Genomic DNA, 57671 nt, shown 5'->3' on the forward strand with positions numbered 1-57671 from the left:
ACAACCTGATACACGGCGGACTCGACGCCCATCACGACACCCCTTCGCTCGGCTTGCAAACCAGTGGGCGACCCTGAGACTGATCGCCTTCGTAGTAGAAACACACATCGACGCCGGCCTTGTGAAAGTTTCGCAAAGCTGGACCCTCTGCCCTAACCGTCCGCACCTCAGGCTCAGCAGTCGCCGGGGCACTTCAGTAGCGGAGTCAACGCAAGGGCTGCCACTCCGACCATTCGAACTCGACGCCAAGAGTCTGACCACGACAATGCGACCACTCGATTCACGAGGACTCCTTACGCCGCCTCACATGCGGACTTCGCGCCCAATCTACGTCCGGTACGCCTGAGGATGCGCAGACCAACGTTGCCGGCGTCGCGCGCTCGGAGCGCAGTCATGCTGGCTGTGTGCTCTCAGCGGCGTAGGCTTGGCAGGTGCCTGAGGTACCCCTGGATTTCCCGCGCGCGTGGGTGGAGTTCGTGAACCCCGACGACCCGGACGAGCGGATGCGCTGCGACCTGACCTGGTTGACCTCGGCGTACTCCTGCATCTTCGGCAACGGCTGCCCGGGGATGTTCAAGAGCTCGCCGGACGTCGGGTGCTGCACGCTGGGTGCGCACTTCGCCGACGAGGAGGACGAGGCCCGGACGGCTGAGTTCGTACGGCAGCTGACCCCGGAGCTGTGGGAGCAGCACCCGGGGCGCGAGGTGGAGACCGACGACTGGGTCGAGCTCGACGACGAAGGCGAGCGCAAGACCCGCGTGACCGACTTCCGCGGGCAGGAGTCGTGCGTCCTGGCCAACCGGCCGGACTTCGCCGGCGGGTCGGGGTGCGCGCTCCACATCCTGGCCGCAGCCGAGGGTCGGGAGCACTTCGAGACGAAGCCGGACGTGTGCTGGCAGCTGCCGATCCGGCGTACGTTCCGCGATGTCGAGCTGACCGACGGGACGACCTACACCGAGGTGACGATCACCGAGTACGACCGGCGCGGCTGGGGTCCGGGCGGCCACGACCTGGACTGGTACTGCTCCGGCAACACCGAGGCACACGTCGCCGTCGAGCCCGTCTACCTCACCAACCAGGCCGAGCTGACCGAGCTCATGGGCAAGGCGGCGTACGCCGAGCTCGTCCGTCACTGCGAGGCGCACGTCCGGTCGCGGTCCGCGCTGGCGCTCCATCCCGCCAGCCCGCGCTGAACCCCGGGGTGTATCTCGACATCAAGAGATAGTGACCCTGGATTGGTCTCTCTCTCAGCGAGAGTTCAGAATCGTTACATGCGCCTGGACCATGTTTCGTACGCTGCAGGACCCGATGGCTTGGTACAGACCGCCAAGCAGCTCGGTGAGCTGCTCGGCCAGGAGTTCGTCGATGGCGGCGTTCACCCCCGCTTCGGCACCCGCAACTACATCCTTCCGATGCGCGGCGGCCTCTACCTCGAGGTCGTCGAGGCACTCGAGCACCCGGCCAGCGACAAGGCTCCGTTCGGGCAGGCCGTCAAGGCCCGCTCCGCTCTCGGTGGCGGCTGGATCGGCTTCGTGATCGGCGTCGACGACATGGCCCCGATCGAGGAGCGGCTCGGCCGCAAGGCGGTCCCCGGCAACCGTCACCTCCCCGACGGCCGCGAGCTCCACTGGCAGCAGATCGGCATCAACGGCCTGATCGCCGACCCGCAGCTGCCCTACTTCATCAAGTGGGAGACCCCCGATCTCCACCCCGGCAACGCCGGCTCCGACATCACCCTCACCTGCCTGGAGATCTCCGGCGACCCCGAGCGGGTCAAGGACTACCTCGGCGACGAACTGAAGGAGCGCGTCGACCCGTGGACCGGCAAGCCCGCCGAGAACGTCCACATCGACTGGGTCGCCGAGCACGGCACCCCCGGCCTCCTGGCCGCGCAGTTCGTCACCCCGCGCGGCGAGGTCCGGATCTGACCAGGCTCGACCTGCCGGGGGCGACGGGCGCGATCCCGTCCCCCAACATCTGGAACCACACCGCGACGTACGAGATCGAGAACCGTGCGCTCGACCCGCACGGACGACTCTGGGCAGCCATGTCCGAGACCGGTCCCTGGGCCGGACGCGACGTCCTCGACCTGGGCTGCGGGACCGGGTTCTACCTGCCGCGCTTCGCCGAGGAGGCCCGCACCGTCACCGGCGTCGAGCCACATGCGGACCTCGTGACGTTGGCCCGGCGGCGTACGAAGCGCCTCTCGAACGTCAGCGTCCACAACGGCATCGCCCAGCAACTCCCGCTCCCGCCGAGCTCGGTCGACGTCATGCACGCCCGCTGGTCCTACTTCTTCGGTCCGGGCTCGGAGCCGGGGCTCGGCGAGCTCGACCGGGTGATGCGCCGCGGCGGCGTGGCGATGGTGATCGACAACGACGGCTCCCGGTCGAGCTTCGGCGCGTGGTTCCGCCGCGGCTACCCGAAGGTCCCACCGCCCGAGGAGCAGGAGCGGTTCTGGTCGAGGCACGGCTGGACGCGCGTTCCCGTCGACATGGACTGGTCCTTCGGATCACGCGCAGACCTGGAGGCGGTCGTACGCATCGAGTTCGACCCCACCACCGCGGCGGCGATCCTCGAAGAACACCAGGGGACGTATGTCGACTACGCGGTGAACCTCTGGTGGAAGCGTTTCTGAATCACCGCACGCGGCCATGGAAAAAGCGTGACCATTGAGGCTCCCCCCAAGGAAAGGAGTTTCACCATGCACCATTTCCCACGTCTCGGGCGTCGGCTCGGCACGGTCATCGGCACCCTCCTTCTCACGGTCGCGGCCTCCCTCGCCGCGGTCAGCGTCACGGCCGCGCCGGCTCACGCCGACGCCTGCTACACCTGGAGCGGCACGCTCCAGCAGGGCTCCTCGGGCAACGCGGTCACCCAGCTCCAGATCCGCGTCGCCGGATGGGCGGCCTCCGGCACGGTCTTCTCGATCGACGGGTCCTACGGCCCGGCGACGACGACCGCGGTCCGCAACTTCCAGGCCGCCTACGGGCTCGCCGCCGACGGCGTCGCCGGCGCGAACACGTTCAACAAGATCTACGCGCTCCAGGACGACGACTGCACCCCGGTCCACTTCGCGTGGAGCGAGGTCGATGACGTCTGCTACGGCGGCTGGCCGACGCCGATCTCCGGAGTGACGGTCGCGCAGGTCAAGGCGAACCTGATGCAGGCGATGTGGCGAGCCGAGGCGATCCGGCACCGGCTCGGCGACAACCCGCTGCGGGTGACCTCGGCCTACCGTTCCAAGGCGTGCAACGACGCCGTCGGCGGCGCCTCCAACAGCAACCACCTCTACGGCCGGGCCATGGATCTGGTGCCCGGCAGCAGCGCGACGACCATGTGCGGCATCGCGCGTGCCTCACGCCAGTCGTTCCCGCAGGTGCTCGGGCCGGGCTACCCCGACCACAGCGACCACATCCACCTCGGCATCCAGTCGAGCGTCTTCCACAGCGCCTCGCAGTGCTTCTGAGGCTTTGATCAGGACATGTCGGTGAGCTGGTCGGGATCGGCATCGGTCCCGACCAGTTCGCGGAGCTTGTCGTTGACGTCCCAGATCCCTACGTTCATCCCGGCGGTCACGGTGGCACCACGGCGCCAGTAGGCGATGAACTCGTCACCGTCGGTGTCGCCGCGGAGCAGCACCTCGTCCTGGGGCGCGGAGTGGCCGACGTACTCCATCGAGAACTCGAACTGATCGGTGAAGAAGTAGGGCTGCCAGTCGTAGGCGCCGCCCTTGCCCAGCATCGACCGCGCCGCCAGCCGGCCCTGTTTGATCGCGTTGTCCCAGTGCTCGACCCGCAGCGGGCCGAGCACGGTGTGCGTCGCGAGCGCGGCGTCGCCGGCGGCGAAGACCCGAGGATCAGACGTACGCAGACCCTCGTCGACCACGATGCCGTCACCGACCTCGAGGCCGGCGTCAGCGGCCAGAGCCGTGGCCGGCGCCGCACCGACGGCGACCAGGACGATGTCGGCGGGGATCTCGCCGACGCTGGTGCGTACGGCTCCCGGCTCGATCGCCTCGACGGTCGTCCCGGTGTGGACCTCGACGCCGTGACGGACGTGGAGATCGGCGACGTGCTCGGCGAGCACCGGGCCGAGGACGTTGAGGAGCGGCTGTGCGGCCGCCTCGAGCACGACCGCCTTCCCGCCGAGCGCGGTCACCGACGCGGCGACCTCGAGCCCGATCCAACCGCCACCGACCGTGACGACCCGGGTGCCGGGCTCGATCGCATCCTTGAGGCGGCGGGCGTCCTCGACGGTGCGGAGGGTCGTCGCGTGCTCGATGCCGGGGATCGGCGGCGTCTTCGGCTCGGCGCCGGTGGCCAGCAGCAATGTGCCGAAGGGCAGCCGCTCACCGTTGTCGAGCGTGACGGTCCCGGCGTCCAGGTCCAGGGCGGTCGCGGTGGTGCCGGTGAGGACGGTGACGCCCTTCTCGGCGTACCACGCCTCGTCGTGGGAGAGCTTGAACTCCTTGGCGCCGGCCAGGAAGTCCTTGGAGAGCTGCGGTCGCTCGTAGGGCAGCTCCGGTTCCTTCCCGACCAGGGTCAGGCGGCCGGCGTACCCCTCGTCACGAAGGGTTTCGATGGCGCTGACCGCTGCGAGACCAGCACCGATGACGACGATGTCCTCAGTTCCCATGACGCCATCGTCGCGCGGATCTCGGCTTCTATGAAGACCCTCGCACCGTCAGGGCGGGTTTCAGCATCACGCCGGGCGCGGCGTAGGACGGGGTGGCGAGGAGCTCCTCGAGTGCCTTGACCAGCTCGCGCGCGGCCTCCTCCAGCGGAGGACGTACGGAGGTTATTCCGGGCGGCACCGTCTGCGCGACCTGGGAGTCGTCGAAGCCCACGACCGCGATGTCCTCACCGAGGCGGAGACGCCTCTCGAAGAGGGAGTGGAGCACGCCCATCGCGAGCGTGTCGGAGGCACAGACGAGCGCGGTCGGCTCGGTCTCGTCGAGGATCGCGTCGGCGGCGGCCTTGCCCGAGCTGATCGAGTCCTCGGTGCGCGAGGCCAGGCCGGTGGTCGAGAGACCGTGGGTGTGCATCGCGTGGATCCAGCCGCTCCGTCTCTCCTCACCGAGGAGCGAGTCCTTGTGCCAGCCGATCCAGGCGATCTTGGAGTGGCCGCGCTCGATCAGGTGCTCGGTGGCGATCTCGGCACCGTAGGCGAGGTCGACGTCGACCCAAGGGTGCTTCGCGTCGGGCTGGGTCCACGGCCGCCCGAAGGAGACGAACCGCGCCCGCCGCGACTGCAGCCAGGTCGTCTGCTGCCCGCCGAGGTGGGTGTCGGTCACGACGAACGCGTCGACCGCGGTCGACCTGAGCAGCTCGTCGTAGCCGTCGAGCGGGTCGGCGGGGTCACCGTAGAAGAGGAGCACGTGGTAGCCGGTCTCGGCCGCGGCCTCGACGAAGCTGTGCACGAACCGGTCCATCATCGCGTTGGCCGTGCCCTCCTGGAGGGCGGGCATCCGCAGGCCGATCAGGTGGCTCGCTCGCGTACGCAGGCTGCGCGCGGCGCGGTTGGGCTGGTAGCCCAGCTTGTCGATCGCGTCCTGCACCCTGGCCAGCGTGTCGGCACGCAGCAGATCGGGGTTGTTGACCGCGTTCGAGACCGTCTGCCGGGACACGCCGGCCAGCTCCGCGACGTCCGCCAGGGTCGGCGGAGCGGCCGAGATATGACCGCCGGAACGCGGCACCGCCACGCTCTGCCTCCCTTGATGCCGATGTGGAACTCTGGATCGTTCCAAGCCATGGTAACGAAGCCTGACCCCGCATGATGCGTTCACCCCTATGTCGGTCTCGACCCGCTTCGCGGGTTCGCAGGCTCACCCGCTGCGCTCGCTCGACCTTCTCGCGTTGCGCCGCCGCTCGTGCCTCGCGGCGACGCAGGCTCGAATGTCGGTGCCGTGCTCTAAGTTGCTGGGCATGGCTACCGCTCGCTCGTCCAAACGCGCCACCTACCGCTGCTCCGAGTGCGGTTGGGAGACCGCGAAGTGGGTCGGCCGCTGCGGCGAGTGCCAGGCGTGGGGGTCGGTCGCCGAGGCGGCGGCCCCGATCGGACGTACGCAGGCAGCCCCGGTCTCCACCGCGGCGGTGCCGATCGGGACCGTGTCGGTGACCGAGTCGGAGCGGCGTACGTCGGGCGTGCCGGAGCTCGACCGGGTCCTCGGTGGCGGACTGGTGCCGGGCGCCGCGATCCTGCTGGCCGGCGAGCCGGGCGTCGGGAAGTCGACGTTGCTGCTCGAGGTGGCGGCGCAGACGGCGCGCTACGGACGCCGGGCGCTGTACGTGACGGGTGAGGAGTCCGCGTCGCAGGTGCGGCTGCGGGCCGACCGGACCAACGCGATCCAGGACGAGCTCTACCTCGCCGCGGAGACCGATCTCGGCGCCGTGCTGACCCACATCGAGGAGAGCCGGCCCGAGCTGATCGTGGTCGACTCGGTGCAGACCATCGGCGCCTCCGGGGTCGAGGGCGTACCGGGCGGAGTGACCCAGGTGCGCGAGGTGGCGGCGGCGCTGATCCGGGTGGCCAAGACCCGCAACATCACGACCGTCGTGGTCGGCCACGTGACCAAGGACGGGGCGATCGCCGGGCCGCGGGTGCTGGAGCACCTGGTCGACGTCGTCCTCCACTTCGAGGGCGCGCGCGACTCACGGTTCCGGATGGTGCGGGCGATGAAGAACCGCTTCGGCCCGGTCGACGAGGTGGGCTGCTTCGACCTGTCCTCGGAGGGCATCGTGGCGGTCACCGACCCGTCGGGCCTTTTCGTGGAGACCCATCACGTCTCGGTCCCCGGCACGTGCGTCACCGTGACGATGGAGGGTCGCCGGCCGCTGCTCGCCGAGATCCAGGCCCTGACCGTGCTGGGCGCGGAGGAGCGGGCGAAGCGTACGACCTCGGGGCTGGACGGCTCCCGGCTCGCGATGATCCTCGCCGTGCTGCAGCGCCACGCGAGGGTCGGTCTCTCCGGTCGCGACGTGTTCGCCTCGACGGTCGGCGGGGCCCGGATCAGCGACCCGGCCGCCGACCTGGCGATGGCGCTCGCGGTCGCCTCGAGCCATACCGGCACGCCGACGCCGCGCGGGGTGGTCGCGCTCGGCGAGATCGGCCTCGCCGGCGAGCTGCGCCGGGTGCGCGATCTCGACCAGCGGCTCTCCGAAGCGGCACGACTCGGGTTCACCGTGGCCGTCGTCCCGGCCGATCCTGGAGCCCCTGTGCCCAATCGTCCCAATGAGCGCGAAGTCGACGGGATGCGTGTCTTTGAGGTGCACAGCATCAGTGCTGCGCTGGAATTCCTCCGCTTGGTGTGATCGGCTTGGTGACTCGTGGCCGAACGTTCTCGGCATTACGGTTGGATCCACGGTTAGAATCACCCCATCCCACTCCGAAAGGATTCTCGTGCCCGCCGACCGCACCGCGGACTCCATCCGACTGCGCGAGACGCTTGCTCTGATCGCGCCCGGGACACCGCTGCGTGACGGGCTCGAGCGCATCCTCCGCGGCCGCACCGGCGCACTGATCGTGCTCGGCTACGACAAGATGGTCGATGGGATATCGACCGGTGGCTTCACGCTCGACGTTCCGTTCACCTCCACCGGCCTGCGTGAGCTCGCCAAGATGGACGGGGCGATCATCGTCGACGACTCGCTGAGTCGCATCGTGCAGGCCGCAGTCCACCTGATGCCCGACCACACCATCCCCTCGACCGAGACCGGCACCCGGCACCGCACCGCCGACCGGGTCGCGAAGCAGACCGGTCACCCGGTGATCTCGGTCTCCCAGTCGATGCAGATCATCGCTGCGTACGTCGGGGAGACCCGCCACGTCCTGGAGGACTCCGGCCAGATCCTCTCCCGCGCCAACCAGGCGCTGGCGACCCTGGAGCGCTACAAGCTGCGCCTCGACGAGGTGGCCTCCACCCTGTCCGCGCTCGAGATCGAGGACCTGGTGACCGTGCGCGACGTGGCCGTCGTGGCTCAGCGCCTGGAGATGGTCACCCGCATCGCCCGCGAGATCGAGGACTACGTGCTCGAGCTCGGCACCGACGGCCGGCTGCTGTCCCTCCAGCTGGAGGAGCTCATCACCGGCGTCGACGCTGAGCGCGAGATGGTCATCCGCGACTACCTTCCCCGCGGCCGCCGCGCCCGCAGCCCCGAGGAGCTGCTGGCCGAGCTCGAGGCGCTCAACTCCGCCGAGCTCGTCGACCCCGCTGCCACCGCCCGGGTCCTGGGCCTCACCACCTCCGACGCTCTCGACGGCGCCGTCGCCCCGCGCGGCTACCGCCTCCTGGCGAAGGTCCCCCGCCTCCCACCCGCCGTCGTCGACCGTCTGGTCGACCACTTCGGCACCCTGCAGAAGCTCCTCTCCGCCAGCGTCGACGACCTCCAGGCCGTCGAAGGCGTCGGCGAGCTCCGCGCCCGCTCCGTACGCGAGGGCCTCTCCCGCCTCGCCGAGTCCACCATCCTCGAGCGCTACGTCTGACCCCTGCCGAGGCGTCACCCGCGTCGGCCGAGGCGTCAACTACGTCGGCCGAGTCGGCATGCCGGTGCCATCTCGGCCGACGGGAGTGACGCCTCGGGTCAGTTGGCCGGGGTGTCCGGTTCCGTACGCGACAGGGCGGTGCCCGGCTTGTAGAGACCGAAGGTGGCCGATGACGGTTCGCCACCGAGGGCGGAGGCGACGATCACGAAGAAGTTCGGCTTCACCCACGGGCCGTGGCCGGTGCACTCGCCGGCGACGACGCGGCGGCCGCTCCAGGTCAGGGGCAGCGTGGTGACGACGTCGCGACGTACCACGATCTCCTTGGTCGGCACCGCCTTGGCGCAGTCGACCGTGGACCAGACCAGGTCGCCGCCCTTCTGCGAGATCCGCACCTGGAGCGCGTCCGCGGACAGCTTCCAGGTGCACGCGGACGCCTTCACGGTGCGCAGCTGCAGCGGGATGGTCACGTTGTCGTAGGAGTAGGCGTCGGTGACGGCCGGCTCGACGACGATGTCGGAGGGCGAGCACTCGCCGGTCGGCTCCGGCGGTGCGCTGCTCTTCGGCTTCTTGGGCTTGTTGGGCTTGTTGTTGCCGCCCGCGCTGCCCGCCTCCTTCGACGGCTTCGCGCTGGGCGTCGGCGTGACCGTCACGGTCGCCGTGGGCTCGTCCGCCACTGGGGTCGCCGTGTCGTCCGCACCGTCGGAACCGCTGAGGAAGAACCGCGAGATCCCGACGATCAGGAGCAGGACGATGCCGAGCACCGCCAGCCGCCGGCGCCAGTAGACCGCGGCCGGCAACCGTCCTCCAGTCCTTCTCGAGCGGGCCATAGGCGACACCGTAATGATCCCGTGCCCGGGTTTCGGGGTGCCACTCCGTGGCAATACCTGTCGCACGGCACAATCTGCGTGTGACAGTTCTCCACGACGCCGTCCTGGACTGGTACGACGCCAACGCCCGCGACCTCCCCTGGCGCTCCGCGACCGCGACACCGTGGTCGGTGATGGTCAGCGAGTTCATGCTCCAGCAGACGCCGGTCTCCCGCGTGCTCCCCATCCATGAGGCCTGGATGGAGCGCTGGCCGACCCCGGCCGATCTGGCCGAGGAGCCGACCGGAGAGGCGGTACGCGCCTGGGGCCGCCTCGGCTACCCGCGGCGGGCGCTGCGGTTGCACGCGGCCGCCACCGCGATCGTCGAGCAGCACGGCGGCGAGGTGCCCGCCACGTACGACGAGCTGATCGCTCTCCCGGGCGTCGGCGACTACACCGCGGCGGCGATCGCCACCTTCGCCTACGGCAAGCGCCACGTGGTCCTCGACACGAACGTACGCCGCGTCTTCGCCCGGACCCTGAGCGGCGTCGAGTTCCCCGCGCAGTCGGTGAACAAGGCCGAGCGCGAGCTCGCCGCCGGCGTACTCCCCCAGGACGAGCCGACCGCCGCCACCTGGTCGGTCGCGGTCATGGAGCTCGGCGCCCTCGTCTGCACCGCGGCCAACCCGTCCTGCACCCGATGCCCGGTGGCGGACCAGTGCGCCTGGCGCGCTGCCGGCCACCCGGCGTACGACGGACCGCCTCGCAAGGTCCAGACCTGGGCCGGCACCGACCGCCAGTGCCGCGGCCGCCTGATGGCCGTTCTCCGCGACGCCGACTCCCCCGTGCACCGCAGCCGTCTCGATGTCGTCTGGTCCGACGAAGCCCAACGGCGACGGGCTCTGGAAGGCCTCCTGAAAGACAATCTGGCCACCGAGGTGGAACCAGACTTCTTCGCCCTCCCCTAACCAACCGCCGAAACCGCAGAAATGGCGGACGAAACTCTACTTTCGTCCGCCACAACTAACGACTCGGCCGCCATTTCCCACTACTCGAGGAAAAGAAAGGCAACGCCCCGGCCGTAGCGGCCGGGGCGTTGCTTTTGTCGGACTACTCGGAATCCGGCTTGGGCTTCTCGATGTTCGTCGGCTCGTCCTGGTCGGGGAGCTCGATATCGGAGACGGTCGCGCCCTCCAGCGGCGGTACGTCCGGGACGACGGAGCGCTTCTGGCCGGTGAAGGTGAACTGCGCGGCAGGACCCTCACCGTCGACGTCGACCAGCACGATCTCGCCGGGGCCGATGTCGCCGTAGAGCATCTTCTCGGCGAGCACGTCCTCGAGCTCGCGCTGAACCGTGCGGCGCAGCGGTCGAGCACCCAGGACCGGGTCGAAGCCGCGCTCGGCGAGCACCTTCTTCGCGGCCGTGGTGAGCTCGATGCCCATGTCGCGGTCCTTGAGACGGATCTCGACGGCCGCGATCATGTTGTCGACCATCGCGATGATCTGCTCCTGCGACAGCGGCGGGAACACGATGACCTCGTCGACACGGTTGAGGAACTCAGGACGGAAGTGCTGCTTGAGCTCGTCGGAGACCTTGGCCTTCATCCGGTCGTAGGAGCCCGCGGCGTCGCTGGCCTGGGAGAAGCCCAGGTTGACCGACTTCGCGATGTCCCTCGTGCCGAGGTTGGTGGTCATGATGATGACGGTGTTCTTGAAGTCGACCACGCGGCCCTGGGAGTCGGTCAGGCGACCTTCCTCCAGGATCTGCAGCAGCGAGTTGAAGATGTCCGGGTGAGCCTTCTCGACCTCATCGAAGAGGACCACGGAGAACGGCTTGCGGCGCACCTTCTCGGTGAGCTGGCCGCCCTCCTCGTAGCCCACGTAGCCCGGAGGCGAACCGAAGAGCCGCGAGACGGTGTGCTTCTCGCCGAACTCCGACATGTCGAGCTGGATCAGCGCGTCCTCGTCGCCGAAGAGGAACTCGGCGAGCGTCTTGGACAGCCAGGTCTTACCGACACCGGACGGACCGGCGAAGATGAACGAACCGCCGGGGCGCTTCGGGTCCTTCAGGCCGGCACGGGTGCGTCGGATGGCGCGGGACAGGGCCTTGACCGCCTCGTCCTGGCCAATGACACGCTTGTGGAGCTCGTCCTCCATGCGCAGCAGGCGCGCGGACTCCTCCTCGTTGACCTGCACGATCGGAATGCCGGTCGCGACGGCGAGAACCTCGGCGATGAGCTCCTCATCCACCTCGGCGACCTCGTCCATGTCGCCGGCACGCCAGGCCTTCTCACGCTCGGCCTTCTTCGCGATGAGCTGCTTCTCCTCATCGCGCAGACGGGCCGCGGCCTCGAAGTCCTGACCGTCGATCGCGGCCTCCTTGCGCTGGCGCACGTCGGCGATCTTGTCGTCGTACTCCCGCAGGTCGGCGGGGGCCGTCATCCGGCGGATGCGCAGGCGCGAGCCAGCCTCGTCGATCAGGTCGATCGCCTTGTCCGGCAGGAACCGGTCGGAGATGTAGCGGTCGGCCATCGTGACCGCGGCGACCAGGGCCTCGTCGGTGATCGTGACCCGGTGGTGGGCCTCGTAGCGGTCGCGGATGCCCTTGAGCATCTCGATCGCGACCGCGATCGTCGGCTCCGGCACCTGGATCGGCTGGAAACGGCGCTCGAGAGCCGCGTCCTTCTCCAGGTACTTCCGGTATTCGTCCAGCGTCGTCGCACCGATGGTCTGCAGCTCACCACGGGCCAGCATCGGCTTCAGGATGCTCGCCGCGTCGATCGCGCCCTCGGCCGCACCGGCACCGACGAGGGTGTGGATCTCGTCGATGAACAGCACGATGTCGCCGCGGGTCTTGATCTCCTTGAGCACCTTCTTGAGGCGCTCCTCGAAGTCACCGCGGTAACGCGAACCGGCCACGAGCGCGCCCAGGTCGAGCGTGTAGATCTGCTTGTCCTTGAGCGTCTCGGGAACGTTGCCCTTGACGATGTCCTGGGCCAGGCCCTCGACGATCGACGTCTTGCCGACGCCGGGCTCGCCGATGAGGACCGGATTGTTCTTCGTACGCCGCGACAGCACCTGCATCACGCGCTCGATCTGGCCTTCGCGACCGATGATCGGGTCGAGCTTGCCCTCGCGGGCGTCCTGGGTCAGGTTGCGGCCGAACTGGTCGAGCACGAGGCTGGAGGAAGGCGCCTCGGTCGAGGTCGTGCCGGTCGACGCGGTCGCGCCGGAGGTGCCGGCCTGGCCCTCCTTGCCCTGGAAGCCCGAGAGCAGCTGGATGACCTGCTGGCGGACCCGGTTGAGGTCGGCGCCGAGCTTCTGCAGCACCTGGGCGGCGACGCCCTCGCCCTCACGGATGAGGCCGAGCAGGATGTGCTCGGTGCCGATGTAGGAGTGGCCGAGCTGCAGCGCCTCGCGCAGGGACAGCTCGAGCACCTTCTTGGCACGCGGCGTGAACGGGATGTGCCCGGACGGTGCCTGCTGGCCCTGGCCGATGATCTCCTCGACCTGGTTGCGCACCGCCTCGAGCGAGATGTCGAGGGACTCGAGGGCCTTGGCAGCGACGCCTTCTCCCTCGTGGATCAGGCCGAGCAGGATGTGCTCGGTCCCGATGTAGTTGTGGGAGAGCATGCGGGCCTCTTCCTGGGCCAGCACGACCACCCGGCGGGCTCGGTCAGTGAACCGCTCGAACATGTACGCATCTCTCCTAAGAATTCTGGGGCGTCACCAAGATTCAACCCCGCAGACAGCCTACGCGTTCCCGACAACACAACGCGATCCGTGCGCTGAGAGCGAACACGCGTTCCGTACGCCGGACAGACGCCTGGTCACAGCCGACCTCACACAAAGGCGGCTGCCGCGCCCCGGAGGGCGCGACAGCCGGACGTTCGGTGCGGTGAGACCAGTTGTCAGTGAGCCGCTTCGAAAGCCGCTCGGACGTCGGCCGGAATGCGGCCACGGTCGGGAACGGTGTAACCGTTGGCCTTCCCCCACTCGCGCATGACCTTCGGGGTCGAGCCACCGGCGGCGGGCGCCTTCTTGGCGCCACCGCGACGGCCGCTCACCTTCTGGGCGTGACCGATGAAGAGCGCGAGAGAATCACGAAGCTTTGCCGCATTGGCATCGCTGAGATCAATCTCGTAGGACGTGCCGTCCAGGGCAAAAGACACCGTCTCAGCAGCTTCCGAGCCATCGATGTCATCCTCGAGGATGATCTGAACCTTCTTAGCCATGTTCCTACCTTCACTGCTCTTCTTCACCCGGAAACGGGCCGAATATAGCCATCGCCGTTAAGCGAGATGCCCATAGCATTACATACGATCCGGATGAATCAACAGGCCGCCATACTGAAAAGACTAACGAACGGCATTTCGCTGGAATATGAGTTCCAGTCCCTGCATCGTCAGCCACGGAGAATGCAACGAGAAGCATTTACTCTCGTCGAGAACGAACTCCGCCAGATAGCCGGTCGCAATCACGGTGACTTCCTCGGCGGAGGCGCCCAGCTCGGCGATGATCCGAGCGACCAGACCTTCGACCTGCGCGGCGACTCCGAAGACCATTCCGGACTGCAGCGCCTCGACCGTGTTCTTGGCGATCACCGACCGCGGGCGGGCGAGCTCGACCTTGCGCAACTGCGCACCGCGCCGCCCCAGCGCCTCCAGCGACAGCTCGATCCCGGGCAGGATCGCGCCACCGACGTACTGTCCCGCGGCGTTGACCACGTCGAAGGTCGTCGCCGTGCCGCGGAAGTCGACCACGATCGCGGGGCCGCCGTGGAGAGCCACCGCCGCGACCGCGTTGGCGATCCGGTCGGTGCCGACCTCGCGCGGGTTGTCCATCAGGATCGGGATGCCGGAGCGTACGCCGGGCTCGACCACCACGCTCTCGACCGAGCCGAGATGGCGGGCCATCATCTCGCGCCACTCGTGCAGGACCGAGGGCACCGTCGCACACACGACGACACCGTCCACGCTCGCCACCAACGCGTCGCCGAGAATCCCCCGCAGCAGCGCCCACCACTCGTCGGCGGTGCGGTGCTCGAGCGTGGAGACCCGCCAGTCCGCGGACACGACGCCGTCGGCGATCAGCCCGAGCACCGTATGGCTGTTGCCGATGTTGACAGCGAGCAGGGACATGGCGGGCCGCCTCAGCCCTCGGACAGGTCGAAGCCGATGTCGAAGACCTTCACCGAGTGGGTCAGCGCACCGACGGAGAGATAGTCGACTCCGGTCTCGGCGACCTCGCGGGCCCGGTCCAGGGTCAGTCCGCCGGAGGCCTCGAGCACCGCACGCCCGGCGGTGATCTCGACGGCCTCCTTCATCATCACGGTCGACATGTTGTCGAGCATGATCCGGCCGCAGCCCGCGTCGAGAAGCGCCGTGAGCTCCTCGAGCGTGGTCACCTCGACCTCGATCGGCACGTCCGGGTAGGCGAACTTCACGGCCTCATACGCCTGCACCGCGCCACCCGCGGCGACGATGTGGTTGTCCTTGACCAGCGCCATGTCGGAGAGCGACATCCGGTGGTTGGCGCCGCCGCCGCAACGTACGGCGTACTTCTCGAGCGCCCGGAAGCCGGGCAGCGTCTTGCGGGTGTCGAGGACCTGCGCGCCGGTCCCTTCCAGCGCCTCGGTCCAGGCCGCGACACCGGTGGCGACGCCGGAGAGGTGGGAGGCGTAGTTGAGCGCCGTACGCTCCGCGGTCAGCAGCCCGCGGGTCGGCCCGGCGATCCGCATGATGACGTCCCCGGCCTTCACCTTCGAGCCGTCCTTGACGCGGTCGGTGACCGTGACCGAGTCACCCATGACGTACGCGAAGACGAGCTCGGCCACGCCGAGGCCGGCCACGACGCCGTCCTCCCGGGCGGCGAAGACGCCGATCCCGGTCGAGTCGGGGGCGATGGTGGCCACCGAGGTGACGTCCTCGCTGGGCATCTCACCGGGAGCGGCCGTGGGCAGGTCCTCGTCGAGAGCGAGCTCGACGGCGTCGTAGACCTCGCCGGCGTCCAGGCCGGCGTTGGTCAGCTCGTCGCGCAGCGGCTGCGGGATCTCGTCGAAGGGCACGCGTCGGATGGTCATCAGGCTCCTGCCATGGTGGACTGCGTTGAATTTTTCTGGGTCGGGTCGGTCGCTGGGGCCGGGGTGAAGATGGCGACAGTCTCGCCGTCCCGGAGTCTCAGGTCGAAGTGGCCGGCGAACCCGGCGTCGTCACGCTCGGCGAAGTCCTCGCGCCAGTGGGACCCGCGGGTCTCCTCGCGCAGCAGCGCGGACGTCGCCAGCGCGAGCGAGACGGTCAGCAGGTTGGTCGCCTCCCAGGCGGCCGGGTCGATCTCGGTCGCCGGGGTGCTCCCGAGCTGCTCGAGCTCGTCGATCGCCTCGCCGAGGCCGGTCGCGTTGCGGAGGACTCCGACCTTGGTCGTCATCGTCTCCTGCAGCTGCTTGAGCGCGGTGCCGGGGACGAGCGTGCGCCCGGTGCCGGGCCCCGGGGCCGGGTCCTCCAGCTGCCGCAGCTCGCCGGGCAGGACCTCGGCGATCCGGCGCGAGAAGACCAGCCCCTCGAGCAGCGAGTTGGACGCGAGCCGGTTGGCGCCGTGGACGCCGCTGCAGGCGACCTCGCCGGTGGCGTAGAGCCCGGGCACGTCCGAACGCCCCCACAGGTCGGTGCGTACGCCGCCCGAGGCGTAGTGGCACGCCGGAGCGACCGGGATCAGGTCGACGGACGGGTCGACGCCGTGCTGCTCGCACGAGGCGAGGATGTTGGGGAACCGCTTCTCCCAGAACTCACGACCGAGGTGACGGGCGTCGAGCCACATGTTGGGGTGTCCGGTCTCGAGCATCCGCTTCATGATCGCCTTGGAGACGATGTCGCGCGGAGCCAGGTCGCCGAGCTCGTGCACGCCCTCCATCAGCCGGTTGCCGTCCCAGTCGACCAGGAAGGCGCCCTCGCCGCGTACGGCCTCGGAGATCAGCGGCTGCTGACCGCGCGAGTCATCACCCAGATACATCACCGTGGGGTGGAACTGGACGAACTCGAGGTCGCGCAGGGTCGCGCCGGCCCGCAGCGCGATCGCCATCCCGTCTGCGGTGGCGACGGCGGGGTTGGTGGTCTGGGAGAAGACCTGGCCGAGGCCGCCGGAGGCGAGCACGACGGCACGGGTACGCACGATCCCGACGCCGTCGGCGTCGCCCTCGCCCATCACGTGGATGGTCAGGCCGGCCACGCCGCCGTCGGCGGCCGTCAGCAGGTCGACGACCATCGCGTGCTCGAAGACCAGGATCTCCGGAGCGCGGCGTACGGCCTCCATCAGTGCGCGCTGGATCTCGGCGCCGGTCGCGTCGCCGTCGGCGTGCGCGATCCGGTCCCGCCGATGGCCGCCCTCGCGGGTGAGCGAGAGGTTGCCGGCGGGGTCCTTGTCGAACTCGGCGCCCCACTCGATCAGCTCGCGGACCGCCTCGGCACCCTCGCCGACCAGGACGCGTACGGCCTCCAGGTCGCACGCCCCGGCACCGGCCACGAGCGTGTCGACCTCGTGCTGAGCAGGGGTGTCGCCCTCGCCGAGGGCCGCCGCGATGCCGCCCTGGGCCCACTGCGTCGAGCCGGCCTTGAGCTCGTCCTTGGTGACGACGGCGACCCGCTCGACCTGGTCCTTCAGCCGCAGCGCCGCGGTCAGCCCGGCGATCCCCGAGCCCACCACGATCACGTCCGCCCACTCGGTCCAGCCCGGATCGCGAGCGGAGAGCAGCTGCATGTTCATAGGCGCACGCTACTGCGTGAGAACGAGCGGCCCACGCATCTGGTCGGTCCCTGGAACCGGCTCGCTCCTGTCGGAGCCGAGCGCGACGATGTGGTTGGCCTCGTCGACGTGGACGACGTGCGGCTCGAAAGCCTTCGCCTCCTCGGTGGTCATCTGCGCGTACGCGATCAGGATGACCAGGTCGCCGGGGTGGACCAGGTGGGCGGCGGCGCCGTTGATGCCGAGTACGCCGCTGCCGCGCTCGCCCGCGATCGTGTAGGTCTCCAGGCGGGCACCGTTGGTGATGTCGACGATGGAGACCAGCTCGCCGGGAAGGATGTCCGCGGCGTCGAGGAGGTCGGCGTCGACGGTGACCGAGCCGACGTAGTGGAGGTCTGCCTGGGTGACCGTGGCGCGGTGGATCTTGCCGGTCATCATGGTGCGCAGACGGGTCATCGGGATGCTCCGATCGTGAGGCTCATGTTGTCGATGAGTCGGGTGGTGCCGACGCGGGCGGCGACAAGGATCCGGGCTTCGGTGCCTGGTTCCGGGTGGGCGGGCAGCTCGGCGAGCGCGGGGTCGGTGACCACGAGGTAGTCGAGGTCGACCCCCTTCGCCCGGCGTAGCTCGGCACGAGCCGCGTGGAGCGCGGCCTCGACTCCGTAGGTGGCCTCGTGCTGTGCGGCGTAGAGCGCCCGCGACAGCGTCGTCGCCTCCTCCCGCTGCTCGGGCGAGAGGTAGCGGTTGCGCGAGGAGAGCGCCAGACCGTCGGCCTCACGCTGGGTCGGCGCGCCGACGACGTCGACGCCGAGGCACAGGTCGGCCGACATCCGACGGATCAGCGCGAGCTGCTGGTAGTCCTTCTGGCCGAAGACGGCGACATCGGGCTTGACCAGCCCGAACAGCTTCGCGACGACGGTGAGCACGCCGCCGAAGTGGCCCGGCCGGGTCTTGCCCTCGAGCACGTCGCCGAGCGGCCCGGGGGCCACGGTGACCTGCGGGTCGCCACCCGGGTAGACCTCGTCGACCGACGGCGCGAAGACGACGTCGACGCCCTCACGCTCGCAGACCTCGAGGTCGGCATCGAGCGTGCGCGGGTAGCGGTCGAGGTCCTCCCCCGCGCCGAACTGCAGCGGGTTGACGAAGATCGACACGACGACGGGACCGTCGCCGACCCGCTCGCGGGCGACGCGCATCAGCGACGCATGCCCCTCGTGCAGCGCTCCCATCGTCGGCACGAAGCCGACGGAGACGCCGTCGCGGCGGGCGGGGTCGAGAAGCTTGGCGAGCTCCTCGCGCGTGGAAGCGAGAACGGTCATCACTGGTTCCAGGTGTGGATCGGACGCGGGAGGGGCTGCACGGCAGCACGATCCGCCTCGTCGAGCAGGTTCTTGATCTTGAGCGCCCGGATGGGCAGCAGCCGCCCGTCGGAGACGGCCCGGTCGAGGGTGGCCCGCGCCATGGAGACGTACGACGCCAGGGTCTGCGGCGCGTTGGTGCGGATGTCGTCGAGGTGGGCTGCCACCGTGCCGGCGTCGCCGCGGACGATCGGGCCGGTCAGCGCGGCGTCACCGTGGTCCAGAGCGTTGTCGAGGGCCGCCGTCAGCAGCGGCCGCAGCGTGCCCGCGGGGTCGGTGGCACCGGCGGCGGCGAGGATCTCCATCGCCTCGGTGACCAGGGTGACCAGGTGGTTCGCGCCGTGGGCGAGACCGGCGTGGTAGAGCGTCCGCATCTCTTCGGGCACCCACATCGGCTTGCCGCCGAGGTCCTGGACCAGTGCCTCGGCGAAGGCCCGGTCGGCGGGGGTGGCGGCGGTCAGACCGAAGACACAGCCGGTGAGCCGGGCGAGGTCGACCGAGGTGCCGGAGAAGGTCATCGCCGGGTGGACGGCCATCACGTGAGCGCCGATCGCGGCGGCCGGCTCGAGGATCGCCAGGCCGTGGCGGCCGGAGGTGTGGGCGACGTACATCCCGGGCCGGATGGCGCCGGCGTCCGTCATCGTCTTGACGACGTTGCCGAGCATGTCGTCGGGGACGGTGAGAAGAAGGAGGTCGCACGCGCGAGCGACAGCGGTCGGCTTCTCGACCGGAACACCCGGGAGAAGGTCGGCGATCCGCCCGCGAGAGGCGTCCGACTCCCCTGCGACGGCGACGATCGAGTGGCCCGCGGAACGCAGTGCTGCTGCAAGGACGGCCCCGACGCGACCCGCGCCGACGACGCCCACCCTGAGTGGGTTCATGGTGGTAGACCTTTCGTTCCAGTCCCTCCGACCACTCCCCCTTGTGAGCGGAGCCGGGATGGGTACCAGACGTTGTGCCTGCGAGCTCGGCCACGGTGACCGAGACGAAACAAAGGTACGCCGCCGGTCACTCTTCCGAAACATCACGATGACGTGACTGCGATCACACGAGCCCCGGCGGCCATGGACCCCACGCCGAACCAACGGCTCGGTATCGCCTCACCCCCAGCATTGGAGTCCGCAGCGCGCGACATGGAAGAATCCACCCCTCCTCGTCATCTACCTAAGGGTTTGTGTTCAGTGCTTCGTAACGTTGCCGTGCTGCTTGCCGGCGGTGTGGGCTCCCGCGTGGGTCTCGACATCCCGAAGCAGCTCATCAAGATCGCTGGGATGCCGATCATGGAGCACACCCTCGGCGTGCTCGACCGCCACCCTCAGATCGACGAGATCATCATCCTGATGGCCCCCGGCCACCTCGACGCCGTGCACGCGATGACCCGCGACGGCCGCTACCCGAAGGTCTCCAAGATCCTCGAGGGCGCCGACACCCGCAACGAGACGACCAAGCTCGCCCTGGCCGCCCTCCCCGAGGGCGAAGACTGCAACGTACTCCTCCACGACGCCGTGCGCCCGCTGCTCAGCGAGGACGTGATCACCGACTGCTTCAAGGCGCTGGTGACCTACCAGGCCGTCGACGTGGCCATCCCGTCCGCGGACACGATCATCGAGCTCAACGACGACAACACCATCTCGCAGATCCCGGACCGCTCGCGGCTGCGCCGCGGCCAGACCCCGCAGGCCTTCCTCGCCTCGACGCTGAAGCGGGCCTACGAGATCGCCGACCAGGACCCGAAGTTCAAGGCGACCGACGACTGCAGCGTCGTGCTGAAGTACCTGCCCGACACCAAGATCTGGGTGGTCGACGGTCACGAGCAGAACATGAAGGTCACCGAGCCGATCGACGTCTACATCGCCGACAAGCTCTTCCAGCTCACCGCTCACCAGCAGTTCCCGCAGAAGGCGGAGGCCGACTACCGGGCCGCACTCGAGGGCAAGAACATGGTGGTCTTCGGCGGCAGCTACGGCATCGGCGCCGACATCGCGGAGCTGGCCGAGTCCTACGGCGCCAACGTCGCCTCCTACAGCCGCTCGGCCACCAACACCGACGTCGCCAAGCGGGCCGACATCGTCGCCGCGGCGGCCGACGCCGGCAAGCGTTTCGGCTCGATCGACTTCGTGGTCAACACCGCTGGTGTGCTGCCGCGCGGCGAGCTCGCCACGGTCTCGGAGGAGACGATCTACAGCGCGACCGAGATCAACTACATCGCGCCGGTCCTGATCGCCCAGGAGTTCTTCCCCTACCTCGCCCGGGCGAAGGGCTCGCTGCTCTTCTTCACCTCGAGCTCCTACACCCGCGGTCGCCGCGGCTACGCGCTCTACTCCTCCGCGAAGGCGGCCACGGTCAACCTGACCCAGGCCCTCGCCGACGAGTGGGCCGACCAGGGCGTACGCGTCAACGCGATCAACCCCGAGCGCACCGGCACCCCGATGCGCACGAAGGCGTTCGGCCAGGAGCCGTCCCACACGCTGCTGGAGTCGAAGGCGGTCGCGCGGGCGTCGCTCGACACCCTGATCGCCTCGAGCACCGGCCACGTCATCGACCTGCGCCGCATCGACCCGATCCAGGAGGCCCTGGACGCTGCGGCGGGGAACTGACCCGATGACCAGCGCCCCGACCGTCCCCGAGGACACCGCCCCCGCCTCCGACCCCGCCCCCGAGCCCAAGAAGAAGGCCGTACGCCGCTCCCGGCTCGGCGCGCTCGACGCGCTCCGCTTCATCGCGGCAGCCGTCGTCGTCGGCTACCACCTGACCGGCATCGCGACCCCTTACTGGGGTGTCGACCCCCGCGAGGTCTTCCCGACCCTCAACCACGTCACTCGCTACGGCTACCTCGGCGTGGAGCTCTTCTTCATCATCAGCGGCTTCGTGATCCTGATGACCGCGTGGGGTCGTGACCTGCCCCGTTTCGTATCCTCCCGCGTCGCCCGGCTGTTCCCCGCCTACTGGGTCGCCGTCATCATCACGCTGATCCTCCAGGCGTACTGGAAGGGCGGCCGCGACCAGGGGTTCGTCGGCGGTCTGATCAACATGACGATGACGCAGGACGCCTGGGACGTACTCAGTGCCCAGGGTGCCTTCTGGACGCTCTGGATCGAGCTCAAGTTCTACCTGTTGATCGGCGTCTTCCTGCTCGTCGGGATCACCAAGCAGCGGGTGATCGCGGTCGTGTTCCTGTGGCCGCTGCTGGCCCAGATCGCCCGCGCGACCGACTCCGGCATGCTCAACTCGCTGCTCTTCGCCGAGTACGCCCCGTTCTTCGCGATGGGCATGGCGCTGTTCCTCATCTACCGGTTCGGCAACTCGTTCATCGCCTGGCTCGCGGTGGCCTACAACGTGATCCTGGGCATCCGCCAGGCGACGGAGTACGCCGACCGGGCCACGGAGCTGGTCGGCGCCACCGTCTCGCCGGTGATCACCGGGTGGGCGATCGTGGGGTTCGCGGCGCTCGTCTGGCTGGTCTCGGCCGGCCCGCTGGGCCGGGTCGAGGCGCGCTTCCTGACGACGCTCGGGGCGCTGACCTACCCGCTCTACCTGATCCACGCGCAGTTCGCGTTCTGGATCATCGACGAGTTCCACGGCCGCTACGACGAGTACGTCGTCCTGGCCGCTGCCGTCTCGACCGCCCTCGTGCTGGCCATCGCGCTCCACTACCTCATCGAGCGCCGGCTCCACGACCCGGTCCGCGACGCCGTCTTGCGTGGTTTACGGGAGACTCCGCTTCAACAGCGCTAATGTCTCTCCATGCTGACTCGAGGCCGGCAGAATCGCGGCGCTGCGGTTCAGCCCCGACACATCAATCCCTCCCGCGTTCGTCTCCGTCAGGAGATGGCACGCTTCGCCAAAGGCACCAAGCGTGGCATGCGTGTCCTGGACGCCGGGGCGGGCCGCTCGCCCTACCGGAAGCTGTTCAAGCACGCCCAGTACGAGGCCGCTGACTTCGCTCAGCTGAGCTCGGCGTACGCACCGCTGGACTACGTCTGCGACATCACCGACATCCCGGTCGACGACGGCAGCTTCGACCGGGTGATCTGCAACCAGGTCCTCGAGCACGTGCCCGAGCCGGAGAAGGCCATCGCCGAGCTCTTCCGCGTGCTCAAGCCGGGCGGCCGGATCTTCCTCTCCGCGCCCCTCTTCTTCGCCGAGCACCAGAAGCCCTACGACTTCTTCCGCTACACCCAGTTCTCGCTGCGGAAGATGTTCGAGGAGGCCGGCTTCGAGATCGCCAGGATGAACTGGCTCGAGGGCTACTTCGGGACGGTCGCCTACAGCTACCAGATGATGGCGAAGAACCTCCCCGCGAACGTCGGTGAGCTCCGCGGGCGCGGTCTGCGCTGGAAGCTCGCCTACGTCGCCCCGATCGTGCTCCTCAACCGGAAGCTCGCCGTCCGGCTCAGCCGCCTCTACGCGCGGCTGGAGGTCTCCGGTCGCCGCTTCGAGCGCGGGATGCCGAAGAACTACGTCGTGGTCGCGAGCAAGCCCGCCGACGGGACGCCACCAGCATCGAAGCAGCCCGAGGCCGAGACGAAGGCCGAGACGAAGACCGGAACGAAGCCCGCCCCGACCATGGCCGAGCTCCAGGCCGAGGTCGAGAGGCTGAGGATGGAGACCGTACGCACCCGGGAGTCCCTGCGCGACCCGCTGGTCGATCTCGCGCTTCCGGCCGAGGTCCGCACCGTCCTCGACGGTGTCCGTGCCGAGCACCTGACGTACCTCAAGCCCGAGAACCTGCAGGTGCTCGCCCGCCAGGTGCTGGACGCCGACATCCAGGACCGGCCCGGCCTGATCATCGAGACCGGCGCGGCGCTCGGTGGCTCCGCGATCGTGATGGCCGCGGCGAAGGACCCGAAGCGGCCGATGCGGGTCTACGACGTCTTCGGGATGATCCCGGAGCCGTCCGAGCGCGACGGTGACGACGTGCACAAGCGCTACCAGAAGATCGTCAGCGGCACGTCGAAGGGCATCGGCGGAGAGACCTACTACGGCTATCGCGACAACCTCTACGACGAGGTGAGCGACTCATTCACCCGGCACGGGATCTCGCCGGCCGAGCACAACGTGGAACTGGTACAGGGCCTCTTCCAGGACACGCTGAAGGTCGACGAGCCGGTCGCCTTCGCCCACCTCGACGGTGACTGGTACGAGTCGACGATGACGTGCTTGGAGCGGATCGCCCCCCACCTGGTCGTGGGGGGACGGATCGTGCTCGACGACTACTTCCACTACAGCGGGTGCCGCGACGCGGTCGACGAGTACTTCCAGGACCGTCCCGGCTTCCGGCTGGAGCGGCGTACGAAACTGCACGTCGTACGCACGGCCGGAGCCTGACGCCCGCGGGTCAGCGTCGCTGCAGGTGAAGGACGTCGTTCGGACCGAACGACACCTCGAAGTTCGGGCGCACCTCGCGGGGCCGGCCGAGCTTGGTCTCCCAGTTCCAGTTGTGGACCGTGAACCGGAGCCGTAGGTCGAGGTTGCGGGCCTTGTCGGAGAACTCCTCGAAGACCTCCGCGAGGTCGAACCTGGAGGCGAGCCGGAACTCGCCTCGGCCCTCGGGCGAGACCTCGAGCGGCAGCGCGGCCACCTCGCCGGTCTCGTTGCAGACGGCGTCGAGGGTGACGATGCGGTCCGCCATCACGCCCTTCGGCCACTCGCCCATCACGGTGAGCATGGCGTCGAAGCGGAGCGTACGAGAGTCACGGAAGGCGGCGGAGCTGGCCTGGGTGCGACCCAGCCGGCTGGCCGGACCCGGCAGCCGGGTCGCGACGCCCTCGGGCATCGGCCGCGCCCAGCCGAGGGCGTGGACGTCGAGCCGGGCGCGTGCCTTCTCGATCCGGCCCGGCCGCTGGGCGACGGCGCCCTCGAAGGCGACGCGCCAGTCGTCGAGGAAGGCGCGCCAGTCGTGCTTGCTCGCCTTCTCCAGGGCCTTGCGGGACATCTCGGCCACCTTCTCGGGGGCGTCGATCATCTGGATGCAGCGCTCGGCGACCGCGTCCATGTCCTCGGCCTCCACGATGTAACCGTCGACACCGTCGGTGATCTGCTCACGCGGACCGTAGTTGATGTCGTAGCTGATCACCGGGCAACCGAAGGAGAGCGACTCGAGGGTGGCGAGGGGGTAGCCCTCGTTGACGCTGGTCATGATGAACCCGGTGGCGTGCAGCAGCGCTTCCTTGGCTCGCGGGTCGTGCCCCATGAGCTGGACGTTCTTGCCGACGTCGAGCGTCTCGATCAGGTCGGCGAGCGGCTTGTAGAGCTTGCCGTCACCGTAGATCTGGAACTTGGCCTCCGGCCGCTTCTCGATCACCTTCGCGAAGGCCCTGATGGCGTGCTCGAGGCGCTTCTGCGGCTCGAGGCGGGCGACGGTGACGAACGTCGCCGGCTCCCGCTGGGGCATCGTCTCGGGCAGCTCCGGCAGCTCGACCGGGTTGGGCACCACGAACCGGTGCGAGGTCGAGCCGTAGCGCATCGCGATGTGCTCGGACTGACGGTGGGTCAGGTTCACCAGCGCGTCGTACTCGTGGATGTTGTCGAGCAACGGGGCGTACTTGCCCGAGAGCTGGGAGTTCCAGCGACGCTCCTTCACGACATGGTTGTTGTGCATGAGGTGGAGGAAGTAGAAGCGGTCGTCCTGGCGGGGCATGACGTCGCGCAGCGCGAACCGGGAGTCGGTCACGAAGAAGACCCGCTCGGCGTCGCCGGCGAGCAGCTCGAGCCAGTGCCACAGCCAGCCGCCGATGGTCTCCCACGAGCGGATCGGACGCCCCTCGGCGTCGGTGAGGATGTAGGGCACCCGGGACGCGGCCGGGGCACCCGGACCCGGCGCCCGCAGGTAGATCGACCCGTCGGCGCGACGGTAGTCACGCGCCAGGTCCTTCCCCGACTGCGAGTGGGCGGTGTAGTAGACGGTGCCGTCGGGGTGGAGTACGTCCGAGGTGGTCGTGCCGGCGACCTCGCCCAGTCGGCCACCGAGCGCGGCCACGGACTCGTCCGGCGCGTCGGTCGGGGTGTTCAGCCGGTACCACTCGTAGAGGTTGAGGAGGTCCATGCCTTCGACCAGCTGGCCCGAGTCGCGCAGCACCTCGCGCACCTCGTCGTAGACGGGCTTCGACTCGGTGGTCAGCAGCGTGGTCGGGATCCCGGTGTGCTGCGTGATCAGGCGGTTGCGCATGATCATCGCCCGCGTCTGACCGCCGAACTTGGTCGCGATCTCGTTGCACATCGTGAGGTAGCGGCCCTCGGGGAACGCGACCTGCTCGTGGGGGTTGGGGATCGGCATGCGCAGAGATTAGTCGGCGTCTTTGGGGATTGCCGATTCTTCGGGCAGGATATCCGGCCTGGATCATAGGGGGAAACGTGTGAACGGACCGCGAACATCGCGGCTCCGCCCGACGACACTGCGTCGAACCATCAATGAAGGAGTCCCATGGCCAGCCCAGCTCGACGACTCGCTCGCCAGCTGCTTCCCGAGCGCCTGCGTCAGAGCCTGACCGCTCGCGTCCCGTCCATCGCGGAGGGTGCGCCACAGGCTGCGGACATGGCGGGCAAGCCGGCGCCGATCTCCATCGAGGTCGAGCCGCTCGTCGTCGCCGCTGATCTCGACGGTGCGGTCAACGCCGCCGGCGGCGGCTTCTACGAGCGCGCCTGGGCCCTCTTCCAGGGCATCCCGGTCGACGAGTGGGCCGCCAAGGCCGCCGACGAGTACGTCATGTCCGGCCTCCACGTCGACCCCGACGCGACCCGCGCGACCCTGCGCGAGCTCGCCGAGTCCGGTGCGTCGTACGTCTCGGGTCGCGCGTGGCTCGCGATGACCAGCCGCGTCTTCGGCTTCGGCGACCAGGAGCTGGCCCGCAGCCTCTACGCCCGCCTCGACGAGGCCGTCGGCGACGGCACCAACGGCGACACCAAGTGGGTCGTCGAGAGCCGTGACTGGCTGCGCCCGTGGGTGGCGGCCGACAACGACGAGCCCGACGCCCCGGCCGCGCCGGAGGGCACCGTCTCCTACGCCGTCGTCGACTACGGCCACCCCGGCCGTTCCCGTGCCTCGGCCAACATCGGCGACCACGTCCAGACGGTCGCCTCGCTCGGTCACGTGGTGCGCCACAAGGACCTGGAGTTCACCGGCGAGTCCGAGCTCGACGACTTGGCCAACCGGCTGCGCGAGCGGGTCCGCCCCGAGCGCGTCCGCGAGGGCCTGTCCGCCAAGGTCCAGCTGATGACCCTCCAGCGCGACGCCTCGATGTACCAGCCCGTCCCGAAGGACACCTGGATGCTCGGCTTCGGGTGGTACATGCACCCGATCTTCGAGATGCGCTACGGGATGCCGTTCCACAAGAACCTGCGCCCGATCTTCGTCTCGTTCCACTGCAGCACCCGCGCCATGATGACCGACGAGACGATCGAGTACCTCAAGAAGTACGCCCCGATCGGCTGCCGCGACTGGACGACCGTCGACATCCTGCTCTCCGTCGGCGTGCCCGCCTTCTTCTCGGGCTGCCTCACCACCACGGTCTCGACCGTCTTCCCCGACGCGGACGAGCTGCCCGGTCCCGACGCGCCCGTCGGCTACGTCGACGTCTTCGACGGCAGCATCCCCGAGGGCGCCCCGACCTACGCCCAGGGCGGCCTCGACGAGGTCCGCTTCCGGCCGTTCGTGCAGAACATCGACGACGCGATCACGATGCTCGAGGGCTACCGTCGCGACCACCGCAAGCTGGTCACCAGCCGCCTGCACTGCTACCTGCCCGGTCGCAGCATCGGCATCGACATCGACTTCCGCCCGAAGAACCTCTCCGACCCGCGCTTCGCCGGCCTCAACCCGCTCACCCCCGCCGAGTTCGACGGCATCCGGGAGAGCATGAACGACCGGCTCGAGACGATCCTCACCAAGATCTTCTCCGGCGCCAGCGTCGAGGAGGTCTACACGCAGTGGCGCGAGATGAACGCCGCCGACGTCGAGATCGCCCGTCAGCGCCGGGCCGGCGCCCGCAAGGTGGGCGATCTGGTCAGCTCGATCGCTGACGACGTACGCAGCAACCCGGTCAGCACCCCGGAGCAGGTCCCGGCCGACGCGATCCACGTCGCCGTCTCGGCCCGTCCGAAGCAGCGCCCGAAGCTGCGCCGGCTGATCAAGTCCATCGCCGCCTACTCGTCCCGTCCGGTCCATCTGTGGGTCCAGACCGGTGGCACCGACCTGCGGCTCGATGAGCTCGCCCGGCCGGGGATCACGCTCAGCGCGCTGGACGTCTCCGGCTTCGACGGCATCAAGCAGCCCGACGGCAGCACGCTCCCGATCGGCCAGGTCGAGCGGCTCGTGGTCGCCGACCTGCTCCCCGACGTCGACAAGCTCGTCATCCTCCCGGTCTCCGCTGTGCTGACCGAGGACATCGCCGGGCTCGCCGACACCGACCTGGAAGGCAACCTGCTGGCTGCCGCCGACGTCGTCGGCACCCGCGCGGTCAGCGGCTTCCAGCAGATCCACGCCGCCGCCAACAAGCAGGCCGAGCGCACCACCGAGGCCGCAGAGCTGCGTCGGGACGGCCACCAGCGGCACGCCTTCGACTTCGACGCCTTCGACATCGACGTGCTCGTCCTCGACGCTGCTCAGTGGCGCGCGAAGGACCTGCTCACCTCGCTGGCGCCCTATGTCGAGACGTACGGGATGACCTACCGCAACGTGGTCCTCCTCGAGGTCGGCCCGCACCGCGTGGTCCTGCCGGAGCGTTGGAACGCGATCCCCGGCAAGACCTCGGTGGCCAAGCCGGCTCTCGCCCGGCTGCCGTGATCCTGGCCTGAGGCCGTAGCAAGCAGCGATGGCGCGCCCCCGCAAGGGGACGCGCCATCGCTGCTTTGGTGACCGTCAGGGCTTGTCGAAGCTGGGCTTGTCGAAGAAGGTCTCCACGACCCGCTCGGTCGCCTTGCCGTCCTGGGTGTACTGGTACTTGGCGTTGAACGCGGCGATCCGGTCGCGGTAGTCGGCCTCGAGCCGGTCCAGGTCGGACAGGGCCGCGACGACCTCCTCGGCGGTGTCGAGCATCGGCCCGGGGGCGGTGTCGGCGTAGTCGTAGAGGAAGCCGCGGATGCCGCCGGTGTAGTCGGACAGGTCGGGCACCAGGAACACCATCGGCCGCCCGGTGAGGGCGAAGTCGAAGCGCAGGCTGGAGTAGTCGAGCACCGCCGCGTCGGAGGCCAGGATCAGGTCGTTGATCTCCGGGTAGTCGGTGACGTCGATGATCCGGGCGGTGCGCTCGCTGCGCTCGCTGCCCTTGGAGTTGAACCGGTGACCGCGCAGCAGGATGACGTACTCGTCACCGAGGGCCTCGCTGGCCGCGACCACGTCGAGGTGCTCGACCATCTTCGCCGAGCGGTAGTTGAGGGCCAGGTGGTCCCGCCAGGTCGGCGCGTAGAGGACCACCTTCTGGTGGGAGCCGATGCCGAGCAGGTTGCGGGTACGCTCGCGGTCCTCCGCCGCCGACGGGAGCACCAGCGCGTCGTCGCGCGGGTAGCCCTCGCTGTGGATCGGGCCGTCGTAGGCGTACTCCTCGCGGTAGTAGCGGTCCATCTCCGGCGTCGGGGTCAGGATCAGGTCCCACCCGGCGGTCGTACGGTCGAGCTCGGCGTCGCAGCGCAGCGGCGAGAACATCTTCGCGCGCCACATCCGCAGGCCCATCGACTTGGCGGGGTAGCCGTGGAAGGTCTGCAGGAACCGCTGACCCTCCCGCTTGCGCCACCAGCGGTCGAAGTCGATGTTCTGCACGAGGTACTTCGCGGTGCCGATGACCCGGTACCACTCCGGGCTCTGCAGCACGACCGGGATGCCGCCCTCGGGCACCCGGGAGGCGTGGTCGGCGACGCCCCAGTAGAGGGTGAGGTCGGGCCGGGTGCGACGCAGGTGCTCGTGGATCGCGAGCTGGGAGTCGGTGGCGGTCGAGCCGGCGTAGGTCGAGAGATAGACCGCGGACTCGTCGAGCGGCTCCTCGGCCGCCAGCACGCGCTCGCGGGCGAGGTTGTGGGCGTAGCTGCCGGCGTGGTCGACGGGGATCGGCGGCTGCAGGGTGACTCCCGGGCCGTTGCCGTTGACCGGACGCAGCCGGACCTCGTCACTGGTCTGGAACTCGGCCTGGTGCTCGAGGAACGCGGTGGTGTGACGTACGTTGCCGCTGCGCTTGGCTCCGCAGGTGAGCTGGAACTGGTAGATGCCGCTGGGCAGGACGGACTCGCCCAGGCCCCACTCGTCCCAGCGCAGCGTGAAGACGACCTCGAACTCGGCGGCAGCGGTGTCGATCTTGACGGTCTCGCTGTGGCGCGAGCCGGAGAGGGTCAGCCGGGCGTGCTTCGGGATCGAGCTGAGCCACTCGCCCCGCACCGTGATCCGGCCGTCGCCGAGCTCGACGCGGTCGATCGCGACGGTGTCGGCGACCTCGATGATCTGGGCGTAGCCACGGCCGTCTCGCGAGGCCAGCACGCTGCCTCCGCGCTCGCCGGTCCACGGCGAGCCGATCGGGTCGGTCCAGACGATCCGGCCCGAGGTCCCGTCCTGGAGGGTGTCCAGCCGCCAGGCGGCGGGCGCCCCGGGCTCGACGGCACCGTGGGCGGGGAGGCTGAGGGTGACCTTGCCGTCCTTGACGGGCGCCTCGATGCGTACGCCGCCACCGATCGCCCGCACGGCCTGCGGCAGCTCGCCGGCGAGGGTCAGGGTGACGGTGCGGCCGTCGACCTCCGCCTTCTCCAGGGAGGTCGCCGTCGTCGGGACGGCGCGGAAGCTGAGCTGATCGAGGTAGCGGTCGCAGGCCACCGACAGGCCGGCGGAGGTGTGGACCCGCGGTCGGTAGCGCGTCGCCAGGTTGCCCGCCGGGCCGCGGGTGTCGATCTGGACCTCGCTGGTGGTGCGGACGACGCCGTCGACGCCGACAGTGACCTCGAGGTGCCAGCGCCCGGCGGTGAGCCGGGTCAGGTCGATCTCCGTGCGGCACCCGCCGGGGCGGTAGTCCTGGTACTTGTGACCGATGGTCATGTTGGCCTGCGGGTCGCGCCGCGGCGTGACGGTCAGGTCGATCGGGTCGGGCAGCGCCGTGCCAGGATCGCTCGCGACGCCGTCCTCGTCGGCGGTGCTGACGAAGTCCGGCACCAGACGGGCGGTGAAGAACGGGGTCGTCTCGGCGAGGTCGACGAGCTCGATCCACGCCACCAGGTCGACCGCGACCCGGTCGGAGTCGAGAGGGCGTACGTCCCGCACCAGCACCCGCGCCGGCGTCTCGTGCTCGTTGAGCGTGGTCACGGCCTCGGGCAGGTCCGTGTCGGGAAAGATCCCGCGCACCTGGCCGCCGACGACCCGGGTGCGCAGGTTGCCGCGCTCGAACCAGCGCGACGCGACGAACGCGGTCAGCTCCTCGCGCCGGTCGGCGATGAGGTAGGTCAGACGGGCCCGCACCTCGACCGGGAGCTTGAGCCACACCTCCGGGGAGACGTCGCGCTCGATCTCGACGACGAGGTCGCGCAGGGCGGTCCACTGCTCGGCGCTCATCCGCTCGACGTCGCCAAGGATGGTGTTGGCGCGGCCGGCGAGCCCGCCGAGCGCCCAGTGGTCGCGCAGGTCGGAGGCCAGCTCGCCGATCGCGATCCAGGTGGAGCGGGTCTGCGCGATCCACTCCTCCATCCCGAGGGTCTGGTCGTGGAGCTGCTCGACCGGGGTGCCATCGGCGCGGTCCATGTCGACGCACACCGGCGCCGTGACCACGTCGAAGCGGTTGGCCTTCAGGTAGCCGTCGAAACCGACCGCGTCGGCGCCGCCGCGGCCGCCGAAGCTGAAGCCGTTCCGGCGCCAGAACGAGGTGCGGAAGAGCCGGTTGCTCACCCCGACATCGCTCAGCGCCACCGGGAACTCGTCGAGGGTGAGGCTGGAGCGGTTCTCGGCATGCACGAGGTCGTAGGCCGGCACCACCGGCGGGGAGAGCCGCTGGCGGCTCTCGATGCGACCGACCGCGAGATCGGAGCCGCTCTCCTCCAGGGAGGTCACCAGCGTACGCATCGCGTTCTGGGTGAGGAGGTCGGCGGCGAGCAGGAAGCACACGTAGGCTCCGCGTGCCGCACGACCACCGCGGTCGCGGGCCTCTGCCTGGGTCGCGGAGCTGTCCAGCAGCCGCAGGCGGTAGTCGTCGGGGAGGTCGGCGAGGATCTGGTCGCTCACCACGCTGGCCTCGCCGTAGGGCGCGATGAGGATCTCGAGGGTCGTGTGGGTCTGCTCGCGCACGGAGAGCAGCGACTCGGCCAGATACTGCTTGTCCTGGTCGGTCACCGTGACCACGACCGAGACGAGCGGGCCGCGCTCGTGGCCGAGAACGCGATGCCCGGCGTCACGAGCCAGTCGACGGACACCCTGAGGCATCCTTCGTTCGGCGCGACGCAAGACGTCGACGATTCCCTGACCCATGCACATTCCCTCTCGGTCCGAGGGCGTCCCGGATGACGCGCCCGCGAATCTGATCGAACTCAGAGGTTACAGGCGAACGAACTGTCTCCCGCACTCCGGCCGATACCCCTCGGGGAACCTTCGCGGCGGAGTGTGCCGATCGACACCACGATGTCGCCCGGCAGACGTACGGTGCTCAGGGACACCGCCGCACCGGGTCTGTCGCCCCGGTCAGGGTCGGCTGCCATCAGGTCCACGATATCGGCGACGCCGCGGCCGGTGAGCTTCACGACGCACTCCGCCCGGGTCCATCGCTCCCAGAACCCGTCGGTGCCGAACCGCTTCGCGAGGGCCGCCGGGACCGTACGCTCCACCTCGGCGTCGACCGCCACCGGGACGTCGTAGGAGCCCGCCCAGGCGACCACCCGCCCGTCGTGGAGGTGGCTGCGGGCGCGATAGCCGGCGAGCTCGGCATCGCTGCCGACGCGGAGCCGGGACATCAGATCGAGCCGCCTCCGTCGATGACGATCGCCTGACCGTTGATGTTGGTCTGCTCGAGCAGCAGCATCCGCACGGTCGGCACGACATCCTCGGGTGTGGTCATCGCACCCGAGGGCGTACGCCGTGCGATCGACTCGAGCTGGTTCGCACCGAGCACCGCGGACATCTCGGAGGCGAAGAACCCGGGAGCGACCGAGTTGACCAGCACCCGGCCACCGAGCTCACGGGCCAGCGAGCGGGTCGCCGCGTCGAGTCCTCCCTTGGTGGCCGAGTAGGCCACCAGGCCCTGGTAGCCGCGCTGCCCACAGATCGAGGTCACGTTGACGACCCGGCCCTTCAAACCCTTGCCGATCAGGCGCCGCAGCACGAACCGGGTCAGCACCAGGGGCGCGGTCAGGTTGGTCTCGATGATCTGCGCGATCCGGTCCGACGAGGTGTGCACGTGCAGCGAGTCCTGCCCGATCGCGGCGTTGTTGACCAGGCCGTCGATGACGCCGAGCCTGGCCTCGACCTCCTTGACGAACGTCTGGGCGGCCTTCTCGTCGGTCACGTCGACCGAGCCGAAGTGGGTGGCGTCGGGGTGTTTCGCGGCGAGCGCCTCGAGCTCGGGCGTCACCGTGCGTGCGAAGGCCGCGACCTTCACGCCGCGATCGAGCAGGTCGGCGACGATCGCGAGGCCGAGGCCGCGCGAGGCACCGGAGACCAGAACCACGGAGGCGGGCGGAACAGGTAGAGAATCAGACATCGCTCTTCAGGGTCTCCTTGGCCGGGATCTCGGCAAGCATCTTGATGCGCCGCGGCACGGCGTACTCGGGCAGCCGCTCGGCGGCCCAACGGGTCAGGTCGTCGGCGGTCACGCCCGAGTCCTGGTCGGCGACCACGTCGGCGACGACCATGGTGCCGACCAGCGGTGCCTTCCGGCCGCGTACGGCCGCCCAGGCGATCGCGGGGTGGGACTGCAGCAGGTCGCGTACGGCACCGGCCGACACCTTGGAGCCGCCGACGTTGAGCTCGTCGCGGTCCAGGCGACCGGTGACCAGCACCCGGCCGTCCTCGATGCGGGCGGCATCACCGGTGCGGACGGCCCCGGCCAGCTCCGCGCCCGAGGCGTCGGTGCCGTGGTGCGGCGAGGTGATCACCAGCTCGCCGTCGACCACCGACAGCCGCGGGCGGCCGGGGACGTCGCGGTCCAGCCACTCCACCGGGAACCCGGCCCGGCCGTCGTGGACGACGATCGAGGCGCCCACCTCGGAGGAGGCGTAGATCCAGGAGACGCGCGCGTCCGGGAAGGCCTCGCCGAGCTGCGTCAGCACCGCCTGGTCGACCGGTTCACCACCGAGCGTGACCTGCTCGAGCGGCAGCTTCCGCAGCTCGGCGCCGTGGCGCATCAAGGTACGCCGCCAGAACGTCGGGGTCCCGGAGACTGCCGTGACGCCGTGCTCGAGCGCGGGCGCCACCCAGTCGTCCAGGTCGGCCGGGTCGACGAGCACCAGGTCCTGACCGGGCACGCCCAGGCCGAGGGTGACCACCTGCCACCATGCGTAGGTGCCGGGCGAGTAGGGGCACAGCCAGGTGCGCGGCGCCAGATCGCCGGTCACCGTCGAGAGCGACTCCAGGGTGTGACCGACCCGCTTGGGCCGACCGGTCGACCCGGAGGTGAGCAGCCAGACCCGGCCGTCCTCGGCGGCACGGGGATCGGTCGCGTCCTGCACGCCGTCGCCGGCGACGAGGTCGAACCCGGCCCCGCGCAGCTCCGAGGCGAGGGCCTCGTCGAGCCGTCCGGCGGCGACGACGAGCAGCTCGCCGCCGTCCTTCAGACCGGCGACCGCCGGCAGCGCATCGACGCTGTGCTCCACCGCGCGGGCCGTAGGCACCGACCGTGGCGCGGCCTGCTGCTGGGCGAGCTCACCCCAGGTCGCTCGCTTCCCCGTCCGGGCATCGACGACGAGGTTGTCGGCGATCACTGACCCTGGATCTCCACGAGCAGGTCCAGCACGTCACCGATCGTCTCGATCGAGCGAAGTCCGGCCGCCTCGAAGTTGAGCTCGTCGCCGATCTCGTCCTCGACCCGGAGCGCGAGCTCGGAGAAGTCGAGGGAGCGGAAGCCGATGTCGGCCAGCTTCGCGGTGTCGTCAGCGGGCAGGGTCTTTCCCTGCACGGCCAGCACCTCGCCCATGAGCTTGCGGACCGCCGGTCGGTCAAGAGTCTCCATGGCCTCGGACCATATAACGTGAGGGCGCATCCCATGACGTCCGAGGAGACCGATGTTACGACCGGCGACCGACGCCGACCTGCCGAGCATGCTGGCATGGCGCAACCAGGAGGCGAACCGGTCGGTGAGCATCAACCAGCATCTGATCACCGCCGAGGAGCACGCCGCCTGGTGGTCCCGGGTCGCCGAGGATCCGACCCGGCGGGTGCTGATGTTCGAGTACGCCGACCGCCCCCTCGGCGTGGTGACCTTCTTCGACCACGATCCCGCCGCCAGGTCGGCCTCCTGGGGCTTCTATCTCGACCACGACGGCACCACCGCCGACGGCACCGCGCTGCTGGCGTGGACCAAGGTGATGCGCGAGGCCGTGGCGTACGCCTTCGCCCCTGAGCCCGACGGGCTCGACATCGACCTCCTCGAGGGCGAGGTGCTCCCCCACAACGAATCCGTACGCGCCATGAACCGCCGGCTCGGGTTCACCGAGGGCGAGCCCTACGAGCAGACCACCGACGACGGCGTGGTGACTGCCATCCCGGTCAGCCTGCACCGCGACGACCGACCGACCCGACGTTCCGGCAAGGAGCAGTGATGACCCAGCACGAGATCACCGTCGGGGACCGCGCGATCGGCCCCGGCCACGAGCCGTTCGTGATCGCGGAGATGTCCGGCAACCACGGTGGCGACCTGGAGCGGGCGCTCGACATCGTGCGCGCCGCGGGCGAGGCCGGCGCGCACGCGCTCAAGATCCAGACCTACACCGCCGACACGATCACCCTGGACGTCGACACCCCCGCCTTCCGGCTCTCGGCCGACCACCCGCTGTGGCCCAACCGCCGACTGCACGAGCTCTACGAGGAGGCGCACACTCCGTGGGAGTGGCACGAGCCGATCTTCTCGCTGGCCGGCGAGCTCGGGATGGTGCCGTTCAGCGCCGCGTTCGACCCGACCGCGGTCGACTTCCTGGTCGGGCTCGGCGTCCCGATGCTGAAGTCGGCCTCCTCCGAGATCACCGACCTGCCGCTGGTCCGCGCGATCGCCGAGGCCGGGCTGCCGATGATCATCTCCACCGGCACCGCGACGCTCGCCGAGATCGATGCGGCGGTGCGTACGGCACGGGCGACCGGCAACGACGACCTCGTCGTGCTGGCGTGCACCGCGTCCTACCCGGCTCCTCCGGAGGCCTCCAACCTCCGCGGGATCCCGGTGCTTCGTGACGGGCTCGACGTCGCCGTCGGCCTCTCCGACCACACTCTGGGCATCGGCGCCTCGGTCGCCGCCGTCGCCCTCGGCGCCTGCGTGATCGAGAAGCACATCACGCTCTCGCGCGCGGACGGTGCCGTCGACTCCGACTTCTCCCTCGAGCCGGACGAGTTCGCCTCGCTCGTCCGCGAGACCAAGATCGCCTGGCAGGCGCTCGGCGAGGCCCGGATCGGGCCGAAGTCGGCCGAGCGCGAGGGCCTGCGATTCCGGCGCTCGCTCTTCGTCACCCGCGACGTGCGCGCCGGGGAGAAGGTCGGGCCGGACAACGTACGCTCCGTCCGCCCCGCCGACGGGCTGCCGCCGGGTGACGTCGACATCGTCTTCGGCCGCACCTTCACCCAGGACGCCCCGGCTGGAACACCGCTCAGCTGGGACCTCGTCTAGAGCCGAACGCGGTCTGGACCCGATCGCGGTCGAGGGCGAGGAACGCGTCGGCGACGCGCTCCGCCCCTCGGCCGTCGACCATGGCCCAGCAGGCGGCGCGAAGCCTCTCCCGCAGACGTACGTCGCCCAGCAGGTCACGCATCCGGGCCACGGCGTTCGCGGAGTCGCCGTCGAGCTCGGCCAGGGTGGCGATCCCGACGGCCAGCCGGTCCTGGTCCATCCGGACGTACGCGTCCTTCTGGTTGTCGGCGACGCAGACGAACCCAACCGCCGCGCCGAGGCAGAAGAGCTCCCAGGCCGAGGTGCCGGCGGCGCTGAGCACCACGTCAGCGTCGGCGACGAGCTCGGCCAGGGTGTCGGTCGGCCCGATCACGTGCACGGCCTGGCCCGGCGCGAGCTCGATGTCGGTGATCTCGGAGGCCAGCTCCGGGGTGGCGGCGATGGCGGTCAGCTCCACGGGGATCCCCGCTCGCGCGACCAGGCGCACGACGCGCGGCGCGACCCCGAAGGCGTCCGTCCCGCCGAAGAAGGCCAGCACTCGCGGCGGCGCGTGCTCGTCGTCGGCGGCCTTGGGCGCGCTCGGACGCTGCCGGACGATCTCACGTCGCTGCTGGGCGTAGCCGAGCCCACCGAGATGCCTGGACCCCTCGGGGAGCGCCCAGCTGGAGGCCTCCGCGCCGAGGTTCTGGTCCAGGTAGAGGTCGGCCACCCGTCCGCGCGGATCACCGTCGGTGAGCGCGAGCAGCGGCCAGCGATCCCGGATGTCGGTGTAGACCGCGGTCGGGAGGAGATAGGAGTCCACGACCACCGACGACGGCTCGAGCCGGGTGAGAACGTCGCGGACGTCGCCCGGTCCCGGCGACGCGATCTCGATCCCCCGGCGCCGCACCTGCTCCGCTGCCCATGGCACCCGGTCCAGCTCCGCGACCATCACGACACGTACGCCTCGGGCGACGAGCTCCTCCCCGAGAGCGAGGCAGCGCATGACGTGCCCGATCCCGACATCGGGACCGGCATCGCACACCATGGCCACGCACAGACCTTCGGCCTCGACCGATCCCACGGACATGTATGCGCAACCTCTCGGATTCGTCCGTTTCGACGGACGGCACGGCATGTGTCACCTTTTGCGCGCCGTGTCGTTGGCGCACCAGTGAGGCCCAGAGTAGAGAGCATCCCTGTGACCGTGCCCAATTCGGACGTTCAAGAGTCCGACGCCCCGATCAACCATCCTCTCGATGGCGCCAGCATCCTGGTCACCGGCGGGACCGGCTCGTTCGGGAAGGCGTTCATCCGCCACCTCCTGGACACCTTCAACCCGCGCCGCGTGATCGTCTTCTCGCGCGATGAGCTGAAGCAGTACGAGTGCCGCCAGCTGTTCGGCAACGACCCGAGGCTCCGCTGGTTCATCGGAGACATCCGCGACCGCGACCGCCTGCACCGGGCGCTCCACGGCGTCGACTACGTCGTCCACGCCGCTGCGCTCAAGCAGGTCGACACCGGGGAGTACAACCCCTTCGAGTTCATCAAGACCAACGTCCTGGGCTCGCAGAACGTCGTCGAGGCCTCGATCGACGCGGGCGTCAAGAAGGTCGTCGCCCTCTCGACGGACAAGGCCTCCTCGCCGATCAACCTCTACGGCGCGACCAAGCTGACGGCCGACAAGATCTTCATCCTCGGCAACAACTACGCCTCCTCCTACGAGACCCGGTTCTCCGTGGTGCGCTACGGCAACGTGACCGGCTCGCGCGGTTCGATCATCCCGAAGTGGAAGGCGATGGCCGAGCGCGGTGAGGCGCTCGGCATCACCGACATGCGGTGCACCCGGTTCCTGATCACGCTGCCGCAGGCCGTGCAGATGGTGCTCGACACCTTCGAGATCATGCAGGGCGGCGAGCTGCTCGTCCCCCACATCCCCTCCCACAAGGTCGTCGACCTGGCGGAGGCGGTCGCGCCGGGAGCGAAGCTTGTCGACATCGGGCTCCGCCCCGGCGAGAAGCTCCACGAGGAGATGATCAGCCCGGAGGAGGGCCGCCGCGCGGTGAGCATCCGCGACGGGAAGTACTACGTGATCGAGCCCGAGAACCCGCAGTGGGGCTACAAGCCGATCATGGACGCCGTACCGGTCCCCGACGGCTTCCACTGCGCCTCGGACAAGAACGACATCTGGTACGACGCCGAGGACCTCCGCAGGGTTCTGGAGTCGGGGATCTGAGCATGCTGCCTTACGGCCGCCAGTCGGTCTCCGAGGAGGACATCGAGGCAGTCACGGCGATCCTGCGCGGCGACTGGCTCACCACCGGGCCCACCGTCGCCGCGTTCGAGCAGGCGCTCTCCGACCTGGTCGGTGGGCACCGGGCGGTCTCGTGCACCTCCGGCACCGCTGCCCTCCACATCGCCTATGCCGCTGCCGGGGTGGGTGCCGGTGACGAGGTCGTCACCACGCCGATGACGTTCGTCGCGACCGCGTCGGGGGCCTCGCTGCTCGGCGCGAAGGTCGTTTTCGCCGACATCGAGGAGGACACCGCCCTCCTCGACCCGGCCGCCGTCGACGCCCTCGTCACCGACCGCACCAAGGTGATCGCCGCCGTCGACTACGCGGGCCATCCGGCCGACTACGCCGCGCTGCAGCCGATCGCCGACCGGGTCGGCGCGCTGACCCTCGACGACGCGGCGCACTCGATCGGCGGGTTCTCGGGCGGCCGCCCGGTCGGCGACCTGGCCGACCTGACCACGCTCTCGTTCTTCCCGACCAAGAACCTCACCACCGCGGAGGGTGGCGCTGTCGTCGCCAAGGACGCCGCCATCGCGCAGCGGGCCCACGAGTTCCACTTCGTGGGGCTGATGCGTGACGCCGACCGGTTCCGGATCAAGGACGAGGGGCCGTGGCACCAGGAGGTCCACGAGTTCGGGCTCAACTACCGGCTCACCGACCTGCAGTGCGCCTTCGGGCTCTCCCAGCTCAACAGGCTTGCCGGGTTCAAGCAGCGCCGCGCGGAGATCACCGCGCGCTACAACGCCGCGCTCGCCGACGTCGACGGGCTGCGCCTGCCGGTCCAGCGCGAGGGCGTCGACCCGGCCTGGCACCTCTATCCGGTGCGCATCCTCGAGGACCGTCGGCGCGAGGTGTTCGAGAAGATGCGGGCGGCCGGCATCGGCGTACAGGTCAACTACATCCCGGTCTACTGGCACCCGGTCTATGCGGACCTGGGCTACCGGCGCGGGATGTGCCCCAACGCGGAGGCGTTCTACGCCGAGGAGCTCTCCCTGCCGCTGTACCCCGACCTGACCGACGACCAGGTCGACCAGGTCGTCGAGACGCTGATCGGAACCCTGTGAAGACCGCGGTCATCACCCAGGCACGCATGACCAGCACCCGCCTCCCCGGCAAGGTGCTTCGGGAGGCGGCGGGCATCACCATGCTCGAGCACCACCTCACCCGGCTCACCGCGGCCGGGCTCCCGGTGATCGTCGCGACGACCACCAATGTCGACGACGACCCGGTCGCCGTCCTGGCCGACAAGCTCGGCGCCGGCGTCGTCCGCGGCAGCGAGCCCGACGTGCTGTCGCGCTTCGCGCTGGCGGTGCGCGAGTTCGAGCCCGACGTCGTCGTCCGGGTGACCAGCGACTGCCCCCTGATCGACGGCGAGGTCGTACGCCGCGGCATCGACGCCTGGGTCGCCGCCGCCGATCCCGCGCTCTATGCCAGCAACGCCCTGGAGCGCACCTACCCGCGAGGGCTCGACTTCGAGGTCTTCTCCGCGGCGGCGCTGCTGGAGGCCGACCGGCTCGCGACCGAGACGCCCCACCGCGAGCACGTCACCCCGTGGCTCTACACCGACGACACCCGGCCCAAGCTCAACCTGCCGTGGGAGCGGGACGCCTCGGCGTACCGGATCACTCTCGACACCCCCGAGGACCTGCGGCTCCTGCAGATCCTCATCGAGGACCACGACGCCCACCGTCTCGACACCCGTGGTCTCGTCGCCCTCCTGGAGGACCGTCCCGAGCTGGTCGCGATCAACGCTCAGATCGAGCAGAAGAAGCTCGGCCAATAAGCCCCGCCCGGTAAGATCCGTGCCACGCGGGACGTCGCGCCGCACCCCATTCCAGCAGCGACACTTGGAGCGTTGCATGCAGAAGACTCTGATCGTCCATTCCGGCACTTTCAAGACCGGGAGCACGGCGATCCAGACCTTCCTCGCCCGCGCCAGCCGCGAGGGAAAGCTCCCTCCGCAGATCGCCTATCCCACGATCGGCCGAGGCACGCACAGCGTCCAGCACCAGAACCTCTACTCCCAGCTCCTGGGCGAGGTGCTCTTCACGCCCGCCCTCGGCACCTGGGAGCAGCTCGTCGAGTCGATCGCCTCGGGCAGCGCGGAGACCACCGTGATCTCGTGTGAGTCCTTCTCGCTGCTCAAGCCCGAGCACATCAGCGCGATCGGCGAGTACGCGCGCCAGGCGGGCGCGAAGGTCCGTTGGGTCCATTACGTACGCGACCAGGCCACGTTCTACAACGCCTTCTACGTCGAGCGGCTGATGGTGATGCGGCCGGAGCACGCCGAGCTCGTCGATCTCCCCTTCGAGGAGTTCCGCGAGTGGTCGCCGCTCGACATGAGCTTCCTGCGCTACGGAGAGTTCGCGGACACCATCACCACTGCCATCCCCGACGTCGACCTGCGGCTTCGCCCCTTCATCCGCAAGGAGCTGCGCCACGGCAACGCGGTCGCGGACTTCCTCAGCACGTGCGAGCTCCCGATCCAGGGCGAGGGAGCGGGGTCGACCAACGTCGGATCCGGCTGGCGTACGGTCGAGACCGCGCGCCACCTGGCTCCGATCGTGGCCGCCGCACCGATGCGCGGCCGGCTCCGAGGCGCCGACTCCTGGAAGGCCACCCGTCTGAAGTGGATCCAGATCCTTCGTGGCGAGTTCGTCACCAAGGCCACCCAGCTCGGCTGGAACAACACCAGCGCGGTCTACATGACCTCCGAGTTCCGGCAGGAGCTGCTCGAGGACTACCGCGACGACAACCTCCTCATCGGCAAGCTCGGCGGCTTCTCGTTCACCGACATGATCGAGCAGAGCAGCTTCCCCGACTACAACATCGGCGACTACTCCGAGATCCCCGGCGACGAGGTGATGGCGGTCGTGAAGCTGGTCATGCAGGGCCTGCACACGATGCCGGAGGAGATCCAGCAGGAGGTCGAGGACGCCCGCGCCCGTCGACGGGAGGCGGAGGCCTCACAGCGGGGCCGGCTCCGTCGCCTCCTGCGCCGCTGACCGAGGCGTGATCGGTCAGCGCAGATCGAACACGGAGTACAGCCCGCGCTTGAAGCGCGGCTGACCGAGCTCCCGGCGGATGCCGGGGAGGTCAGCGCGATAGCGGCGGTCGACGACAAGCCAGTCGACGCCGAACTCGTCACGCAACGTGCTGATCGTCTCCGGTGACGGACGCGTGATGGCCGCGTCGTTGGCCTCGAGCAGCTCGGGGTCCCAGAACGGCAGGTAGGCCGAGTTGTTGAGGTCCGTGGACGGCAGCCCGACGACCAGCGGGTCGATGTAGGCCCACCCTTCCACCAGCACCCGACGTTCGGCGTACGCCGCGATCCAGAAGTTCCTGCGGTCGCAGTCGGGCACGGGCAGCCCGATGCAGTGGGCGTTGGTCGCGATCAGCTCGTCCGGCTGTGAGTGCGCGCGGACGAACCGGGCGGCGGCGATTCCGCCCGGGCCGATGATGTCCGTGGGAGCACCTCGGGGAATCGAGGGGCCGGCGACCGCGAGAGCGACGGTCTGCGGAGCGCCGGCGACCACGACGCCGAGCATCAACGCCGCGACGGCCGGGAGCGCCGCGATCGCCGAGCGCCGGGCGTAGACGAGCACGATGACGACGGCGACGGCGAGCACCAGCAGCCCGACGACGAGCTGGGTCAGCAACGTCGAGGTGAAGACCGAGCCGTTCGCCGGCATCTCGTCGCCCACCAACAGTCTCGCCGCCACGAGCGCGAGCCAGCCGAGCGCGGCGCAGCCGACGATCCGGACGCCGTCGCGCCGCGACAGGCGGCCGGGGTTGATGTCCGACAGCGCGACAGCCGTCGCGACGGCGAAGAACCCGCTGGCTCCCAGGAGGAAGTAGGCCTGGCTCAGCGCCGGATGGCTCAGGACCATGAACGCGCCGGCTGCAGCGGCCCAGGGACCGACCAGGAACACGAACTCGGGCCGTCGCCAGCCGCCACGCAGCAGGCCGACGATCAGCGGCACCGTGACGAGGACGAAGCCGACGGTGAAGGAGATCCAGATCGACACCGGCGCGGATCCGGGGAGGGTCTCCCCCTCCGGCAGCATCAGGATGCCCAGTCGCTGAATGGTGCTTCCGTTGAGATCGATCGTCGTCGCCCGGGTGCCGCCTCCGTAGAACACCTGCTGCGCGACCAGGAAGACGACGACGGCCGAGCCGAGCAGGGCGCCCAGGGTGAGAACCGTCTGCTTGCGGCGCAGCACGGCCGAGATCACGAGTGCCAGGAGCAGGCCCGCGATGATCGTCGGCAGGGCAGACGACTTCGCCCCGGCCACAGCGACCATGACGAGGATCATCAGCGGCCACACCGGCCATCGCCGCTGCTCGCCCCGGATCACCTCGACGACCAGCACCATCAGGACCATCTGGAGCGGCATCACGAGGGCGTGCGTCGGGCTGTTGAACATACGGACGACGGAGTCGAAGGCCAGCTGCGCGGGACTGACCAGGCTCGTCCAGCCGAAGAAGTCGGGGGTCGCTCCCGTGATGAGGACGAGAGCGGCGACGAAGCCGGGCCATGCCCGTCCGGTGAGACGGGTGGCCGCTGCGTACGCTCCGGCGACCGCGAGCACGACCAGCAGCACCATCGACAGGCTGCGCAGGAGCACGACGAGCTCGAGGTGGGTGACCGTCGCCGCCGAGGCGAGGTGGACGTAGACCAGCCAGTGGTAGAAGAGCGGGGTGCCGTCCACCCACGGCATCTGGGCCGGAAAGTGGTGCAGCAGGTCGCCGGCGATCGCGAGGTGGAACGGCTCGTCGACGTAGGGCGATCGCAACGCGTCGATCGGCCGGTGAGACCACACCCGCTTCGCGACCAGCAGGAGCTGTACGCACACCACCGCCGCGCCCGCCCACGACCACAGGCTCGCCCGACCGATCACCAAGGGCGCGATCCGCCGGCGACGCCAGACGACGACCGCCGCACCCACGAGCACCGCGACGGGGTAGGCGTAGATCAACTGGGTGAGATCGAACAGCCGCAGCAGAAGATAGAGCGGCAGCTCGAGGACGAGCCCGAGGATGGTGCCGAGCACCAGGTCGTTGCCGATCGTCGGTCCCGGTTTCGCGACCGTACGCCACACCACGGTCCCCGGGAAGGTGAGGAACGCCAGGACGTAGCCGGTGAAGAGCAGCGCGTCACCGAGTCCGACCCCGGCGACACGCACCGCGAGAACGAGCGTCACGCCCACGGCCAGCGCGCCTGGGAGGAGTCCCGACCAGGACCCGCCGGAGATCGAGAACATGCGGTCCGAGGAAGGCTTCGCGTCGGGCGCGGCGCCCACGGTTGCCTGGTCTGCAGTCACCCGGGAGATCATGCCAACAAAACGCCTACACGGAGTACACCGAACCCCCTCCGAATGCGCTATTTTCCTTGCAATGTCCCCCACCCACACCGTCTCCGTCGTCATCCCGGTCTACCGCGGTGCCGAGACGCTTCCGGACGTGGTGAGCGAGGTCGTCGACCTCGCCGAACCGTTCGTCACCCCGAACGGGCACCAGGGACGTGTCACCGAGATCCTCCTGGTCCACGACCATGGCCCGGACACCTCTGACCTCGCCATGCGACAGCTCGCGGAGAAGTACGACATCGTTCGCCCGATCTGGCTGAGCCGCAACTTCGGCCAGCACGCCGCGACCCTCGCCGGCCTGGCCTCGTCCGGATCCGACTGGATCGTCACGATGGACGAGGACGGCCAGCACGACCCGGCCTACATCGGGCCGATGCTCGACACGGCCCTCAGGGAGCGCGCCGCCCTCGTCTATGCCCGCCCGACCAACGCGGCGCCCCACGGCCCGCTGCGCAACCTGACCTCGCGCGGCTCGAAGGTGGTCATCGACCGCCTCATGCCCGGTGGCAGCGCCCGGCAGTTCAACAGCTTCCGGCTGATCCTGGGCGAGTACGGCCGGAGCGTCTCCGCCTACGCCGCCAACGGCGTCTACCTCGACGTCGCGCTGAGCTGGGTGATCTCGGACGTGGCCACGTGCCCGGTGGAGCTGCGCGAGGAGGGTGAGCGGCCCTCCGGCTACAACTACCGCTCCTTGATGTCGCACTTCTGGCGGATGGTGCTCACCGGCGGCACCCGCCTGCTGCGGGCGGTCAGCATCTGCGGAGCCCTGCTCGCCGCCTCCGGCGTCGTCCTCGCGGTCGTGCTGGTCGTCGCCCGTCTCGCCGGCGGGGTCCCGGTGCAGGGCTGGACCTCGTTGATGGCGGCCGTGCTGGTCTGCTCCGGCGCCATCATGCTCACCCTGGGAGTGATCGCCGAATACCTCGGCGTCTCCGTCAACATGGCGATGGGCAAGCCGCTCTACGTCATCGTCAGCGACCCCGCGAACGGCCCGCTTCGCGAGTCACCCCAGCCGGGTCATCCCGAGTGACCGGCGCTCAGCGCCCGTCCCGCCCGCCCACGCTCGTCGTCGGCAGCGGCGGTCTGCTCGGCCGCCACGTACGCAGCACGCTCGAGCGCTCCGGTGCGTCCGTGCGGACGACGAGCGTGCCCTGGCACGACCCGGTCGCCGCCCGCGCCGTCCTGAGGTCCGAGCTCGCCGCCTTCGTCGACTCCTCGCCGGACGGCCGCGTCAACATCGCCTGGTGCGCCGGCGCGGGCGTGGTGTCCACCCCGGCAGACGAGCTCGAGACCGAGGTGTCGCTCTTCCGCGACGTACTCGATGACCTGCGTGCAGCCCTGCGCCCGACCACCCGGCTCGCGTTCTTCTTCGCCTCCTCCGTCGGTGGCGTCTACGCCGGTTCGGCCGATCCCCCGTTCACCGAGCTCTCCGAGCCTCGTCCACTGGTGGCGTACGGCAGGGCCAAGCTGGCCATGGAGGAAGCCCTGACCGCATTCTGCGCCGAGACCGGATCGGTGGCGCTTCTCGGGCGAATCACCAACCTCTACGGGCCCGGCCAGAAGCTCTCCAAGCCCCAGGGCCTCGTCTCTCAGCTGTGTCTGGCCCAGCTGCGCGGCACGCCGCTGCCGGTCTGGGTCTCCTTCGACACCATCCGGGACTATCTCTACGTCGGCGACTGCGCCGAGATGGTCGTCGACGCCCTCGACGGGCTCCACGAGCACGTCCGCGGTGCCGGGTCGAACGCCGTCGTCAAGATCCTGGCCACCGGCACCGGAGCGACCCTCTCGGCCGTCATCGGCGAGACCAACCGGGTCTTCCGGCGGCGGTCGAGACTGCGCATCCCGGGTGCCGGCACGCCCGGCCAGGCACGCGACCTGCGGGTCCGCAGCGTCGTCTGGCCGGAGCTCGACAAACGGACCCAAACGCCGTTCTCCGTCGGCGTGCGTCGCATCGCCGATGAGATCGCACTGGCCTACGCTGCTGGTACCTCCGCCCCCATCCACAAACATCAGTCGACGCACGTGAGCGAGATCTCGATCCGATGACCGAAACGGACATACTGCTGGGCACCACGACGGGAGGCTCTCCCTCGATCGCCCAGAGCGACTACTGGTGGTACCGAGCGCGCACCCAGATCCTCGAGACCGTCATGAAGCCGTACGTCGGGACCCCCCGCCGCCTCCTCGACGTCGGCAGCGCCGACGGGCCCAGCGTCACCTGGCTCGAGGGCACCGCCGAGCATCACGTCTCGCTGGACGTCGACCCACGTGGCCTCGCCGACGGCGGCGTGTGCGGCTCCGCGATCCGGCTCCCGTTCGCCGACGGCTCCTTCGACGTGGTCGCCGCCTTCGACGTCATCGAGCACTGCGACCCCGAAGCCGCCGCCCTCGCCGAGATCGAGCGCGTCCTCGCCCCCGGTGGCCGCTTCCTGATGTCGGTCCCGGCGTACAACTGGGCCTGGACCCGCCACGACGACCACAACCATCACTATCGGCGCTACACCCTGCGGCGGGCGGTGGCGGCGGTCAGGGCGGCCGGGCTCTCGCCGGTGCGAGCGACGTACGGCTTCACGGGCACGTTTCCGATGTTCGCCGCTCAACGCCTGGTCACCCGGGTCAAGGAGCGCGGCCCGGCCAGCGCCCAGCAGCTCCCCGACGGCGGCGTCGCACCGCTCCCCGAGGTCTCGCCCGCGATCGAGAAGGTCCTGCTCGGCGCCACCCGCATCGACCAGCGGCTGCTGCCCAGACTCGATCTGCCGTTCGGGTCCTCGGTGCTGGTCGCCGCGGTCAAGGTCGAAGGAGACTGACGACGTGGACACGAGCAATCACTGGTACGGACACGCCCACATCCTCTCGGAGTACTGCGGACTCCCGTTCGAGCAGCCGCGCCCGATCTGGGGCGTGCTCCAGCACGGCTGGAACCTCCTTCACGGGTTCGGCCCGGGCCACGAGCCGCCGTACGGCTTCCCCAAGTTCGTCTGGTCCCACGCGAACCTGCGCCGCGGCCAGGCCGTCGGCTGGCGCGACTATGCCGTGATCGGCGCTCCGTGGAACTACCTGCTCGACCTCAAGAAGGACGTCGAGCCCATACCCCCGGCCGACGAGCGCGAGGGAACGATCTTCTACCCGTTCCACACCTGGGACCACGGTGAGGTCAGCGGCGATCACGACCGGTTGATCGCGGAGATCCGGGACACCGAGGAAGGTCCGGTGACCGTCTGCCTCTATTGGATCGAGTACGACATGCCGGAGATCCGTCGCCGCTATGAGGACGCCGGCTTCCGGGTCATCTGTCACGGCAAGCGAGGCACGCTGCGTCAGGGCACCGACATCCGCTTCCTCCACAAGCAGTACGCGGAGCAGATCCGCCACCGCCGGGTCGCCTCGAACCGTCTGACCACGGCGATCTTCTACGGCGCCTCGGTCGGCTCCGAGGTCGCTGTCTACGGCGACCCGATGACCTTCGCCGACGTCAGGGACGCCAGCGTGAGAGACGGAAACGAGCAGGCCAAACGGTTGTTCCCCGAGTTCCACGGGGTGGAGACCGACGCAGAGGAAGTACGCGCCACGACCGTGCGCGAGCTCGGGCTGGATGCCATGGCGTCGCCCGCTGAGCTGCGCGCGCTCTTCGGATGGGAGATCACAGGATGAACGACATCGACACGGCTTCGACGGTCGCCGCCTACCGCGTCGTCTCGGGAGACATGTACGACTGGTCCGACATGGCCGGCGCCCGGGCGCTCCCGCGCGGACCGGTCCTGACCCGGTTCGCCGTTGCGACGGCGACCGGCGCCTCCCACCTGCTCGTCGTCGGCCCGCACGACCTCGACCTGCTCGACGCGGTCGTCGACGTCGCCGCGACCACGACCGTCGTCCTCCGCACCCACACCGACGCGGAGCTCGTCTCCGAGCGGTACGCCCACCGGGCTGTCGACGTCGTCTGCGGCGACCTGCGTGCCTGGACCCCCGATCAGCCCGCCGACGCCGTGCTCGCGCTGGACGGGTTCGGACGGGTCGCATCGATCGACGCCGACCCGGCGGACTGGCACGCGATCGCCGAGCACCTCACTGTGCTCGCGACAGGCGACTCGCGGCTGGCGCTGGTCGTCCCCAACCCGGGATCCCCGCTTGCACAGCTCAGGGCCGTCAACCCGGAGGCATCCAACGAGAACGCTGACTGGTCCTTCCCCGTCCATGACCGTGCGAACCCGCGAAGCCTCGCGGACGCGAGCGCACGGTTCCGCGGTCGCGGTCACACGCTGTGGCCAGACGTCGCCGCGCCGACCCTGGCCGCGGCTCCCGAAGCCTGTTCGGTGGCGCTCGCGGTCGCTCACGGCCGCCCCTCCGAGACCCCCACGCTGCGCGAGGTCCAGCCGGCACTGGGCCAGGCGCTGGACACGGTGGGTGCCGCGGGAGCCGCCGGCGGTTGGCTGGTCACCCGCGGCCTCGCCCCGATCTCGTCGGTCGTCGGTGTCGATCGGACCGGTGAGGAGACGTCCTGGACCGCCGCCGAGCGGTCCTGGCTGATCGAGGCCATGCACGACTCGGCACGCCGCGACGCGTCTGGCCTTCGCCAGCACGTACGCCGGCTGCGCGACGCGATCGCCGCCGCGCCCGAGCGCTGGTGCGGTCTTCAGGTCGACGAGATCGGCCTCGACGCCGGCCACGTCGTCCCGGTCCACGAGTCGACGGTGAAGCTCGGCGAGTCCGCCGACGAGATCCTCCTCGGGCTGCTGGACGAGCTCGCGGCGTACCTCTGCGCGACGGGGTGGCGCCACCCCTGGCCCGCCGGTCGCGGCAGGGAGGAGCTCACCATCCTGCTCGCGGCCACCATCGATGTCGCGGTCACTCCGGCGGACGTCCACCAGGTACGCCGTCGGCGAGAGTCCGCGCTCTCCGCGACCGGCATGACACCCGTGGTCGCGGGACGGCAGGCGCCGCAGGAGGCCGATCCGAGCGAGCTCCGGAAGCTGGCGGACGAGAACGAGGCGCTGCGCGGCCAGGTGACCTGGTTCAAGCAGCAGATGCGTCAGCGCCAGACGATGACCCACGAGGTACGCACGGCGGCCCGACGCGACGTCGCGGCACTGAACGATCGCATCAAGGAGCTGGAGGGCCAGCTGAGCGCGCGCCAGGCCCCGACCGTCAACCGGGTCGCCAAGCGCGCATCGTCCGTCCCCGGGAAGGCGCGCTCCGGCTTCGGCCGCGTGCCCGGGGCCCGGCGCGCGGCCCGCCTGCTCAGAAGGGTCCTCCGCGCGATCCGACGCGTGGCCAGGCGCTAGCGGCTTCAGCCGGTCACACGTCGGCGGGCGGGACCGGCGCGAGCCGCAGGTGGATCTCGTCGGACCAGCCGAACTCGAGCTTCGCCGCCTCGGCGGCGGTCGGCTGAGGCACCCGTTCGGAGAGCTCACGGGCCACGACGATCGGCTTGTGCTCGCGGCCGTCCAGCAACGACCACTGCGACGTCTCACAGGCCCCGTGCTCGACCACGGTGCTGCGCAGCGCGCCCACAGGCACAGTGATCAGGAAGACCCCGTCACGGTCGGTCACGTCCAGGGCGACGTCGAGGGGCTTCTCCGGCGTCGGCCAGGTCCGAAGCACCGCGCCCGTGGACTCCAGCCGGGGACCGTCCGGACCACGCAGGATCAGGTCCTCACCCTGCCACCAGGCGTCGTGAACGACGGGACGGTCGGGCGTCGCGGTGATGACGAAGGAACCGTTCGGGTCGCGGGTGGCGTTCACCGCGCGCCCCTTCATCAGCGACCGCGACCCGAGGAAGTCCGGGTGCACAGGCAGTGGAGACGTACGTCCCTTCCGGGACAGCTTCACCCGGGTCGGCACGATCTCCTCCATGGGCATGTCCAGTCCCGACTTCTCCAGGACAGCCTCGACCGGCACCGTCAGCCGCCACGGGGTGATGCCTCGCTCGCCCCGCTCGCCGATCGTCAACGGATGGGTCACCACCGAACCGCTGCGGTCGGTGAGGGTCAGCTCCGCATGCTCGGGAGCAGCGCCCCGGAACGCGCCCCGGATCTCGATCTCGTCGCCGAGGTCGGTGGTGTGATCCACCCAGGCGTCCGGAAGGTCGCGAACGGTGACCCCGAAGCCGCCCGGGAGACGACCTGGGCGGCACCAGCGGTTGCCGATGCGGCGCCAGCCCTGCCACCGCTCGCGTCCGTCTCCCGAGGTCGTCACCTGGATCACGTCGCGGACGTCGCGGTTGCGGATGCCGATCATGAGGCGCCACTGGCGATCGCCCGCCAGCTGCGACGGGTCGATGCTCAGCTCGAGCGTGGACCTGTCCACCTGGCCGAACGGGATCGCCCGCGGCCGAGCGACGTGATCCACCGGCACCCGGCGGCCGGCGGGGCTCTCCAGCCACACCTTGAAGCGGGTCCGGGGCGCGAGCGCGAGGGTGTTGATGCCGATGTTGACCCGGACCGCTACCCGGGATCCGTCCCACCAGGCCTCGGTCGCCACCGCCTTGGCCTTCATGTACGCCGGTGCCAGGCGGAACACCGAGTCGGGGACGCCTACCGCGGTGTCCTCGAAGGACGGGAGCTTGGCGTACCAGCCGTCCCGTCGGCGGGCCAGCGGCGCCTGGGTCCCGTACTCGGCCCGATAGCGGGTCAGTGTCGTGAGCGCGTCACGCTGCCGGCGCTTCAGCAGGTCGAACACGAGTCGCTCGAACGGTCCCTGACGGTTGAGGATCGCGTCGTCGACGCGCGCCAGGTAGCGCTCCGCCAGGTCGAAGATGCGCCCGGCCTCGTCGGCAGGGTGGTCCTCGATCGACCGGGCGAGCACCTGGACGTCCGTCGCCGCGAGGTGGGACTTGACCAGGTCGGACAGGTAGGGAGCCTGCTCCTCGACCATGTCGAAGAGCATCTCGGCCGAACGTACGCGGTCGCTGAGGTTGTCGAGATTCCAGTGGCTCTGCGTGATCGAGGCCTCGCCACCGTCACGGTGCCGCCAGTAGTAGATCGGCTCGGCGAGAATGTCGACCTGGCGGGCGCGGATGTGCGCGGCAAGGGCGACCGGGTAGTCCTCGTAGAGCATGTCCGGGTAGCCGAGGCCGGCGGAGTCCCAGAAGTCGCGCCGGTAGACCTTGTTCCAGATGTAGCGATCGATGCCCAGGATGTGGGTCCGGCTGCAGTGCGTGGCGATGCGGGTGGTGACGAACGGGCGCCGGTGGGACCACGACTGCCAGACCGACACGGAGTCGAACCGGCGGGCGTTGCCGGCCACGAAGTCGGACCCCGAGCGCGCCAACGTGTCCGTCATGAGCTGGTACGCGTACTCGGGGACGTAGTCGTCGGCGTCGACGAACGCGAGCAGGTCACCCCTGCTCGCCTCGATCCCGATGTTTCGGGCCACCCCGACACCGACCTTCTCCGAGGAGACCACCCGGAATCGCGCGTCGCTGGACGCGAACCGGTCGGCGACCGTTGCGGACCCGTCGGTGGACGCGTCGTCGACCATGACCACCTCGAAGTCCGAGAAGGTCTGGGCGCGAAGCGACTCCAGGCACGTCTGCAGGAAGGGCTCCACGTTGTGGAACGGGATGACGATGCTCAGAGCGGGATGCGGCACATTCTCACCTTAAGTGGCTCCGTCCTCGAGCCTTCGCAACCGCTCCTCGAAACGCGTGGCCGCGGTGATCCGAGCTCGCACCTGCTCCTGCTGACGCTGGATCTCGGCCCAGATCGAGGAGGCGTCGACGTGGCCGTCCGACGGCGCTCCGGCCATGAGGTTGCCGCGCTCGACGGTGTCACGCAGGGTCTCCAGACGCGCCTCGAGTGCCGCGACCTGCGGGCTGACCCGGGCGAGCTCGCGCTCGAGGTCACCGATGCGAACGCGCTGCCGGTCCGTGATCGCGCGCAGCTCCTCGATGGTGGCTCGAGCCTCGTCCAGGTCGGCTGCGGAGCCGGCCAACCTGTTGACCTTGCCGCGCAGTCGGTTCATCGCCATAGGGAAACGCGCTCCTCCTCGAGCCAGCCGGTCATGACGCGTGCCTCCGCCTCGATCCGATGCTCCGGCGCCACGGGCGAGGAGCCACCGGCCTGATAGGTCCACTCCGTCTGCCCGGGGTTGTCGACGAACGAGAACCCGGACAGCAGGATGTCGGACTCCGGGAACAGGTTGACCGCCAGCCACGCGGCGGTGAAGCCCGTGGTCGGCGCCAGCTTCTCGGTGCGCCAGGGGATGTCGAGGTCCTTCCCGGTGCCGGTGAGCAGCTCCCCGTTCGGGATGGGTACGAAGCCCAGATCGGGCGGCCACGACATCGGCCACACCTCGAGGCGGCCGTGGAAGCGCATCGGCTCGGCGAGGAGGTAGAGGCGCTCGCGGTAGCGGTCGAAGGTGAATCGGGTCGGGCGGGTGATCCGGTTCCAGATCACCACGTCGGCCCGCGATCCCTGGGCGCGCGGCCCACCCGGGACGTCCAGCACGAAGCTGTTGACCCGGATCACCAGATCCGAGTCGTCGATGGCCTGCGCCCGGTCGTCGCTGGGCCCCAGCGGCGCATTCCCGAGCACGGCGACCGACCTCACCGGCGCCCTTCTGGCGTACGTGGTCATCAGGTCGCGCAGGTAGGCGAAGCCTTCAGTGATCGTGACTGCCCGTTCGGCGATCAACGTCACCGGCTTCCCCTTTCCAACGACGCTCGTCGCAGCGTCGTCACAGATCGCAGGGACGCGGCAGGCGCGTTACCCGTTCGGAAAAATCATAACGAGCCAGACCGCCGACAGTTACCCACCCGAGTATCGATTTGAGCGTCGCGGCGCGTTTTCACGCGCGCCGACGCAAAGTGCCATGACGCTGTTGGCGCCTCGTCACCATCCATACATCTGTGCGTCGTTCGCTGGTCAGGCGGACTGAGCCCCGGTCCAGCTCGTACGCTCGGCCTCGAGCTCGGCACGTACGGCGTCCAGCTCGGACTCCAGCTCGGCGACCCGGATGGCCGCCTCGGCGGCGTCGGCTTCGACGGCCTGGAGCATCGCCTCGAGCTGCTCGCCGCGCATCTCGGCCTGGGCGGCCCGGCGGGCCTCCTCGCCACGGCGACGGACGGCCTCGGCGGCACGCTGGTGCGCGGCGGCCAGAGCGGCCTCGAGCTCCTCGACGGCCTGGACTCGTTCGGCGAGCTTGGCATCCATGTGCTCGCGGAACTCGGCGTTCTCCTCGGCCCGCTTCTCGGACTCGACGCGGTAGGCCTGGGCCTGCTCGGCCCGGTCACGCGCCCAGTCGCGGCGGGTCTGGAGAAGCTCGGAGTGAGTGATCTTGGTTGCGGCAGCGCCACAGGCGAGCCCGAGAACGGCTGCGAGCACGACAACCAGCCAGGACCCGGAGGCCACCGCGGCGGTGATCGTGATGGCGGCCAGCGCCAGCAGGCCTACAGCAACCGTCAGGCGTGTGCTGCGCTGACGCCTGCGTGTGACTGAAGTTGCGGATGGGGAAGGCATGCTTCCACGGTACGGCTAGTTTTCATCGCGTTTGCGGACCCGGCACGCGTGTTCGAGGAGTCGAGCGGCGACGAGGATCGCGGTCCCGGCCACGGCCGCGAGGGCCGAACGGACCAGCCGCTCCCCTGCCGCCGTGTTGGCGTCGTAGCCCAGCCAGCTCACCGCGTAGCCCAGATAGCCGCCGGCGAGGAGCGCGCCGACCAGGGTGCAGGCGCGGGCGAGCACCAGCCGGTTGACCGCCTGATGAGCCTCGATGCGCTCGCCGCGTACCTGCAGCTGGCGGTGGGTGATCCAGGCGGTCACGCCCAGGGCCGCCGCGATCAGCAGCAGCACCACAGGCTGCGCCCAGGTGATGACCGGGGCCACCCCGCGCCAGGACTCCAGCACGGGGTGAGCCAGCCAGCCACCGACGATCCCGATGACGGCCCACGCCGTGATGGCTCCGCCCGACATCGGGTGGAGCCGGCGCTCGTCGTCGGCGGGATCCTTCTCAGGACCCTGGTCGGGGTCCTCGGGTGCTGTGCTCAGATCCGGCTCAGAGCTCGAGGGTGAGGTCGTCGCGGCGGGTGATGCCGGACTGGTCGGACTGCTCCAGCAGCTCGGCGATCGGACCCACGCCGGGAAGATCGGCGCTCGGCTCCAGGTCGAGCCACGGCTTGAGCACGAAGGCCCGCTGGTGCGCACGCGGGTGCGGCAGCGTCAGCGACTCCTCCTCGAGGATCTTGTCGCCGACCGAGATGACGTCGATGTCGAGCGTGCGCGGCTCGTTGAAGATGCCGCTGCGCGAGCGGCCGTACGCATCCTCGATGGTGAGCGCACGCTCGAGCAGGCGCGTCGGGGTGAGCGTGGTGTCGGCGAGGACGATGGCGTTGAGGTAGAGCTCGGCATCCGCGGGCGAGTCGACCGGCTCGGTCTCGTAGACCGGCGAGATGGTGGTCACCCAGACGTCCGGGGTCTCGGCGAGGGTGTTCAACGCGTCCTGCAAGTTTGCCAACCGGTCCCCGAGATTGGAGCCCAGAGACAGCACCGCCCGCCGGATCGGCCGCATCTCCCCGGTGAGCGTGTCGGCGTCGATGATGTACGGGTTGGGTACCTCTGTCACGTGCTCTGCCTCCGGGTGATCGTCAGGGTGACGTCTTTGAACGTCGCTTCGATAGGCGCCCCCGGTTTGTGAACCGTAACACGTACCCAAAGTGCGCGGATGTCTGCAAGGCAAATGTCCGCGATCCGCTGGGCAAGCGTTTCGATGAGGTCCACCGGGTCGCGCTCAACATTGGTTTTGACCGCCATCGCGAGACTTCCGTAATCCACGGTGTCATGCAAGTCGTCCGTTTCCGCCGCCTTGCGGGAGTCGGTGCCGATGACCAGGTCGATGATGAACTTCTGCCCCTCACGGCGCTCGAAGTCGAAGACTCCGTGATGGCCGTAGCACTCCAGGCCGAGGATCTGGATTTCGTCCGCAGGTTCTGTGATGTTCACCGAATAGTCTCCAACTTCATTGCCGCCGCGAGTGCGTCCTTGGCGGCACGTACGTCATGAACACGCGTGGCCCAGACACCACGTTGCGCGAGAAAGACCGTGATCGCGTCGTGAGCGTTCTCACGCTCGGTCACCGGACGCAGGGTGCCGTCGGGGGCGGCCAGCAGGCGGCCGAGGAAGGTCTTGCGGCTGGCTCCGATGAGCACCGGGAAGCCGAGCTTGTGGAACTCCTCCACGCCCGCCAGCAGCCGCCAGTTGTCGTCGGCCGTCTTGGAGAAGCCGAGGCCGGGGTCGATCACGATGTTGTCGTCCTGGATCCCCGCCGCCCGCGCCGCCTCGATCCGCTGCTCCAGCTCCGCCTTGACCGTGGCGACCACGCCGTCGGCGTAGACGAGGTGGTCCTGGTGCTGCATCTCCGCGCCGTGCGCGCGCCAGTGCATCACCACGTACGTCGCACCGTGGTCGGCCGCGACCTGGAGGATCCCCGGGTCGGCCAGACCGCCCGAGACGTCGTTGATGATCTTCGCCCCGGCCTTCACGGCCGCCTCGGCGACCTCAGGACGCATCGTGTCGACCGAGAGCGTTGCACCCTCCTCGGCCAGCGTCTCGATGACCGGCACCACCCGGGCCAGCTCGTCGGCCACCAGCGGCCTGGTCGCACCAGGACGGGTCGACTCGCCACCGATGTCGAGCAGGTCGGCCCCCTGCTCCAGGAGCGCGTGACCGTGGGCCACCGCGTCATCGGTCGCCAAGAACCGTCCGCCGTCGCTGAACGAGTCGGGCGTGACGTTGACGATTCCCATGACCTGCACGCCACGACCCTATCCGGCGACACCGGAAGGGCAGACTTGACCAAGCGGGCCCGCTCAGCCAGGCTGCCCGGCATCTCATGTACCCAGGGAGGCATCGTGGCCAAGATCCTGCTCCGCTCAGCGAGGGACCCGTTCGACGTGATCGAGGCGGGCGACCCGCGTGCGTGGGGCATCGGGTTCTACGGCACGAACGTCGGCAACCTCCTCTTCGCCGACTCGACACACCGGCTCCTCAGCGTGCCCGGGACCGAGATCGTCCCGAACGGCTTCATCCATGAGCGACGCGCGTTCACCGCCGAGGAGGTCGCGGCGACCAACGACGAGTACGACCACTTCGTGGTACCGCTGGCCAACGCCCTCCGGCCGGAGTTCACCCGCCCGCTGACCCGGCTGACCGCCTTCATCGAACAGCTCTCGATCCCGACCACCATCGTCGGCATCGGCGCACAGCTCTCCCTCGACGACCTCGACACCGCTCCCGGCGACGAGCTGGCGGCTCTCCACCGCCGATTCATGAACAGCGTGCTCGAGCGATCCTCGAAGGTCGGCGTACGCGGCGAGATCACGGCCGCCTACCTGCGGCGGCTCGGCTACGGCGACGAGCACGTCGAGATCATCGGCTGTCCGTCGATCTACCTCAACGGCCCCGACCTCACCGTCCGCGACGAGCGCTCCACCCCGATCGCCGACGAGGACCCGATCGCCGTCTCGATGAGCCCGCTGACCGCGCCCTGGTTCGAGACGTACGTCGACGCCTTCGCCGATCGGCACCCGCACATGACGTACGTCGGCCAGACCCACCACGACTTCGCGATGCTCCAGTGGGGACGGCACCGTCAGCCCGAGATGGGTATCGACCGCGACCACCGGCTCTACGCCGAGGACCGGACCCGGATGTTCCTCGACGCCGGCTCCTGGATGCGGTTCCTGGCCACCCAGCGGTTCGCCTTCGGCACGCGTATCCACGGCAACGTCGCCGCGGTGCTCGCCGGGACCCCTGCCATGGTCGTCGCGCATGACTCACGCGTGCTGGAGCTGTGCGACTACCACGGCCTGCCCTACACGATGCTCGACTCGTTCAGGGCCGAGACCACGGTCGACGAGCTGTACCAGGCGGCCGACTTCACCAGCTTCCACAACCGCCTGGCCGACGGCTGGAAGCGGCTGACCTCGTTCCTGGACGACGCCGGCCTGGCGAACGTCGCGCAGCCCGGCCAGACGAGCGCGGCCTACGACGCCGAGCTCGCCGCGCTGGAGCCCGCGGCACCTGTCGCCACGCTCCGCGGATCGGGCGATGACGCCATCCGGCGCATCGAGGACCGGATCCACGCGCTCAAGACCGCTTCCGAGCACGCCGACACCGCCGCGAGGCGTCGCGAGCGGGAGCTCGAGAAGAAGGTCACCGCGTCGGCGAAGAGCCAGGCCAAGCGGATCGCAGCCCTCGAGGCGACCACGCGCAAGCAGCAGACCCGGATCGAACGGCAGGCCGGCCGCCTGGACCGCCAGCGAGCCCTGATCGACGAGCTGCGCGCAGACCTCACTCGTCACCAGGAACGAGCGGGCCTGCGCGGCTTCGTCCGGAGGGTTCGCCGCCGGCTGGGTCGTTCGGCGGGCTAGCGGGTCCCGCCCCGGATCAGGGCCATGGCCTCGGCCCGGGTGGTGGCGTTGGAGCGCATCGTGCCGCGTACGGCGCTGGTGATCGTGCGGGCGCCGGCCTTCTTGACGCCGCGCATCGTCATGCACAGGTGCTCGGCCTCGACCACCACGATGACGCCGCGCGCCTCGAGGAGCTCCATCAGCGCGTCGGCGACCTGAGTGGTGAGCCGCTCCTGCACCTGCGGTCGCTTGGCGTAGACGTCGACCAGCCGGGCGAGCTTCGACAGGCCGGTGATCTTGCCGGAGGAGGCCGGGATGTAGCCGACGTGGGCGACACCGGTGAACGGCACCAGGTGGTGCTCGCACATCGACCACAGCTCGATGTCACGGACCAGGACCATCTCGTCGTGGCCGAGATCGAAGGTCGTGGTGAGGACCTCCTCGGGCGTCTGGTGCAGCCCGCGGGTCACCTCCTGGTAGGCGCGGGCGACCCGAGCGGGAGTCTCGAGCAGCCCTTCGCGATCGGGATCCTCCCCGA

At 69.6% G+C, this 57671-nt stretch carries 52 protein-coding genes (2 of these 52 running past the window's edge); 23 read left to right on the forward strand and 29 right to left on the reverse strand.

Annotated features, from left to right (window positions below; all coding sequences use genetic code 11):
- Nucleotides 1-32 carry the start of a hypothetical protein gene (locus tag ABT304_RS05100; RefSeq protein WP_350713626.1) on the reverse strand. The gene continues 409 nt to the left of window position 1, outside the view, so the window shows 32 of its 441 coding nt (coding positions 1-32); its start codon is at nucleotides 30-32; its stop codon lies beyond the left edge, outside the window.
- A 399-nt stretch (nucleotides 33-431) separates the two neighbouring features.
- Between ABT304_RS05100 and ABT304_RS05105 the strand changes: the two genes are divergently transcribed.
- The 4 genes from ABT304_RS05105 to ABT304_RS05120 all read left to right on the forward strand — a co-directional run bounded on the left by ABT304_RS05105 (nucleotide 432) and on the right by ABT304_RS05120 (nucleotide 3469).
- Nucleotides 432-1193, forward strand: coding sequence for a DUF3109 family protein (locus tag ABT304_RS05105; protein WP_350713627.1), 762 nt, complete (start codon nucleotides 432-434; stop codon nucleotides 1191-1193).
- A 78-nt stretch (nucleotides 1194-1271) separates the two neighbouring features.
- The gene (locus ABT304_RS05110; protein WP_350713628.1) at nucleotides 1272-1928 is read left to right on the forward strand and encodes a VOC family protein; all 657 of its coding nucleotides are present in this window, start codon (nucleotides 1272-1274) and stop codon (nucleotides 1926-1928) included.
- A 119-nt stretch (nucleotides 1929-2047) separates the two neighbouring features.
- A complete protein-coding gene (locus ABT304_RS05115; protein ID WP_350713629.1) occupies nucleotides 2048-2638 on the forward strand; it encodes a class I SAM-dependent methyltransferase in 591 nt (196 codons plus the stop codon).
- Nucleotides 2639-2704: 66 nt separating this feature from the next.
- Nucleotides 2705-3469: a D-Ala-D-Ala carboxypeptidase family metallohydrolase gene (locus ABT304_RS05120; RefSeq protein WP_350713630.1), complete on the forward strand. Its 765-nt coding sequence runs from the start codon at nucleotides 2705-2707 to the stop codon at nucleotides 3467-3469.
- An 8-nt stretch (nucleotides 3470-3477) separates the two neighbouring features.
- Here ABT304_RS05120 and ABT304_RS05125 read toward each other — a convergent pair whose 3' ends face one another.
- A complete protein-coding gene (locus ABT304_RS05125; protein WP_350713631.1) occupies nucleotides 3478-4638 on the reverse strand; it encodes an NAD(P)/FAD-dependent oxidoreductase in 1161 nt (386 codons plus the stop codon).
- A 28-nt stretch (nucleotides 4639-4666) separates the two neighbouring features.
- Nucleotides 4667-5704 (reverse strand): LacI family DNA-binding transcriptional regulator, encoded by a 1038-nt coding sequence (locus tag ABT304_RS05130; RefSeq protein ID WP_160026416.1) that lies wholly within the window; start codon nucleotides 5702-5704, stop codon nucleotides 4667-4669.
- A 223-nt stretch (nucleotides 5705-5927) separates the two neighbouring features.
- Between ABT304_RS05130 and radA the strand changes: the two genes are divergently transcribed.
- Nucleotides 5928-7313, forward strand: coding sequence for a DNA repair protein RadA (gene radA, locus ABT304_RS05135; RefSeq protein ID WP_160026415.1), 1386 nt, complete (start codon nucleotides 5928-5930; stop codon nucleotides 7311-7313).
- A gap of 88 nt (nucleotides 7314-7401) precedes the next feature.
- Nucleotides 7402-8484 (forward strand): DNA integrity scanning diadenylate cyclase DisA, encoded by a 1083-nt coding sequence (gene disA / locus ABT304_RS05140; protein ID WP_141801687.1) that lies wholly within the window; start codon nucleotides 7402-7404, stop codon nucleotides 8482-8484.
- 98 nt (nucleotides 8485-8582) lie between these two features.
- On the opposite strand, the gene ABT304_RS05145 is transcribed toward disA, so the two are convergent.
- Nucleotides 8583-9311, reverse strand: a complete 729-nt coding sequence (locus ABT304_RS05145) for a hypothetical protein (protein ID WP_350713632.1) — start codon at nucleotides 9309-9311, stop codon at nucleotides 8583-8585.
- Between the two features lie 74 nt (nucleotides 9312-9385).
- Here ABT304_RS05145 and ABT304_RS05150 point away from each other — a divergent pair, with 74 nt between their 5' ends.
- Entirely contained in the window at nucleotides 9386-10258 is an 873-nt protein-coding gene (locus ABT304_RS05150) for an HhH-GPD family protein (RefSeq protein ID WP_502890293.1), read from the forward strand.
- A gap of 142 nt (nucleotides 10259-10400) precedes the next feature.
- On the opposite strand, the gene ABT304_RS05155 is transcribed toward ABT304_RS05150, so the two are convergent.
- From ABT304_RS05155 to ABT304_RS05190, 8 genes are all read right to left on the reverse strand, one after another.
- Nucleotides 10401-12986, reverse strand: a complete 2586-nt coding sequence (locus ABT304_RS05155) for an ATP-dependent Clp protease ATP-binding subunit (protein WP_350713634.1) — start codon at nucleotides 12984-12986, stop codon at nucleotides 10401-10403.
- A gap of 215 nt (nucleotides 12987-13201) precedes the next feature.
- Nucleotides 13202-13525 (reverse strand): histone-like nucleoid-structuring protein Lsr2, encoded by a 324-nt coding sequence (locus ABT304_RS05160; protein WP_160026411.1) that lies wholly within the window; start codon nucleotides 13523-13525, stop codon nucleotides 13202-13204.
- Nucleotides 13526-13648: 123 nt separating this feature from the next.
- Nucleotides 13649-14431, reverse strand: a complete 783-nt coding sequence (locus ABT304_RS05165; protein WP_160026410.1) for a type III pantothenate kinase — start codon at nucleotides 14429-14431, stop codon at nucleotides 13649-13651.
- Between the two features lie 11 nt (nucleotides 14432-14442).
- Nucleotides 14443-15372 carry a carboxylating nicotinate-nucleotide diphosphorylase gene (gene nadC, locus ABT304_RS05170; protein ID WP_350713635.1) on the reverse strand — a complete coding sequence of 310 codons (930 nt, stop codon included), beginning with the start codon at nucleotides 15370-15372 and terminating at the stop codon, nucleotides 14443-14445.
- Complete coding sequence (locus ABT304_RS05175) at nucleotides 15372-17048, reverse strand: L-aspartate oxidase (protein WP_350713636.1); 1677 nt, start codon at nucleotides 17046-17048, stop codon at nucleotides 15372-15374. The genes nadC and ABT304_RS05175 overlap by 1 nt, the downstream gene beginning before the upstream one ends.
- Nucleotides 17049-17057: 9 nt before the next feature.
- Nucleotides 17058-17483 carry an aspartate 1-decarboxylase gene (gene panD / locus ABT304_RS05180; protein WP_008354878.1) on the reverse strand — a complete coding sequence of 142 codons (426 nt, stop codon included), beginning with the start codon at nucleotides 17481-17483 and terminating at the stop codon, nucleotides 17058-17060.
- Nucleotides 17480-18346 (reverse strand): pantoate--beta-alanine ligase, encoded by an 867-nt coding sequence (gene panC / locus ABT304_RS05185; RefSeq protein ID WP_350713637.1) that lies wholly within the window; start codon nucleotides 18344-18346, stop codon nucleotides 17480-17482. The genes panD and panC overlap by 4 nt, the downstream gene beginning before the upstream one ends.
- On the reverse strand, nucleotides 18346-19266 hold the full coding sequence (locus ABT304_RS05190; protein ID WP_350713638.1) for a Rossmann-like and DUF2520 domain-containing protein: 921 nt from the start codon (nucleotides 19264-19266) through the stop codon (nucleotides 18346-18348). Before ABT304_RS05190 ends, panC begins: the two co-directional genes overlap by 1 nt.
- A 300-nt stretch (nucleotides 19267-19566) precedes the next feature.
- On the opposite strand from ABT304_RS05190, the gene ABT304_RS05195 reads away from it, so the two are divergent.
- From ABT304_RS05195 to ABT304_RS05205, 3 genes are read left to right on the forward strand one after another with little or no spacing between them, the layout of a single operon-like run.
- Entirely contained in the window at nucleotides 19567-20982 is a 1416-nt protein-coding gene (locus ABT304_RS05195) for an SDR family NAD(P)-dependent oxidoreductase (protein WP_350713639.1), read from the forward strand.
- 4 nt (nucleotides 20983-20986) lie between these two features.
- On the forward strand, nucleotides 20987-22120 hold the full coding sequence (locus tag ABT304_RS05200) for an acyltransferase family protein (RefSeq protein WP_160026404.1): 1134 nt from the start codon (nucleotides 20987-20989) through the stop codon (nucleotides 22118-22120).
- A gap of 9 nt (nucleotides 22121-22129) precedes the next feature.
- Entirely contained in the window at nucleotides 22130-23713 is a 1584-nt protein-coding gene (locus tag ABT304_RS05205; protein ID WP_350713640.1) for a TylF/MycF/NovP-related O-methyltransferase, read from the forward strand.
- Between the two features lie 10 nt (nucleotides 23714-23723).
- Here the strand turns inward: ABT304_RS05205 and ABT304_RS05210 are convergent, their stop codons facing one another.
- Nucleotides 23724-25661: a glycosyltransferase gene (locus ABT304_RS05210; protein WP_350713641.1), complete on the reverse strand. Its 1938-nt coding sequence runs from the start codon at nucleotides 25659-25661 to the stop codon at nucleotides 23724-23726.
- 147 nt (nucleotides 25662-25808) lie between these two features.
- On the opposite strand from ABT304_RS05210, the gene ABT304_RS05215 reads away from it, so the two are divergent.
- On the forward strand, nucleotides 25809-28166 hold the full coding sequence (locus tag ABT304_RS05215) for a glycosyltransferase family protein (protein WP_350713642.1): 2358 nt from the start codon (nucleotides 25809-25811) through the stop codon (nucleotides 28164-28166).
- Nucleotides 28167-28241: 75 nt separating this feature from the next.
- Here the strand turns inward: ABT304_RS05215 and ABT304_RS05220 are convergent, their stop codons facing one another.
- The 5 genes from ABT304_RS05220 to ABT304_RS05240 are packed head-to-tail and all read right to left on the reverse strand — an operon-like array spanning nucleotide 28242 to nucleotide 34503.
- Nucleotides 28242-31811 (reverse strand): bifunctional glycosyltransferase/CDP-glycerol:glycerophosphate glycerophosphotransferase, encoded by a 3570-nt coding sequence (locus ABT304_RS05220; protein WP_350713643.1) that lies wholly within the window; start codon nucleotides 31809-31811, stop codon nucleotides 28242-28244.
- A 59-nt stretch (nucleotides 31812-31870) separates the two neighbouring features.
- Nucleotides 31871-32290 (reverse strand): 4'-phosphopantetheinyl transferase family protein, encoded by a 420-nt coding sequence (locus ABT304_RS05225; RefSeq protein ID WP_350713644.1) that lies wholly within the window; start codon nucleotides 32288-32290, stop codon nucleotides 31871-31873.
- Entirely contained in the window at nucleotides 32290-33036 is a 747-nt protein-coding gene (locus ABT304_RS05230) for an SDR family NAD(P)-dependent oxidoreductase (protein ID WP_350713645.1), read from the reverse strand. Before ABT304_RS05230 ends, ABT304_RS05225 begins: the two co-directional genes overlap by 1 nt.
- Nucleotides 33029-34255 carry an AMP-binding protein gene (locus tag ABT304_RS05235; RefSeq protein WP_350713646.1) on the reverse strand — a complete coding sequence of 409 codons (1227 nt, stop codon included), beginning with the start codon at nucleotides 34253-34255 and terminating at the stop codon, nucleotides 33029-33031. Before ABT304_RS05235 ends, ABT304_RS05230 begins: the two co-directional genes overlap by 8 nt.
- A complete protein-coding gene (locus ABT304_RS05240) occupies nucleotides 34252-34503 on the reverse strand; it encodes a phosphopantetheine-binding protein (RefSeq protein WP_008354901.1) in 252 nt (83 codons plus the stop codon). Before ABT304_RS05240 ends, ABT304_RS05235 begins: the two co-directional genes overlap by 4 nt.
- Nucleotides 34504-34555: 52 nt before the next feature.
- Here ABT304_RS05240 and ABT304_RS05245 point away from each other — a divergent pair, with 52 nt between their 5' ends.
- The gene (locus ABT304_RS05245) at nucleotides 34556-35092 is read left to right on the forward strand and encodes a GNAT family N-acetyltransferase (protein ID WP_350713647.1); all 537 of its coding nucleotides are present in this window, start codon (nucleotides 34556-34558) and stop codon (nucleotides 35090-35092) included.
- On the forward strand, nucleotides 35092-36147 hold the full coding sequence (pseI, locus tag ABT304_RS05250) for a pseudaminic acid synthase (RefSeq protein WP_350713648.1): 1056 nt from the start codon (nucleotides 35092-35094) through the stop codon (nucleotides 36145-36147). The genes ABT304_RS05245 and pseI overlap by 1 nt, the downstream gene beginning before the upstream one ends.
- Here the strand turns inward: pseI and ABT304_RS05255 are convergent.
- Nucleotides 36128-37216: a PseG/SpsG family protein gene (locus ABT304_RS05255; protein ID WP_350713649.1), complete on the reverse strand. Its 1089-nt coding sequence runs from the start codon at nucleotides 37214-37216 to the stop codon at nucleotides 36128-36130. The two genes, pseI and ABT304_RS05255, sit on opposite strands and share 20 nt — an antisense overlap.
- Before the next feature lie 111 nt (nucleotides 37217-37327).
- Here ABT304_RS05255 and pseB point away from each other — a divergent pair, with 111 nt between their 5' ends.
- The 4 genes from pseB to ABT304_RS05275 all read left to right on the forward strand — a co-directional run bounded on the left by pseB (nucleotide 37328) and on the right by ABT304_RS05275 (nucleotide 41427).
- A complete protein-coding gene (gene pseB / locus ABT304_RS05260; RefSeq protein ID WP_350713650.1) occupies nucleotides 37328-38362 on the forward strand; it encodes a UDP-N-acetylglucosamine 4,6-dehydratase (inverting) in 1035 nt (344 codons plus the stop codon).
- Nucleotides 38363-38364: 2 nt separating this feature from the next.
- Nucleotides 38365-39486, forward strand: a complete 1122-nt coding sequence (gene pseC, locus ABT304_RS05265; RefSeq protein ID WP_350713651.1) for a UDP-4-amino-4,6-dideoxy-N-acetyl-beta-L-altrosamine transaminase — start codon at nucleotides 38365-38367, stop codon at nucleotides 39484-39486.
- A complete protein-coding gene (locus ABT304_RS05270; protein ID WP_350713652.1) occupies nucleotides 39483-40205 on the forward strand; it encodes a cytidylyltransferase domain-containing protein in 723 nt (240 codons plus the stop codon). Before pseC ends, ABT304_RS05270 begins: the two co-directional genes overlap by 4 nt.
- A 76-nt stretch (nucleotides 40206-40281) precedes the next feature.
- The gene (locus ABT304_RS05275; protein WP_350713653.1) at nucleotides 40282-41427 is read left to right on the forward strand and encodes a hypothetical protein; all 1146 of its coding nucleotides are present in this window, start codon (nucleotides 40282-40284) and stop codon (nucleotides 41425-41427) included.
- Between the two features lie 15 nt (nucleotides 41428-41442).
- On the opposite strand, the gene ABT304_RS05280 is transcribed toward ABT304_RS05275, so the two are convergent.
- Entirely contained in the window at nucleotides 41443-43746 is a 2304-nt protein-coding gene (locus ABT304_RS05280; protein WP_350713654.1) for a hypothetical protein, read from the reverse strand.
- A 73-nt stretch (nucleotides 43747-43819) separates the two neighbouring features.
- On the opposite strand from ABT304_RS05280, the gene ABT304_RS05285 reads away from it, so the two are divergent.
- Genes ABT304_RS05285 through ABT304_RS05305 form a run of 5 tightly spaced genes read left to right on the forward strand, consistent with a single transcriptional unit; the run spans nucleotide 43820 to nucleotide 49070 of the window.
- Nucleotides 43820-44818 (forward strand): glycosyltransferase, encoded by a 999-nt coding sequence (locus tag ABT304_RS05285; protein WP_160026389.1) that lies wholly within the window; start codon nucleotides 43820-43822, stop codon nucleotides 44816-44818.
- Entirely contained in the window at nucleotides 44815-45834 is a 1020-nt protein-coding gene (locus ABT304_RS05290; RefSeq protein ID WP_350713655.1) for an NAD-dependent epimerase/dehydratase family protein, read from the forward strand. The genes ABT304_RS05285 and ABT304_RS05290 overlap by 4 nt, the downstream gene beginning before the upstream one ends.
- A complete protein-coding gene (locus tag ABT304_RS05295; RefSeq protein WP_350713656.1) occupies nucleotides 45831-46595 on the forward strand; it encodes a class I SAM-dependent methyltransferase in 765 nt (254 codons plus the stop codon). Before ABT304_RS05290 ends, ABT304_RS05295 begins: the two co-directional genes overlap by 4 nt.
- Nucleotides 46596-46599: 4 nt before the next feature.
- Nucleotides 46600-47439: a hypothetical protein gene (locus ABT304_RS05300; protein ID WP_350713657.1), complete on the forward strand. Its 840-nt coding sequence runs from the start codon at nucleotides 46600-46602 to the stop codon at nucleotides 47437-47439.
- Entirely contained in the window at nucleotides 47436-49070 is a 1635-nt protein-coding gene (locus ABT304_RS05305) for a hypothetical protein (RefSeq protein WP_350713658.1), read from the forward strand. The genes ABT304_RS05300 and ABT304_RS05305 overlap by 4 nt, the downstream gene beginning before the upstream one ends.
- 13 nt (nucleotides 49071-49083) lie before the next feature.
- Here the strand turns inward: ABT304_RS05305 and ABT304_RS05310 are convergent, their stop codons facing one another.
- From ABT304_RS05310 to folP, 8 genes are all read right to left on the reverse strand, one after another.
- A complete protein-coding gene (locus tag ABT304_RS05310; protein ID WP_350713659.1) occupies nucleotides 49084-51378 on the reverse strand; it encodes a glycosyltransferase in 2295 nt (764 codons plus the stop codon).
- Nucleotides 51379-51387: 9 nt separating this feature from the next.
- Nucleotides 51388-51756, reverse strand: a complete 369-nt coding sequence (locus tag ABT304_RS05315) for a hypothetical protein (RefSeq protein WP_350713660.1) — start codon at nucleotides 51754-51756, stop codon at nucleotides 51388-51390.
- A complete protein-coding gene (locus ABT304_RS05320) occupies nucleotides 51747-52427 on the reverse strand; it encodes a glycosyltransferase family 29 protein (protein WP_350713661.1) in 681 nt (226 codons plus the stop codon). The genes ABT304_RS05315 and ABT304_RS05320 overlap by 10 nt, the downstream gene beginning before the upstream one ends.
- A 225-nt stretch (nucleotides 52428-52652) precedes the next feature.
- Entirely contained in the window at nucleotides 52653-53246 is a 594-nt protein-coding gene (locus ABT304_RS05325) for a hypothetical protein (protein WP_160026382.1), read from the reverse strand.
- A gap of 15 nt (nucleotides 53247-53261) precedes the next feature.
- Nucleotides 53262-53699 (reverse strand): DUF3180 domain-containing protein, encoded by a 438-nt coding sequence (locus ABT304_RS05330; RefSeq protein WP_350713662.1) that lies wholly within the window; start codon nucleotides 53697-53699, stop codon nucleotides 53262-53264.
- 82 nt (nucleotides 53700-53781) lie between these two features.
- The gene (gene folK, locus ABT304_RS05335) at nucleotides 53782-54348 is read right to left on the reverse strand and encodes a 2-amino-4-hydroxy-6-hydroxymethyldihydropteridine diphosphokinase (protein ID WP_350713663.1); all 567 of its coding nucleotides are present in this window, start codon (nucleotides 54346-54348) and stop codon (nucleotides 53782-53784) included.
- Nucleotides 54345-54725 (reverse strand): dihydroneopterin aldolase, encoded by a 381-nt coding sequence (folB, locus tag ABT304_RS05340; RefSeq protein ID WP_160026379.1) that lies wholly within the window; start codon nucleotides 54723-54725, stop codon nucleotides 54345-54347. Before folB ends, folK begins: the two co-directional genes overlap by 4 nt.
- Entirely contained in the window at nucleotides 54722-55528 is an 807-nt protein-coding gene (folP, locus tag ABT304_RS05345; RefSeq protein WP_160029341.1) for a dihydropteroate synthase, read from the reverse strand. The genes folB and folP overlap by 4 nt, the downstream gene beginning before the upstream one ends.
- Before the next feature lie 105 nt (nucleotides 55529-55633).
- Between folP and ABT304_RS05350 the strand changes: the two genes are divergently transcribed.
- Nucleotides 55634-57154: a polysaccharide pyruvyl transferase family protein gene (locus ABT304_RS05350; RefSeq protein ID WP_350713664.1), complete on the forward strand. Its 1521-nt coding sequence runs from the start codon at nucleotides 55634-55636 to the stop codon at nucleotides 57152-57154.
- On the opposite strand, the gene folE is transcribed toward ABT304_RS05350, so the two are convergent.
- A protein-coding gene (gene folE, locus ABT304_RS05355; RefSeq protein WP_201451186.1) for a GTP cyclohydrolase I FolE crosses the window boundary here: on the reverse strand, nucleotides 57151-57671 show its 3' portion. The gene runs 118 nt beyond the window's last position; 521 of the gene's 639 nt are visible here — the last part of the coding sequence; its start codon lies off the right edge, out of view; its stop codon occupies nucleotides 57151-57153. The genes ABT304_RS05350 and folE overlap by 4 nt on opposite strands.

The organism is Nocardioides sp. NPDC000445, assembly GCF_040300245.1.
Lineage (GTDB): Bacteria > Actinomycetota > Actinomycetes > Propionibacteriales > Nocardioidaceae > Nocardioides.

Coding starts and splice junctions, on each gene's coding strand:
- ABT304_RS05205 (WP_350713640.1), top strand. CDS start 22,130: ATGCTGACTCGAGGCCGGCAGAATCGCGGCGCTGCGGTTCAGCCCCGA.
- ABT304_RS05125 (WP_350713631.1), bottom strand. CDS start 4,638: ATGGGAACTGAGGACATCGTCGTCATCGGTGCTGGTCTCGCAGCGGTC.
- ABT304_RS05110 (WP_350713628.1), top strand. CDS start 1,272: ATGCGCCTGGACCATGTTTCGTACGCTGCAGGACCCGATGGCTTGGTA.
- ABT304_RS05230 (WP_350713645.1), bottom strand. CDS start 33,036: ATGTCTGATTCTCTACCTGTTCCGCCCGCCTCCGTGGTTCTGGTCTCC.
- nadC (WP_350713635.1), bottom strand. CDS start 15,372: ATGACCATCCGACGCGTGCCCTTCGACGAGATCCCGCAGCCGCTGCGC.
- ABT304_RS05145 (WP_350713632.1), bottom strand. CDS start 9,311: ATGGCCCGCTCGAGAAGGACTGGAGGACGGTTGCCGGCCGCGGTCTAC.
- ABT304_RS05215 (WP_350713642.1), top strand. CDS start 25,809: ATGGCCAGCCCAGCTCGACGACTCGCTCGCCAGCTGCTTCCCGAGCGC.
- ABT304_RS05200 (WP_160026404.1), top strand. CDS start 20,987: ATGACCAGCGCCCCGACCGTCCCCGAGGACACCGCCCCCGCCTCCGAC.
- ABT304_RS05315 (WP_350713660.1), bottom strand. CDS start 51,756: ATGGCGATGAACCGACTGCGCGGCAAGGTCAACAGGTTGGCCGGCTCC.
- ABT304_RS05160 (WP_160026411.1), bottom strand. CDS start 13,525: ATGGCTAAGAAGGTTCAGATCATCCTCGAGGATGACATCGATGGCTCG.
- ABT304_RS05240 (WP_008354901.1), bottom strand. CDS start 34,503: ATGGAGACTCTTGACCGACCGGCGGTCCGCAAGCTCATGGGCGAGGTG.
- panD (WP_008354878.1), bottom strand. CDS start 17,483: ATGACCCGTCTGCGCACCATGATGACCGGCAAGATCCACCGCGCCACG.
- ABT304_RS05210 (WP_350713641.1), bottom strand. CDS start 25,661: ATGCCGATCCCCAACCCCCACGAGCAGGTCGCGTTCCCCGAGGGCCGC.
- ABT304_RS05220 (WP_350713643.1), bottom strand. CDS start 31,811: ATGGGTCAGGGAATCGTCGACGTCTTGCGTCGCGCCGAACGAAGGATG.
- ABT304_RS05120 (WP_350713630.1), top strand. CDS start 2,705: ATGCACCATTTCCCACGTCTCGGGCGTCGGCTCGGCACGGTCATCGGC.
- ABT304_RS05155 (WP_350713634.1), bottom strand. CDS start 12,986: ATGTTCGAGCGGTTCACTGACCGAGCCCGCCGGGTGGTCGTGCTGGCC.
- folP (WP_160029341.1), bottom strand. CDS start 55,528: ATGGGAATCGTCAACGTCACGCCCGACTCGTTCAGCGACGGCGGACGG.
- ABT304_RS05325 (WP_160026382.1), bottom strand. CDS start 53,246: ATGCCTTCCCCATCCGCAACTTCAGTCACACGCAGGCGTCAGCGCAGC.
- ABT304_RS05305 (WP_350713658.1), top strand. CDS start 47,436: ATGAACGACATCGACACGGCTTCGACGGTCGCCGCCTACCGCGTCGTC.
- ABT304_RS05245 (WP_350713647.1), top strand. CDS start 34,556: ATGTTACGACCGGCGACCGACGCCGACCTGCCGAGCATGCTGGCATGG.
- pseI (WP_350713648.1), top strand. CDS start 35,092: ATGACCCAGCACGAGATCACCGTCGGGGACCGCGCGATCGGCCCCGGC.
- ABT304_RS05330 (WP_350713662.1), bottom strand. CDS start 53,699: ATGTCGGGCGGAGCCATCACGGCGTGGGCCGTCATCGGGATCGTCGGT.
- ABT304_RS05225 (WP_350713644.1), bottom strand. CDS start 32,290: ATGTCCCGGCTCCGCGTCGGCAGCGATGCCGAGCTCGCCGGCTATCGC.
- radA (WP_160026415.1), top strand. CDS start 5,928: ATGGCTACCGCTCGCTCGTCCAAACGCGCCACCTACCGCTGCTCCGAG.
- ABT304_RS05175 (WP_350713636.1), bottom strand. CDS start 17,048: ATGAACATGCAGCTGCTCTCCGCTCGCGATCCGGGCTGGACCGAGTGG.
- ABT304_RS05255 (WP_350713649.1), bottom strand. CDS start 37,216: ATGTCCGTGGGATCGGTCGAGGCCGAAGGTCTGTGCGTGGCCATGGTG.
- ABT304_RS05295 (WP_350713656.1), top strand. CDS start 45,831: ATGACCGAAACGGACATACTGCTGGGCACCACGACGGGAGGCTCTCCC.
- ABT304_RS05165 (WP_160026410.1), bottom strand. CDS start 14,431: ATGTCCCTGCTCGCTGTCAACATCGGCAACAGCCATACGGTGCTCGGG.
- panC (WP_350713637.1), bottom strand. CDS start 18,346: ATGACCGTTCTCGCTTCCACGCGCGAGGAGCTCGCCAAGCTTCTCGAC.
- ABT304_RS05285 (WP_160026389.1), top strand. CDS start 43,820: ATGTCCCCCACCCACACCGTCTCCGTCGTCATCCCGGTCTACCGCGGT.
- pseC (WP_350713651.1), top strand. CDS start 38,365: ATGCTGCCTTACGGCCGCCAGTCGGTCTCCGAGGAGGACATCGAGGCA.
- ABT304_RS05115 (WP_350713629.1), top strand. CDS start 2,048: ATGTCCGAGACCGGTCCCTGGGCCGGACGCGACGTCCTCGACCTGGGC.
- ABT304_RS05190 (WP_350713638.1), bottom strand. CDS start 19,266: ATGAACCCACTCAGGGTGGGCGTCGTCGGCGCGGGTCGCGTCGGGGCC.
- ABT304_RS05275 (WP_350713653.1), top strand. CDS start 40,282: ATGCAGAAGACTCTGATCGTCCATTCCGGCACTTTCAAGACCGGGAGC.